Annotated in this window: 48 protein-coding genes and 2 pseudogenes (2 of these 50 cut by a window edge); 37 read left to right on the top strand and 13 right to left on the bottom strand. The window is 40.2% G+C overall.

The window, feature by feature from the left end:
* From CVP05_RS06685 to rpoC, 11 genes are all read left to right on the top strand, one after another.
* Nucleotides 1-356, top strand: the end of a protein-coding gene (locus CVP05_RS06685; RefSeq protein ID WP_100288804.1) for a glycosyltransferase family 2 protein. It extends 370 nt beyond the left edge of the window; only the last 356 of its 726 coding nucleotides appear in the window; its start codon lies off the left edge, out of view; the stop codon is at nucleotides 354-356.
* A gap of 71 nt (nucleotides 357-427) precedes the next feature.
* Nucleotides 428-1,663 carry an NAD(P)/FAD-dependent oxidoreductase gene (locus CVP05_RS06680; protein WP_100288803.1) on the top strand — a complete coding sequence of 412 codons (1,236 nt, stop codon included), beginning with the start codon at nucleotides 428-430 and terminating at the stop codon, nucleotides 1,661-1,663.
* A 14-nt stretch (nucleotides 1,664-1,677) separates the two neighbouring features.
* Nucleotides 1,678-2,601, top strand: a complete 924-nt coding sequence (locus CVP05_RS06675; protein ID WP_100288802.1) for an LpxL/LpxP family acyltransferase — start codon at nucleotides 1,678-1,680, stop codon at nucleotides 2,599-2,601.
* Nucleotides 2,602-2,626: 25 nt separating this feature from the next.
* The gene (locus CVP05_RS06670; RefSeq protein WP_100288801.1) at nucleotides 2,627-3,052 is read left to right on the top strand and encodes an excinuclease ABC subunit A; all 426 of its coding nucleotides are present in this window, start codon (nucleotides 2,627-2,629) and stop codon (nucleotides 3,050-3,052) included.
* A gap of 56 nt (nucleotides 3,053-3,108) precedes the next feature.
* Nucleotides 3,109-3,561 (top strand): acyl-CoA thioesterase, encoded by a 453-nt coding sequence (locus tag CVP05_RS06665; protein ID WP_100288800.1) that lies wholly within the window; start codon nucleotides 3,109-3,111, stop codon nucleotides 3,559-3,561.
* Between the two features lies 1 nt (nucleotide 3,562).
* Nucleotides 3,563-4,147 (top strand): LolA family protein, encoded by a 585-nt coding sequence (locus CVP05_RS06660; protein ID WP_100288799.1) that lies wholly within the window; start codon nucleotides 3,563-3,565, stop codon nucleotides 4,145-4,147.
* Nucleotides 4,147-6,408, top strand: coding sequence for an MMPL family transporter (locus tag CVP05_RS06655; protein ID WP_100288798.1), 2,262 nt, complete (start codon nucleotides 4,147-4,149; stop codon nucleotides 6,406-6,408). The genes CVP05_RS06660 and CVP05_RS06655 overlap by 1 nt, the downstream gene beginning before the upstream one ends.
* A 279-nt stretch (nucleotides 6,409-6,687) precedes the next feature.
* Nucleotides 6,688-7,179, top strand: coding sequence for a 50S ribosomal protein L10 (gene rplJ, locus CVP05_RS06650; protein WP_100288797.1), 492 nt, complete (start codon nucleotides 6,688-6,690; stop codon nucleotides 7,177-7,179).
* Nucleotides 7,180-7,230: 51 nt separating this feature from the next.
* On the top strand, nucleotides 7,231-7,602 hold the full coding sequence (gene rplL / locus CVP05_RS06645; RefSeq protein WP_100288796.1) for a 50S ribosomal protein L7/L12: 372 nt from the start codon (nucleotides 7,231-7,233) through the stop codon (nucleotides 7,600-7,602).
* A gap of 256 nt (nucleotides 7,603-7,858) precedes the next feature.
* The gene (gene rpoB, locus CVP05_RS06640) at nucleotides 7,859-11,887 is read left to right on the top strand and encodes a DNA-directed RNA polymerase subunit beta (protein WP_100288795.1); all 4,029 of its coding nucleotides are present in this window, start codon (nucleotides 7,859-7,861) and stop codon (nucleotides 11,885-11,887) included.
* Between the two features lie 105 nt (nucleotides 11,888-11,992).
* The gene (gene rpoC, locus CVP05_RS06635) at nucleotides 11,993-16,234 is read left to right on the top strand and encodes a DNA-directed RNA polymerase subunit beta' (protein WP_100288794.1); all 4,242 of its coding nucleotides are present in this window, start codon (nucleotides 11,993-11,995) and stop codon (nucleotides 16,232-16,234) included.
* A 55-nt stretch (nucleotides 16,235-16,289) separates the two neighbouring features.
* On the opposite strand, the pseudogene CVP05_RS06630 reads toward rpoC, so the two are convergent.
* The 7 genes and pseudogenes from CVP05_RS06630 to CVP05_RS06600 form a co-directional block, all read right to left on the bottom strand.
* Nucleotides 16,290-17,500, bottom strand: a pseudogene (locus tag CVP05_RS06630) (ATP-binding protein).
* 210 nt (nucleotides 17,501-17,710) lie between these two features.
* Nucleotides 17,711-18,079 carry an ASCH domain-containing protein gene (locus CVP05_RS06625; protein WP_100288793.1) on the bottom strand — a complete coding sequence of 123 codons (369 nt, stop codon included), beginning with the start codon at nucleotides 18,077-18,079 and terminating at the stop codon, nucleotides 17,711-17,713.
* Nucleotides 18,076-18,594 carry a GNAT family N-acetyltransferase gene (locus tag CVP05_RS06620; protein WP_165773133.1) on the bottom strand — a complete coding sequence of 173 codons (519 nt, stop codon included), beginning with the start codon at nucleotides 18,592-18,594 and terminating at the stop codon, nucleotides 18,076-18,078. The genes CVP05_RS06625 and CVP05_RS06620 overlap by 4 nt, the downstream gene beginning before the upstream one ends.
* 138 nt (nucleotides 18,595-18,732) lie before the next feature.
* Nucleotides 18,733-19,623, bottom strand: coding sequence for a hypothetical protein (locus tag CVP05_RS06615; RefSeq protein WP_100288791.1), 891 nt, complete (start codon nucleotides 19,621-19,623; stop codon nucleotides 18,733-18,735).
* Between the two features lie 100 nt (nucleotides 19,624-19,723).
* Nucleotides 19,724-23,617: a phosphoribosylformylglycinamidine synthase gene (gene purL, locus CVP05_RS06610; protein ID WP_100288790.1), complete on the bottom strand. Its 3,894-nt coding sequence runs from the start codon at nucleotides 23,615-23,617 to the stop codon at nucleotides 19,724-19,726.
* 299 nt (nucleotides 23,618-23,916) lie between these two features.
* Entirely contained in the window at nucleotides 23,917-24,987 is a 1,071-nt protein-coding gene (locus CVP05_RS06605; protein WP_100288789.1) for a Gfo/Idh/MocA family protein, read from the bottom strand.
* Complete coding sequence (locus CVP05_RS06600; RefSeq protein WP_100288788.1) at nucleotides 24,974-25,687, bottom strand: FadR/GntR family transcriptional regulator; 714 nt, start codon at nucleotides 25,685-25,687, stop codon at nucleotides 24,974-24,976. Before CVP05_RS06600 ends, CVP05_RS06605 begins: the two co-directional genes overlap by 14 nt.
* Before the next feature lie 193 nt (nucleotides 25,688-25,880).
* On the opposite strand from CVP05_RS06600, the pseudogene CVP05_RS12895 reads away from it, so the two are divergent.
* From CVP05_RS12895 to CVP05_RS06530, 15 genes and pseudogenes are all read left to right on the top strand, one after another.
* Nucleotides 25,881-26,983 (top strand): annotated as a pseudogene (locus tag CVP05_RS12895) (ABC transporter ATP-binding protein).
* 23 nt (nucleotides 26,984-27,006) lie between these two features.
* Nucleotides 27,007-28,359 carry an ABC transporter substrate-binding protein gene (locus CVP05_RS06590; protein WP_100288787.1) on the top strand — a complete coding sequence of 451 codons (1,353 nt, stop codon included), beginning with the start codon at nucleotides 27,007-27,009 and terminating at the stop codon, nucleotides 28,357-28,359.
* 88 nt (nucleotides 28,360-28,447) lie between these two features.
* A complete protein-coding gene (locus CVP05_RS06585; RefSeq protein ID WP_100288786.1) occupies nucleotides 28,448-29,332 on the top strand; it encodes a carbohydrate ABC transporter permease in 885 nt (294 codons plus the stop codon).
* A gap of 1 nt (nucleotide 29,333) precedes the next feature.
* The gene (locus CVP05_RS06580; protein ID WP_100288785.1) at nucleotides 29,334-30,167 is read left to right on the top strand and encodes a carbohydrate ABC transporter permease; all 834 of its coding nucleotides are present in this window, start codon (nucleotides 29,334-29,336) and stop codon (nucleotides 30,165-30,167) included.
* Between the two features lie 54 nt (nucleotides 30,168-30,221).
* A complete protein-coding gene (locus CVP05_RS06575; protein WP_100288784.1) occupies nucleotides 30,222-31,325 on the top strand; it encodes a Gfo/Idh/MocA family protein in 1,104 nt (367 codons plus the stop codon).
* A gap of 250 nt (nucleotides 31,326-31,575) precedes the next feature.
* Complete coding sequence (gene mltF, locus CVP05_RS06570; protein ID WP_100288783.1) at nucleotides 31,576-33,072, top strand: membrane-bound lytic murein transglycosylase MltF; 1,497 nt, start codon at nucleotides 31,576-31,578, stop codon at nucleotides 33,070-33,072.
* A complete protein-coding gene (locus CVP05_RS12630; RefSeq protein ID WP_165773132.1) occupies nucleotides 33,062-33,211 on the top strand; it encodes a hypothetical protein in 150 nt (49 codons plus the stop codon). Before mltF ends, CVP05_RS12630 begins: the two co-directional genes overlap by 11 nt.
* 182 nt (nucleotides 33,212-33,393) lie before the next feature.
* Nucleotides 33,394-33,771 carry a 30S ribosomal protein S6 gene (rpsF, locus tag CVP05_RS06565; RefSeq protein WP_100288782.1) on the top strand — a complete coding sequence of 126 codons (378 nt, stop codon included), beginning with the start codon at nucleotides 33,394-33,396 and terminating at the stop codon, nucleotides 33,769-33,771.
* A complete protein-coding gene (priB, locus tag CVP05_RS06560) occupies nucleotides 33,758-34,084 on the top strand; it encodes a primosomal replication protein N (RefSeq protein ID WP_100288781.1) in 327 nt (108 codons plus the stop codon). The genes rpsF and priB overlap by 14 nt, the downstream gene beginning before the upstream one ends.
* 11 nt (nucleotides 34,085-34,095) lie before the next feature.
* Nucleotides 34,096-34,323, top strand: coding sequence for a 30S ribosomal protein S18 (gene rpsR, locus CVP05_RS06555; RefSeq protein WP_100288780.1), 228 nt, complete (start codon nucleotides 34,096-34,098; stop codon nucleotides 34,321-34,323).
* 15 nt (nucleotides 34,324-34,338) lie between these two features.
* The gene (rplI, locus tag CVP05_RS06550) at nucleotides 34,339-34,788 is read left to right on the top strand and encodes a 50S ribosomal protein L9 (RefSeq protein ID WP_100288779.1); all 450 of its coding nucleotides are present in this window, start codon (nucleotides 34,339-34,341) and stop codon (nucleotides 34,786-34,788) included.
* Between the two features lie 193 nt (nucleotides 34,789-34,981).
* Nucleotides 34,982-37,417, top strand: a complete 2,436-nt coding sequence (locus CVP05_RS06545; protein WP_100288778.1) for a DMSO/selenate family reductase complex A subunit — start codon at nucleotides 34,982-34,984, stop codon at nucleotides 37,415-37,417.
* A gap of 10 nt (nucleotides 37,418-37,427) precedes the next feature.
* Complete coding sequence (locus CVP05_RS06540) at nucleotides 37,428-38,045, top strand: DMSO/selenate family reductase complex B subunit (protein WP_100288777.1); 618 nt, start codon at nucleotides 37,428-37,430, stop codon at nucleotides 38,043-38,045.
* Nucleotide 38,046: 1 nt separating this feature from the next.
* Nucleotides 38,047-38,841 carry a DmsC/YnfH family molybdoenzyme membrane anchor subunit gene (locus CVP05_RS06535; protein ID WP_100288776.1) on the top strand — a complete coding sequence of 265 codons (795 nt, stop codon included), beginning with the start codon at nucleotides 38,047-38,049 and terminating at the stop codon, nucleotides 38,839-38,841.
* Nucleotides 38,842-39,008: 167 nt separating this feature from the next.
* Nucleotides 39,009-39,530, top strand: coding sequence for a cytochrome b (locus CVP05_RS06530; protein ID WP_100288775.1), 522 nt, complete (start codon nucleotides 39,009-39,011; stop codon nucleotides 39,528-39,530).
* 47 nt (nucleotides 39,531-39,577) lie between these two features.
* Here the strand turns inward: CVP05_RS06530 and recQ are convergent, their stop codons facing one another.
* The 3 genes from recQ to cyaY are packed head-to-tail and all read right to left on the bottom strand — an operon-like array spanning nucleotide 39,578 to nucleotide 42,612.
* Nucleotides 39,578-41,437, bottom strand: a complete 1,860-nt coding sequence (gene recQ, locus CVP05_RS06525) for a DNA helicase RecQ (protein WP_100288774.1) — start codon at nucleotides 41,435-41,437, stop codon at nucleotides 39,578-39,580.
* Nucleotides 41,427-42,290, bottom strand: a complete 864-nt coding sequence (gene pldA / locus CVP05_RS06520; protein WP_100288773.1) for a phospholipase A — start codon at nucleotides 42,288-42,290, stop codon at nucleotides 41,427-41,429. Before pldA ends, recQ begins: the two co-directional genes overlap by 11 nt.
* A gap of 10 nt (nucleotides 42,291-42,300) precedes the next feature.
* Nucleotides 42,301-42,612, bottom strand: a complete 312-nt coding sequence (cyaY, locus tag CVP05_RS06515; protein ID WP_100288772.1) for an iron donor protein CyaY — start codon at nucleotides 42,610-42,612, stop codon at nucleotides 42,301-42,303.
* Between the two features lie 151 nt (nucleotides 42,613-42,763).
* Between cyaY and lptM the strand changes: the two genes are divergently transcribed.
* Nucleotides 42,764-42,880: an LPS translocon maturation chaperone LptM gene (lptM, locus tag CVP05_RS06510; RefSeq protein WP_100288771.1), complete on the top strand. Its 117-nt coding sequence runs from the start codon at nucleotides 42,764-42,766 to the stop codon at nucleotides 42,878-42,880.
* Nucleotides 42,881-42,893: 13 nt separating this feature from the next.
* Entirely contained in the window at nucleotides 42,894-44,141 is a 1,248-nt protein-coding gene (gene lysA, locus CVP05_RS06505; RefSeq protein ID WP_100288770.1) for a diaminopimelate decarboxylase, read from the top strand.
* Between the two features lie 43 nt (nucleotides 44,142-44,184).
* Here lysA and ggt read toward each other — a convergent pair whose 3' ends face one another.
* Nucleotides 44,185-45,888 carry a gamma-glutamyltransferase gene (gene ggt / locus CVP05_RS06500; protein WP_243389216.1) on the bottom strand — a complete coding sequence of 568 codons (1,704 nt, stop codon included), beginning with the start codon at nucleotides 45,886-45,888 and terminating at the stop codon, nucleotides 44,185-44,187.
* Between the two features lie 274 nt (nucleotides 45,889-46,162).
* Here ggt and proS point away from each other — a divergent pair, with 274 nt between their 5' ends.
* Nucleotides 46,163-47,866: a proline--tRNA ligase gene (gene proS / locus CVP05_RS06495; protein ID WP_100288768.1), complete on the top strand. Its 1,704-nt coding sequence runs from the start codon at nucleotides 46,163-46,165 to the stop codon at nucleotides 47,864-47,866.
* A gap of 81 nt (nucleotides 47,867-47,947) precedes the next feature.
* On the top strand, nucleotides 47,948-49,474 hold the full coding sequence (gene ilvA, locus CVP05_RS06490) for a threonine ammonia-lyase, biosynthetic (RefSeq protein WP_100288767.1): 1,527 nt from the start codon (nucleotides 47,948-47,950) through the stop codon (nucleotides 49,472-49,474).
* Nucleotides 49,475-49,560: 86 nt separating this feature from the next.
* On the opposite strand, the gene CVP05_RS06485 is transcribed toward ilvA, so the two are convergent.
* Both CVP05_RS06485 and CVP05_RS06480 read right to left on the bottom strand, forming a co-directional pair.
* Nucleotides 49,561-51,021 (bottom strand): aminoacyl-histidine dipeptidase, encoded by a 1,461-nt coding sequence (locus CVP05_RS06485; RefSeq protein ID WP_100288766.1) that lies wholly within the window; start codon nucleotides 51,019-51,021, stop codon nucleotides 49,561-49,563.
* A gap of 70 nt (nucleotides 51,022-51,091) precedes the next feature.
* Nucleotides 51,092-51,628, bottom strand: a complete 537-nt coding sequence (locus tag CVP05_RS06480) for a GNAT family N-acetyltransferase (protein WP_165773131.1) — start codon at nucleotides 51,626-51,628, stop codon at nucleotides 51,092-51,094.
* Between the two features lie 326 nt (nucleotides 51,629-51,954).
* Here CVP05_RS06480 and gpt point away from each other — a divergent pair, with 326 nt between their 5' ends.
* The 7 genes from gpt to glmS form a co-directional block, all read left to right on the top strand.
* The gene (gene gpt / locus CVP05_RS06475) at nucleotides 51,955-52,416 is read left to right on the top strand and encodes a xanthine phosphoribosyltransferase (protein WP_100288764.1); all 462 of its coding nucleotides are present in this window, start codon (nucleotides 51,955-51,957) and stop codon (nucleotides 52,414-52,416) included.
* Between the two features lie 56 nt (nucleotides 52,417-52,472).
* Nucleotides 52,473-53,249, top strand: coding sequence for an NAD(+) diphosphatase (gene nudC, locus CVP05_RS06470; RefSeq protein WP_100288763.1), 777 nt, complete (start codon nucleotides 52,473-52,475; stop codon nucleotides 53,247-53,249).
* A 3-nt stretch (nucleotides 53,250-53,252) separates the two neighbouring features.
* The gene (gene hemE, locus CVP05_RS06465) at nucleotides 53,253-54,317 is read left to right on the top strand and encodes a uroporphyrinogen decarboxylase (RefSeq protein ID WP_100288762.1); all 1,065 of its coding nucleotides are present in this window, start codon (nucleotides 53,253-53,255) and stop codon (nucleotides 54,315-54,317) included.
* Nucleotides 54,318-54,334: 17 nt separating this feature from the next.
* Nucleotides 54,335-54,931 carry a YjaG family protein gene (locus CVP05_RS06460; protein ID WP_100288761.1) on the top strand — a complete coding sequence of 199 codons (597 nt, stop codon included), beginning with the start codon at nucleotides 54,335-54,337 and terminating at the stop codon, nucleotides 54,929-54,931.
* Between the two features lie 164 nt (nucleotides 54,932-55,095).
* Nucleotides 55,096-55,368, top strand: a complete 273-nt coding sequence (locus CVP05_RS06455) for an HU family DNA-binding protein (RefSeq protein ID WP_100288760.1) — start codon at nucleotides 55,096-55,098, stop codon at nucleotides 55,366-55,368.
* Between the two features lie 144 nt (nucleotides 55,369-55,512).
* On the top strand, nucleotides 55,513-56,277 hold the full coding sequence (locus CVP05_RS06450) for a DeoR/GlpR family DNA-binding transcription regulator (RefSeq protein ID WP_100288759.1): 765 nt from the start codon (nucleotides 55,513-55,515) through the stop codon (nucleotides 56,275-56,277).
* Between the two features lie 98 nt (nucleotides 56,278-56,375).
* A protein-coding gene (glmS, locus tag CVP05_RS06445; RefSeq protein WP_100288758.1) for a glutamine--fructose-6-phosphate transaminase (isomerizing) crosses the window boundary here: on the top strand, nucleotides 56,376-57,671 show its 5' portion. Its footprint extends 537 nt past the window's final position; 1,296 of the gene's 1,833 nt are visible here — the first part of the coding sequence; it begins with the start codon at nucleotides 56,376-56,378; its stop codon lies beyond the right edge, outside the window.

Here is a 57,671-nt window from a genome sequence, read left to right as displayed (position 1 = left end):
ATGCCCCGAAAGCTCGCCTCTATGGGCGTAAAATTACGACCTTTTGGATTGCGATCAACACCCTATCCCTTGATATTAAAGATGGAATGTGTGGTTTTCGCCTCTATCCTTTGGCGGAAACGGTCAACATCATTGGACAAGAGCATATTGGAGACCGAATGGATTTTGATACTGAAATTTTGGTGCATTGCCACTGGCGAAAAATGCCAATGATTTGGGTGGATACGCCTGTGGAATATGAGGTTGATGGTATTTCTCATTTTCAAGGCTGGCGTGATAATTGGATGATTAGCAAAATGCATGCTCGCCTGTTTTTTAGAATGTTGTGGCGATTGCTGAGTGGAAAATCGGTTTAATCTTCCGATCTCAAACAAAAAAGTTTAAATAATAAATAAAGGTCAACAGACCCTAATATTTGGAGAAAAAAATGGAAAAGTTTGACGTTGTGATTATTGGTGCTGGGCCTTCTGGTTCGGTTTCTGCCTCATTACTGAAAAAGCAAGGTTTAAATGTGTGCGTGCTAGAAAAGCAACATTTTCCACGCTTTGTGATTGGCGAAAGCTTATTGCCTTATTGTATGGATATTTTGGCAGAAGCGGAGCTGGTTGAGGCGGTTAATGCCGAGAAAACGTTCCAATTCAAAAACGGAGCGGCATTTACTTGGGGTAATCGTTATACTTATTTTGATTTTACCGATAAATTCACCCCTGGTCCAGGCACAACCTACCAAGTTCGTCGGGGCATTTTCGATAAGATTTTGATTGATGAAACTGCCAAAAAAGGCGTTACGGTGCGTTTTGGTCACGAAGTATTAGCCCTTGATAACCAAGGCGAACAAGCGATTTTAGCGGTTAAAACCGAACAAGGCGAAACCTATCAAGTTGCGGCTCGTTTTGTATTGGATGCCAGTGGCTACGGGCGTGTACTGCCTCGTTTGATGGATTTAGAAACACCGTCGCATTTGCCGGCGCGTATCGCCCACTTTACCCATATTGATGACAACATTACCGATCCTGATTTTGACCGCAATAAGATTTTAATTACCACTCACCCTGTCCACCGTGATGTTTGGTTGTGGTTAATTCCTTTTGCGGATAATCGTTGTTCAATTGGTGTGGTTGGTTTGCCTGAAACATTGGCAGGCGAAAGCGAAGTGGTATTGAAGCAATTTGCTCTTGAGGCACCAATGCTTAAACGTATTTTGGCCAATGCAAATTGGGAAAATGAGTTTCCGTACCGAAATATTCAAGGCTATTCTGCGAATGTGAAAGCCTTGCACGGTCGCCATTTTGCCTTATTGGGTAATGCGGCAGAGTTTTTAGATCCCGTATTTTCTTCTGGCGTGACTATTGCTTTACATTCTGCACGATTAGCAAGTGGTTTGGTGGTGCGTCAGTTAAATGGGGAGACAGTCGATTGGCAAGCAGAGTTTGTGAAACCACTGATGGTGGGGGTTAATGCGTTCCGTACTTATGTGATGGGGTGGTATGATACCTCATTCCAAGATGTGATTTACGCACGCAATCCGCAGCCTGAAATTCGTCAAATGATTTCGTCTATTTTGGCGGGCTATGCGTGGGATGAAACCAATCCATTTATTGCGAAATCAGAAGCTCGCTTAAGCGCTTTAGCGGAACTTTGTGGTACTGCGACACAAGATTGATGAGACGGCATTGAATGAAAGAGCAACATTGGGCAAAGCAACGTGAGCGAGGGAGTGCTTTTTTCCTTATGCTCACCCGTTTGATTGTGCGGCATTTTCCGCTGATTGGCATACGTTTTGTGACCTTTTGGGTGGTGTGCTATTTTTTTCTCACCGCTAAAAAAATGCGAAAAAACATCCGCACTTATCAACAGCATTTACAACGCACTGAACCCAATGTGTCATTGCCGAAAAACGCAGTATTTCAACAATTCTTAGCCTTTGGTGAAGCGATTGCCGATCGTTTTGCCGTGTGGCAACATAAAATTCGCTATCAAGATTTGGTGGTCGATGACGCTGATAATCTTTATGCAGATATGGACAGTATTGGGCAGCGAGGGCAAATTTTAATTTGTTCACATTTTGGTAATGTGGAAATCTGTCGGGCTTTAGTCGGTAGTGGCCATCACCCTAATTTTCATTTAAATGTGTTAGTGCATAATCGCAATGCCGAAGCCTTTAACAAGGCGTTGGTGGAAGCTGGAGCTGATGAACTACCACTTATTCAAGTGGAAGATCTGGATGCACAAAAGATGTTAGAACTTTCAGAGAGAATTGAGCGAGGCGAATGGATTGCCATTGCGGCAGATCGCATTCCAATTCGGGGCGACAAAACACAAGCAGTGAATTTTTTAGGAGAGTTTGCTGAATTTCCCGAAGGCGCTTGGTTATTGGCAAGTTTGCTGAAAGCTCCGATTAACACCGTATTTTGCATAAAAGAGAACGGAACTTACCGCTTGCAACTTCGCCGTTTTTTGCCTGCTATTCAGGGGCGAGGCAAAGTGCGAGAGCAAAATATTCACACGGCAATGCAACAATATGCGGATTTACTTGCAAAAGAATGTGCAAAGAATCCGCTTTTGTGGTTTAATTTTTATGATTTTTGGCAATCTAAATAACCTTAAACTTTGATAGGAGTCAGTTATGAAATTTTCAAAAGTAATTACAGTGAGTGCAGTGGCATTATTGGTAGCAGCTTGTGCACCACGTGATACAACTCATCATTATTCTATTCAAGAAGCGCTTAATTCGGCGGAGGCAAAAGAAGTGCTGAATCCAAATATTAAGCTCTATTTTGGTAAACCTGCACCAGGTAAAGTTCTTCGCAAAGGTATTACGACCAATCCGAAAACGAATGCAGCTAATAAATCTGATGACGCTGCCTGTCGCTGGGCATTCTTATCTGCAGTAAAAAATTTCCAAGATCGTGCAGTTAGAGAAGGGGCAACTAAAGTGGGTAACTTGGTCAGTTATTATAAGAAAAATGAATTTAAGAGTACCACTCAATACGAATGTCATGCGGGTCATTTAATGGCAGGTGTGGCATTAAAAGGCGATATTGTGAAATAATCAGATCTAGCGGTAGTGATTACCGCTATTTTCTTGAACGTTGTAACTGAGTAAAAATGAGAAAGAAAAAACATATTTATTGTCAGTATAGCTCTGATTATGATATTCAGTTTTTTGATGTGGATTCGATGAATATTATGTGGCATGGGCATTATGTGAAATATCTCGAAATGGCGCGTTGTGCATTTTTGGAAAGTATTCACTACCACTATGATGTGATGAAATCCACGGGGTTCGCGTGGCCGATTGTGCAACTTAACGTAAAATATGTGAAACCTGCCTTATTTCGACAAAAAATTCGCGTACATTTAGCCCTGGTGGAATATGAAACCTGTATCCGTTTTGATTATATTATTACGGACATCGCAACAGGAGAGAAGTTAACTCATGCTAACACCACACAAGTTGCAGTCGATATGCAAACAAAAGAAATGTTATTACAAACACCAGATTCATGGCAAAGAGCGGTGCAAAATGCAATTGATTTTCAGCCGTTGACTAAGGATTAGAATGAAAAAATACCTTTTTACTTTTTTGTTATTATGTAGCTCATTTACGATGGCTTTTTCCGAAGTAGATTTAATGAAACTTATGCAAAAGCCACAAAGTGTTCAGGGGGAGTTTGTGCAACAGCGTTTTTTAAAGGCGCTATCTACTCCAATTACAACAAGTGGGCAATTTAGCTTGGTGAAACAAAAAGGACTACTTTGGCAAATGCAAAAGCCTTTTTTGACGGATTTAAAGGTGACACCACAAGGTATTATGCAATGGAATGGCACGCATTGGATATCAAGTCAGAACTTTGGCCAGTCAGAGCAGATCAAGCTGTTTTTAGGTTTGCTCGGGGGCGATATTTCTGCGCTGGCAAAACAATTTGATACGCAACTATCCGGAGATCAAAAGCTGTGGCAATTACGCCTGATCCCAAATAGTATGCTGATGAAACAGATTTTTCAGTATATTCAATTACAGGGTGGCGATCTGGTAAATGAGATTGAAATTTTTGAAACGCAAGGTGATCGAACCGTTATTCGGTTTAACCAATTACGAGTGGATCAAGCTCTGCCCCCGTTTGCTCAGCAAGCATTGCAATAATGAAAAGATTACTATTTTTTCGTTTTGTCTATCTTGCTATTCTCTGCGTGAGCTTGGTATGGTTTAGCATTATCTGGAAACAAGGTCAGTGGTTAGAAACGGATCTGCGCTCGTTATTACCGGTTCAACAACGTTGGTCAGACGTACAGGTTTTATCAGATAAAAAGTTAGAGCAGCAACTGAATGGGCAACTCATAAGTCTCGTTGGTCATATGGATTCACAGCAGGCTTTTCAGCTAGCACAACAAGTTCAACAGACTTGGCAAAAGAGCGGTCTATTTTCACACATTTTTTTTCAAACCCAACCTAATCTTGAGCAACTGCAGCACGAAATTCAACAATTAAAATGGGCAGTATTGCCCACAGATATTCGTTCGCAGCTTTTGCACGCTCCTGCTTTATATTTTCAACAATATGCTCAACAACTGGTTAATCCTTTTAATCGCGAGAATCTATTGCCTTTAGAACAGGATTGGCTAGGTTTGGGGCGTTTTGTATTATCTCAGTCACAGCAGCTTTCGCAATTGCAATGGAATATGCAAACTGGCACGGTTTTTATTGAAAAAGACGGGAAAACATGGATTTTATTGAGAGCGGAATTAAAAAATACCCACCTATTAAGTGGTGAACAAGCGCTACTTGATTTGGTCACTGAAAATCGCCAGCAAATACAATCTCAAGATGGGGAATTATTTGTTGCAGGAACCGCATTATTCAGTGCGCAGGCGAAACAGCAAGCGGAACAAGAGAGTATGGTAATGAGTATATTAGGGATAAGCCTAACCTTATTGCTTTTATTATATGTATTTCGTTCTTGGCGAGTTTTATGGCTATTTTTACCTGTCATTTTGGGTATGATTCTAGGTGTTATTGCTACCGTATCGATATTTGGATACATTCATGTCTTAACACTCGTTGTCGGAACAAGTTTGATCGGCGTATTAATTGATTTTCCATTACATTGGGTTGCTTCAGCATTAGGAAAAGTTGATTGGAATCCTCAAAGGACAATGAGATCACACTTACCGACGTTTTTAGTGAGTTTATTGGTGACTTTATTCGGTTATGGGTTATTGTGGTTTACAGATTTACCGATTTTAAAGCAAACCGCCCTGTTTTCTGCTGTCGCATTAGTGAGTGCGATTGCCAGTACGGTGCTATTTTTACCAATACTATTTAAATATGTGGACTTTTCTCAGCGTAAACATCGGATATTCTCATTTACAGGTTTTAAGTTATTTGAGGACTGGCGCATAAAGGTATTGATTCTTGGTTTTGCATTGGTCGGTGTTTTTCGCTCGCAGTGGCAAGATGATATTCGACAATGGGTCTCCCTTTCCCCAAGTACCTTACAAGAGGCACAGAAAGTTGGGGAATTGACAGGGATTGACTTAGGGAGTCGTTATTTTTTAGTGGTTGCGGAAAATGACGAAGCGCTTTTAGCTAAAATTGAAAATTTATCGCAAAAATTGACCGCACTTTCTCAGCCTCATCAAGCATTAAGCCAATGGATTTTAACTGAGTCAAGGCAAAAAAACACCGCGGCTCAATTGGTTTCCCTCGTACAACCTCAAGATTATCAAGCGCTTATGGACATAGGTATACCGAATAATGCTATTCAACAAGCTTTAGATAGTCTTGTTATGCAATCACCTGTTTCGTTGCGACAGGCTTTGTCTACAGAGCTCGGACAAGGTTGGAAATCTCTTTATTTGGGTGAGTTGGCAACAAAGCAAGTCGCTGCGCAAGTTAAAATCGATGGTCATATTCTCACAGAAGAGGTGCCGCTACTAGCAAATGGACAGGATATTTTTTGGCAGGATAAGCGAGCGTCGTTGAATCAAGCATTCCAAGAGACACGAAATCAAGCCGCATGGTTAAAGGTATTGTCTTTTGTGTTAGCTGGTTTGTTATTGTGGCGATTATTTGGTTTAGCAAAAACCTTAAGTATTCTCATGATCCCATTTTCTGCAGTGGTATTAACAATAGCCATATTGGGTTGGCTAGGAATGCCAATCACATTGTTTAGCATGTTTGGCTTGTTGCTTGTTTCAGCAATCGGTGTGGATTACAGTGCATATCGTGTAAGTATTAATGAATCTATTTTCACTAAGAATGCAGCAATTATATTATCAGCACTGACCACAATGATTTCATTTGGTTTATTAGCGCTCAGTTCAACGCCAGCTGTAGCAAGTTTTGGTATGAGTGTAACGATTGGGGTGTTGTTTTCTCTTTTATTAAATCTCAGAAAGGCCTAGTTTTTTACTTTACAGGGGGATAAAAAACGGCTATCATATCGCCCTATTTTGTAATGGAAGATGTTTTTCTATACAAAACTACTGATGGCGCTTGACCTATTTCAAGCCCCGTCAAAGACCGCAAGGGGAAAATAGAAGGTTGTCATTTTTCTTAATTATCTTGCGTAGATGGTGACAGAGTAAGAATTTTTCTGCTTCTGTACACCGAAAGTCGTCCTAATAGATTTTATTAGGTTGTTTAATTCCGAGAAATCGGAGTGTATTCAGGAGCTAAAACCAATGGCATTAAATCTTCAAGATAAACAAGCAATTGTTGCTGAAGTAAATGAAGCTGCCAAAGGTGCACTTTCAGCAGTTGTCGCGGATTCTCGCGGTGTGACTGTTGATAAAATGACTGAATTACGTAAAGCAGCTCGTGAAGCGGGTGTCTCTATGCGTGTTGTACGTAACACTTTGTTACGTCGTGCAGTAGAAGGGACTGAGTTTGAGTGCTTAGCGGATAAATTCGTCGGTCCAACACTTATCGCATTTTCTAATGAACATCCTGGCGCAGCAGCGCGTTTGTTTACTGATTTTGCAAAAACAAATGATAAGTTTGAGATTAAAGGTGCAGCCTTTGAAGGTAAAGTACAAGATGTAGCGTTCCTCGCAACATTACCAACGTACGAAGAAGCAATTGCACGTTTAATGGGCACAATGAAAGAAGCTGCGGCTGGAAAACTTGTGCGTACTTTCGCGGCGTTACGCGACAAATTACAAGAAGCAGCTTAATTTCTCGCTTCTTATTGAACCGTTTAATTTTTACTTTAGGAATAGATTGTTATGTCATTAACTAACGAACAATTAATTGAAGCGATTGCTTCTAAATCAGTATCAGAAATCGTTGAATTAATCGCAGCGATGGAAGAAAAATTTGGTGTATCAGCAGCGGCAGTAGCAGCAGCTCCAGCAGCAGGCGGCGCAGCAGCAGCGGCAGAAGAGAAAACTGAGTTTGACGTTATCCTTGCTGCAGCAGGTGCGAACAAAGTTGCTGTAATCAAAGCAGTTCGTGGTGCAACAGGTTTAGGCTTGAAAGAAGCTAAAGACTTAGTTGAATCTGCACCAGCAGCATTAAAAGAGGGTATCTCTAAAGCTGAAGCTGATGCACTTAAGAAAGAATTAGAAGAAGCAGGCGCACAAGTAGAAATCAAATAATTTTGATTTTATATTTTGTCCTGTTTCAGGCTTAATGGCTGGTGGTTTCCATCAGCCATTTTGTGCTATCAAATAGCACATAAAAACCACCGTTTAATTGCATAAACATGTTAAGCTAGAGCCTTTTGGTTTAACAGCAATCCGCTCATCAGAAGTAAGGTTCAGAGTGCGGTATCTAAGAACGGTATCATATACACTGGCATTATGAATTTATTAATGTCATTTGGGTCACACTGAACATTAACAGAGGAACCCTATGGTTTACTCCTATACCGAGAAAAAACGTATTCGTAAAAACTTCGGCAAACGCTCGCAAGTTTTAAATGTACCTTATTTATTAACAATCCAATTAGATTCTTTTGATAAATTTATCCAAAGAGATCCTGAAGGCCAGCAAGGTTTAGAAGCTGCGTTTCGTTCAGTATTTCCTATTGTGAGTAACAATGGTAGTACTGAATTGCAATATGTGAGCTATACATTAGGTGAGCCCGTATTTGATGTACGTGAATGTCAAATTCGTGGGGCAACTTATGCTGCGCCATTACGTGTTAAGTTGCGTCTCGTTAGCTATGACAGAGAAGCTGCAGCAGGCACGATTAAAGATATTAAAGAACAAGATGTTTATATGGGTGAAATCCCATTAATGACCGATAACGGTACTTTTGTGATCAATGGTACTGAGCGTGTTATCGTTTCACAATTACATCGAAGCCCAGGCGTATTTTTTGATTCCGACAAAGGTAAAACCCACTCATCAGGGAAGGTACTTTATAATGCACGTATTATTCCTTATCGTGGTTCTTGGTTGGATTTTGAATTTGATCCGAAAGATAATTTATTTGCACGTATTGACCGTCGTCGTAAACTACCAGCAACAATTATTTTACGCGCTTTAAATTACACTACTGAAGAAATTTTGGCATTATTCTTCGAGAAAGTCATTTTTGAAATTAAAGATAATAAATTATTAATGACATTAGTGCCAGAAAGATTGCGTGGTGAAACAGCAAGCTTTGATATTGAAGCGAATGGTAAAGTATATATTGAACGTGGACGCCGTATTACAGCCCGTCATATTCGCGCATTAGAAAAAGATAATGTGACTCAAGTCGAAGTGCCAACGGAATATATTATTGGTAAAGTTGCTGCAAAAGATTATATTGATCTTGAATCAGGTGAGATTATTTGTGCGGCAAATATGGAAATTTCGTTAGAATTACTAGCGAAATTGGCACAAGCAGGTTATACGAAGATCGAAACTTTATTCACAAACGATTTGGATTATGGTCCATATATCTCGGAAACGTTACGTGTCGATCCTTCTTATGATCGCTTGAGTGCATTAGTTGAAATTTATCGCATGATGCGTCCAGGTGAACCGCCAACAAAAGAAGCGGCAGAATCACTATTTGATAACTTATTCTTCTCTTTAGAACGCTATGATCTATCTGCGGTTGGTCGTATGAAATTTAATCGTTCTCTTGGATTAGAAGAAACTGTCGGCAGTGGTATTTTAAGCAATGAAGATATTATCAATGTAATGAAAAAACTCATTGATATTCGTAATGGTCGTGGTGAAGTGGATGATATTGACCATTTGGGTAACCGCCGTATCCGCAGTGTCGGTGAAATGGCTGAAAACCAATTCCGTATCGGTTTGGTTCGTGTTGAGCGCGCAGTGAAAGAACGCTTGTCTTTAGGCGATCTTGATGCAGTGACACCACAAGATTTAATTAATGCAAAACCAATTTCAGCTGCGGTAAAAGAGTTCTTTGGTTCATCACAGCTTTCACAGTTTATGGATCAAAATAACCCGTTATCAGAAGTTACTCATAAACGTCGTATTTCAGCATTAGGTCCAGGTGGTTTAACACGTGAGCGTGCTGGTTTTGAAGTGCGAGATGTTCATGCTACACACTATGGTCGTGTCTGTCCTATCGAAACACCGGAAGGACCGAATATCGGTTTGATTAATTCCCTTTCTGTGTATGCACGTACGAATAATTACGGTTTCTTAGAGACTCCATATCGCAAAGTTGTGAATGGTCAGGTGACAGAGGAAATTGAGTATTTGTCTGCGATTGAAGAAGGCAGTTATGTTATTGCACAGGCAAACTCAAATCTTGATGAGAATTTCCGCTTTACGGATACTTATGTTACAGCACGTGGTGAACATGGTGAGGCAGGATTATATCGTCCAGAAGAAATTCACTATATGGACGTTTCTACTCAACAGGTTGTTTCTGTTGCTGCAGCATTAATACCATTCCTTGAGCATGATGATGCGAACCGTGCTTTGATGGGTGCAAACATGCAACGTCAAGCCGTACCAACCTTGCGAGCAGATAAACCGCTTGTAGGTACCGGCATGGAAAAACCTATCGCGTTAGACTCTGGCGTAGCAGTTGTAGCTAAGCGCGGTGGGGTGATCCAATATGTTGATGCTTCACGTATTGTGGTTAAAGTCAATGAAGATGAAACTGTTGCAGGTGAATCCGGTATTGATATTTATAATTTAATAAAATATACCCGTTCTAACCAAAATACCTGTATTAACCAAATTCCTTGCGTATCATTGGGAGAGCCAATTGAGCGTGGAGAGGTTATGGCTGATGGTCCTTCTACTGATTTAGGTGAATTAGCATTAGGTCAAAATATCCGCGTGGCATTTATGCCTTGGAACGGTTATAACTTCGAAGACTCAATGCTTGTTTCTGAACGTGTAGTTCAGCAAGATCGCTTTACCACTATCCACATTCAAGAGCTTTCTTGTGTGGCACGTGATACTAAATTAGGTGCAGAAGAAATCACAGCAGATATTCCGAATGTTGGTGAAGCGGCATTAAGCAAGTTGGACGAATCCGGTATTGTTTACATTGGCGCAGAAGTCAAAGGTGGTGATATTCTTGTTGGTAAAGTGACACCAAAAGGTGAAACGCAATTAACGCCAGAAGAAAAATTATTACGTGCGATTTTCGGTGAAAAAGCTTCAGATGTGAAAGATTCTTCATTACGTGTGCCAAATAGTGTTTCTGGTACAGTAATTGATGTTCAAGTCTTTACCCGTGATGGTGTAGAAAAAGACAAACGTGCACTTGAAATCGAAGAGATGCAATTAAAACAAGCGAAAAAAGACCTTGTTGAAGAATTGGAGATTTTAGAAGCTGGTTTATTCTCTCGTGTGCGTAATGTATTGCTAGATGGTGGATTTACCGAAGCTCAATTAGATAAACTAGCGCGTACTAAGTGGTTAGAGCAAACTTTAAGTGATGAAGCGAAACAAAATCAATTAGAGCAGCTAGCTGAACAATATGAAGAGTTACGCAAAGATTTTGAGCATAAACTTGAAGTAAAACGTGGCAAAATTATCCAAGGTGATGATTTAGCACCGGGCGTATTGAAAGTTGTGAAAGTGTATTTGGCGGTGAAACGTCAAATTCAGCCAGGTGATAAGATGGCTGGTCGTCATGGTAACAAAGGGGTTATCTCAAAAATTAATCCTGTAGAAGATATGCCATATGATGAAAATGGACAACCGGTAGAAATCGTATTGAACCCATTGGGCGTACCATCTCGTATGAACATTGGTCAGATTTTGGAAACACACTTGGGATTAGCAGCAAAAGGGATTGGTGATCAAATCAATGCCATGATTAAGCAAAAACAAGATGTTGAGAAATTGCGTGGTTATATCCAAAAAGCCTACGACTTGGGTGGTGGTTCACAAAAAGTGGATCTCAGCACATTCACTGACGAAGAAGTGATGCGTTTAGCCCACAACTTACGTAAAGGTCTACCACTTGCAACACCGGTATTTGATGGTGCGCATGAAGAAGAGATCAAAGGTTTGTTGGAATTAGGTGGCTTGCCAACATCAGGGCAGATCACATTATATGATGGTCGTACTGGTGAAAAATTTGAGCGCCCTGTTACCGTTGGTTATATGTATATGCTCAAACTTAACCACTTGGTTGATGATAAGATGCATGCACGTTCAACAGGCTCTTATAGTTTGGTTACTCAGCAGCCATTGGGCGGTAAAGCGCAATTCGGTGGTCAGCGTTTCGGTGAAATGGAGGTGTGGGCATTAGAAGCATATGGTGCAGCATATACCTTACAAGAAATGTTGACAGTGAAATCTGATGATGTGAATGGCCGTACTAAGATGTATAAAAACATCGTAGGTGGTACTCATGAAATGGAACCAGGTATGCCGGAATCTTTCAATGTATTGTTGAAAGAAATTCGCTCATTAGGGATCAACATTGATTTAGATGATGAGTAATTGCGCCGTCAAAGCCAATATGTAAGCGCAAGTGCGGTTAATTTTTAAAAAGTTTTTAAATTTCGACCGCACTTGAATAAGTTTAACTCCGACAGGAGCAAATCTGTGAAAGACTTAGTTAAGTTTTTAAAAGCACAATCTAAATCACCAGATGATTTTGATGTGATCAAAATTGGTTTAGCCTCACCAGATATGATTCGTTCATGGTCTTATGGTGAAGTTAAAAAGCCTGAAACTATCAACTACCGTACGTTTAAACCTGAACGTGACGGCCTTTTCTGTGCGCGTATTTTCGGGCCTGTAAAAGATTATGAGTGTCTATGTGGAAAATATAAACGCTTAAAACACCGTGGTGTCATTTGTGAAAAATGTGGTGTAGAAGTGACCCAAACTAAAGTGCGCCGTGATCGTATGGGACACATTGAATTGGCGTCACCTGTAGCACATATTTGGTTTTTAAAATCACTACCATCTCGTATCGGCTTATTATTAGATATGCCATTACGTGATATTGAACGTGTACTGTATTTTGAAAGCTATATCGTGACTGAGCCGGGTATGACAGATCTTGAAAAAGGTCAGTTATTAACCGAAGAACAGTTTATGGATGCTGAAGATCGTTGGGCTGATGAATTTGAAGCGAAGATGGGGGCTGAAGCTATTCAGGCTCTATTGCGTGATATGAATTTAGAGCAGCAGTGTGAAACCTTGCGTGAAGAGCTACAAGAAACGAATTCTGAAACAAAACGCAAAAAAATCACTAAACGCTTGAAATTATTAGAAGCCTTTATCCAATCTGGCAATAAACCGGAGTGGATGGTATTGACAGTATTACCAGTATTACCACCTGATTTACGACCGTTAGTCCCATTAGACGGTGGACGTTTTGCTACTTCTGATTTAAATGATTTATATCGCCGTGTTATCAACCGTAATAATCGTTTAAAACGTTTATTGGATTTAATTGCACCAGATATTATTGTACGTAACGAAAAACGTATGTTGCAAGAATCCGTTGATGCATTATTAGATAATGGTCGTCGTGGTCGCGCGATTACAGGTTCGAATAAACGTCCATTAAAATCTTTGGCAGATATGATCAAAGGTAAACAAGGTCGTTTCCGTCAAAACTTATTAGGTAAACGTGTGGATTATTCTGGTCGTTCTGTAATTACAGTCGGACCTTATTTGCATCTACATCAATGTGGTTTACCGAAAAAAATGGCGTTAGAATTATTCCGTCCATTTATTTATGCTAAATTAGAAAGTCGTGGTTTTGCTTCAACAATTAAAGCCGCGAAAAAAATGGTAGAACGTGAAGAAGCTATTGTTTGGGATATCCTTGCTGAAGTGATTCGCGAACACCCGATTATGCTGAACCGTGCGCCAACCTTGCACCGTTTAGGTATCCAAGCGTTTGAACCGATTCTTATCGAAGGTAAAGCGATCCAATTACATCCGCTTGTCTGTGCGGCATTCAATGCGGACTTCGATGGAGACCAAATGGCGGTTCATGTGCCATTAACACTTGAAGCTCAGTTAGAAGCTCGTGCGTTAATGATGTCAACCAACAACATTTTATCACCTGCAAATGGTGATCCTATTATTGTGCCATCACAAGACGTGGTTTTAGGTCTTTACTATATGACCCGTGATAAAGTGAATGGTAAAGGCGAAGGGATGTTGTTACAAGATCCACGTGAAGCAGAAAAAGCGTATCGTACCGGTCAGGCTGAATTACATGCTCGTGTAAAAGTGCGTATTACTGAATATGAAAAGAATAGCGCTGGAGAGCTTGAGCCAAAAACCAGTCTCGTTGATACCACAATTGGTCGTGCAATTTTATGGATGATTGCGCCGAAAGGCATGCCATTTAGTTTGTTCAACCAAACTTTAGGTAAAAAAGCGATTTCTAAATTGATCAATGAAAGCTATCGTCGTTTAGGTATGAAGCCAAGTGTTATTTTCGCTGATCAAATTATGTATACTGGTTTTGCTTATGCTGCGCGTTCAGGTTCATCAGTTGGTATTGATGACATGGTAATTCCTGAGCAAAAATATTCTATCATTGATGCTGCGGAACAAGAAGTTGCTGAAATTCAAGAACAATTCCAATCAGGTCTTGTAACAGCGGGTGAGCGCTATAATAAAGTGATCGATATTTGGGCTGCGGCAAACGAACGTGTTGCTAAGGCGATGATGGAAAATCTATCTACGGAAGAAGTGATTAACCGTGAAGGTAATCCGGAAAAACAATCATCATTTAATAGTATCTTTATGATGGCTGATTCTGGTGCGCGTGGTTCTGCGGCTCAGATTCGTCAGTTAGCAGGTATGCGTGGTTTGATGGCGCGTCCAGATGGCTCGATTATCGAAACACCAATTACCGCAAACTTCCGTGAAGGTTTGAACGTATTACAATACTTTATTTCAACTCACGGTGCGCGTAAAGGTTTGGCTGATACAGCATTAAAAACAGCGAACTCAGGTTATTTAACACGTCGTTTGGTTGATGTGGCACAAGATTTAGTGATCATTGAAGATGACTGTGGCACGCACGAAGGCATTATTATGACTCCGTTAATTGAAGGTGGAGATGTAAAAGAAGCGCTGCGTGATCGCGTATTAGGCCGTGTAGCAAGCGAAGATGTATTCAAACCGGGAACAGAAGAAGTGTTAATTCCACGTAATACCTTATTAGATGAAAAATGGTGTGACGTGATTGATGCAAACTCAGTGGATAGCATCAAAGTGCGCTCGGTTGTAACGTGTAATACTGATTTTGGTGTGTGTGCAAAATGTTATGGGCGTGATCTTGCTCGAGGACATTTAATTAACCAAGGTGAGGCAGTAGGGGTTATTGCTGCTCAATCTATTGGGGAACCTGGAACACAGTTAACCATGCGTACGTTCCATATCGGTGGTGCAGCATCTGCAGCAGCAAAAGAATCAAGTGTCCAAGTAAAAAATAATGGTACCTTGAAATTAGCCAATGTGAAATTTGTGACAAACAACGAAGGTAAATTAGTATTAACTTCACGTAATACGGAATTAACCGTTGTTGATACTTTTGGTCGCACAAAAGAACATTATAAAGTACCTTATGGTGCGATATTAAATAAGGCTGATGGACAAGAAGTTGCGCAAGGTGAAACCGTTGCGAACTGGGATCCGCACACAATGCCTGTCGTATCTGAAGTAAGTGGTTTTGTTAAATTTGTTGATATTATCGATGGTTTAACAGTCACTCGCCAAACTGATGATTTAACAGGATTATCTTCTATTGTTGTCCAAGATGTAGGGGAACGTGCTACAGGGGGTAAGGACTTACGTCCAGCCATTAAACTTGTTGATGCTAAAGGCGATGATATCTTAATTCCTGGTACAGATGTTGCTGCAACATATTTCTTACCGGGTAAAGCGATTGTGACTTTAGACGATAATGCTGAAGTTTCTATCGGTGAAGCGCTTGCACGTATTCCACAAGAATCCGTTGGAACAAAAGATATTACTGGTGGTCTTCCTCGTGTTGCAGATCTATTTGAAGCACGTAAACCAAAAGAACCAGCAATCCTTGCGGAAATCTCGGGTATCGTATCTTTTGGTAAAGAAACGAAAGGTAAACGTCGTTTATTAATTACCCCGACAGAAGGTGAAGTATATGAGGAAATGATTCCAAAATGGCGTCAACTCAATGTATTTGAAGGGGAAATGGTTGAACGTGGCGACTTAATTTCTGATGGTGCGGAAACACCTCATGATATTTTACGTTTACGTGGTGTCCATGCAGTGACTGAATATATCGTTAATGAAGTGCAAGAAGTTTATCGCTTGCAAGGGGTAAAAATTAACGATAAACATATTGAAGTTATTGTTCGCCAAATGTTACGTAAAGGTGTTATCACTAAAGCTTATGACAGTGAGTTCCTTGAAGGAGAGCAAGTTGAAGTAGCTCGAGTGAAAATCGTTAACCGTCAGCGTGAAGCAGAAGGTAAACCATTGGTAGAATTTGAGCGTGAATTACTTGGTATAACCAAAGCGTCACTTGCGACAGAATCTTTCATTTCGGCAGCGTCTTTCCAAGAAACTACACGCGTGTTAACCGAAGCGGCAGTTGCGGGTAAACGTGATGAGTTACGAGGCTTGAAAGAAAATGTTATTGTTGGTCGATTAATTCCTGCTGGAACAGGTTTTGCTTATCACCAAGGTCGAATTAAAGACAGAATGGCTGGTACAGCGAAAATTGACATTAGCGATGAAGAAGTTGAAGATTTCTTAAGCGAAAATGCTGCAGAAATTGCGGCCAATAACTTAACCGAAATGTTAAATATGACAGAAGACGAATAAATTTAGTTTGTCGATTAAACGTAAATCCCCAGCATTAAGTTGGGGATTTTTATTTTTACAAATACTCCAACGGTAATGCGACTAAATCCGTATCTAACCACAGTTTTTGCGGATATTGATTAATAATGGTGCCTTGTGCCACAGTGAGTTCATCCGCCGGGATTTGATCTTTGAGCAAGTGAAAATGTTTCGCCATTTTCTTCGTTGGGCTGGCGGTGGTTTTGATTTCTATTGGGTAAAGCGTGCGATCATGTTCGATAATTAAACCAATCTCTTTTTGATTGCTGTTGCGATAGTAAAACAATGGCGGTTCAATCCCTGCGTTATAGAAAGATTTCACGATTTCGCTCACCACAAAAGTTTCAAAAAACTGACCGCGCTTTGCGCCGTGCTTAATGGTATCTGAAGTTAGCCAGCGGGTAAGATATGCCATCAAACCCGTATCAAGAAAATAGAGTTTTGGGGTTTTCACTACGCGTTTTAAATGGTTATTGCGGTAAGGCTGAAGCAAGTACACAATGCCTGAGGTTTGCAGCACCGTCAGCTAGCGTTTCACCGTATCCACCGACACGCCCACTTCATTGGCAATGTTGCTGTAATTAAGCAATTCCCCGCTACGGCTCGCCATCGCCACCATAAAGGTGGTGAAATCGTTAGGGTTGCTCACGGCAATCAGCTCGCGCACATCATGCTCAATATAAGTCGCCACATAAGAGCTGTAATACATCTGCCAATTCATTTTTTGCTCATACAAACGTGGCATATAGCCTTTATGGATAAGTTCCCAAATATCCAACTCGCCTAAATCTAATAAAGCTTTTTCGTGCTGACTGAAATAAGTTTGATTTGGCATAAAGGGCAAATTAAAGGAATTACGGGTAATTTCACGCAAGGACAGCCCTTGCAATTTCAACACCACAATCCGCCCCGCCAAACTTTCGCTAATATGCTTCATTAATTCAAAGGCTTGCGATCCCGAAAGCAAATATTGCCCATTTTGCTTATCCCGATCGATATTGAGTTTAAGCAATGAAAACAGCTCAGGTGCATATTGCACTTCATCTAAAATCAGCTTGCCCGTGTGGTTTAGAAAAAACAGCGCCCCATCATTTTTCGCCATATTCAACGCCATTGGGTCATCAAAGGTTACATAGCGATAAGGCCGGTTTGGTTTTCACCGAAATGTTGCAACAAGGTCGATTTCCCCACTTGGCGAGGACCTATCAACAACACAGCAGGATATTGCTGAACAAGCTCAGCAAGCAAATGACTTAAATGGCGTGGGTAAAATTACCCTCGGTTAACGTTGTAGCCCTAGATCGATGATTTTACAACTATTTCCTTCGCCCCTTGTGGGAGAAAGACAGATTTTTGTTTCGTTCAGAAACAAAAATCAGGATGAGAGGGATTTTATAAATAATGCTCTTAGATTATAGCCGACTATGCTTATAGATTTGTGCAATCCAGGAATAAACTTTATCTAATATACATATAAGATTGAGGTGCTTTTTTTATTCCTAATGACATCAATGTCTTAGGCTCTTCATATTTAAAAACTTGACCGATTTCTATTGCATAAGCTTTCGTTGCATTAGAGAAATACTTAAAAAACTTCTCCTTATCAATACAAATAACATTATGATAAGTATTAAATATATTAGATGGACTATCAATCTTAATATTTTTTACTTCAAATTCTCCGACAACTTTCATTACTGGATAGGTTGAATATATTATTATAGATTTCACTCTATGGATGAAGATTTTCCTTCTAAGTTCATATTTTTTCTCACCAGAAAATATCTTTTCAACATATTCAGGTTTTATCGACATAAGAATTTTCATTTAAAATGCCCATTATAGATATATTCTATTTTATTTTTTCGATATAAATCGGAAATTTTTTCAACTTCTTGAAAATCAAATTTATTAAATATTTTTGAAAAATTATCTACTGATTCTTCAGGAACGGTTATTAATGGTTTTTTTGTTTCCAAAAAGTCAAACGCCATGCCCATTAAAATTGAACCAATTCCTTTTTTTTGATAATTATCTTTTACTCGTAAAGTACAAATTTTCTTTTCATTTTCAGTCTTTTTAAGAATCATTAACCCTGATATAACGAATGAATTATTTTCATTCGATAGTGAAATAAACATATCTCGACTACTTGGTTTTTTTTCTATCTCTTTGATAACTTTTTGATACCATTCAATAATTTCAGGATATGCGGGAAGAAAACCTTTTATCTCTTCTTTTACTTGAGATTCGGTTACTAAACAATTTAAAGATAGATGTTTAAAAATATCTTTTAAACTATCAGGATTTATATCAGAATATTTAATAATTTTATATTCCATATTACCCTCCATTAAAAGTCATTAAGATGTTTTTTAACCAAGTAAAACCATAAGTTTTAATACAATCATAAATACCATTTGACATAATTGATATTAAAGATACAACAACCAAATACCAAAATATTCTTTTCTTTATATTTAAAGGATACTTAAATCTAGATAAATTAGTAAATGAATTGAGAGTAGGATTTTCTTTTGCGCTTTTTTAAAATGGTATGCAATGATATCCTTATTCTCAACAGAAATATATTTATTCCAGACCTCTTTTTCTAAAAGCCTACTTTTATAGTTACTAATAGATGATATAAATTCATCAGTAGCATTTCTCATAATTAAATAATGAATAGAGTTTATATCAAATGTATTTAATCTTAATACTTCCTCTTTAATCTTTTCATTTATAGATCTAAAATCATTTATTCTGAAGTCAATAATTTCTGTTGTACGAAGAGAAGAATCTTGCAATATATTTATACTCTCATTTTCTCTTTTTACAATATGTGATAAATTATTATTTGAAACAACCCTTATTCTAAAATAATATTTTTTTATATCTTTAATTTGAACATACTTTATCTCATTTCCTGAAAGAATATTTTCCACATTAATTTCTATTCTCCCATATTCATCTAAATTTTTAAATGAAATCAAATCATTCTCTAAATGAGATAATATGAATTCATCAGTTTTATCTTTAGATTTAAAATCATCTCCTTTTTTAGTTATCTTAACTCTATTAGGATGTATATTAGTTATAATTTCACAATTTTCGTTAAAAATGGCCTCTATCAGATCTGGTGCTTTAGACATGTCTCCACCGAGATCTTTAACATTGTCTATCTGAAATGGGCAATAAAGAATGATATTTTTAATGTTTGTTATGTCCTCAATCATCAATCCAAAGTCAAAAATCAAATTAGCATTAATTGAATTCGTGAGTTTCCAGAGATTAACATGAATATCAATTTTCGGTTCAGTCTCATTCTCATCTTTTGATCTTTGCGTATATTCTAGAAGAAAACTTCTCATTTATATGATCCTGCCCATACTATAACGTGTAACGGTACTTATTTTAGATTAAAAAAACGTATATTACTATACGTTTTTTATACCTAATTAGTAAACTATCCTACCCCAATATCACCCGCGCATTCCTAAACATCCGCACCCAAGCGCCATCTTCGCTCCAATCTTCCGGATACCAAGAGTTGCTTACGGCTCTGAACACGCGTTCTGGGTGTGGCATCATTGCGGCGATTCTGCCGTCGGTGTTGGTGATGATGGTGATGCCATCCACCGAGCCGTTCGGGTTGGCTGGGTAGGTTTCGGTGACTTGAATGTTGTTGTCCACATATTGTCCTACAATCAAGTTTTGGTTGCGAAGTGCGGTCAAGTTTTCAGGAGTTTTGAATTCCACTTGTCCTTCGCCATGGCTGACGGCGATTGGCATATGGGAACCTGCCATTCCTGCGAACCATAAAGAATTGGTGTCGTTGATTTTTACCATGGCAACGCGGGCTTCAAAGCGCTCGGATCGGTTGCGTACGAAACGCGGCCAGTTTTCCGCGCCTGGGATAATTTCCGCAAGGTTGGATAAGAATTGACAGCCGTTACACACGCCTAACGCTAAGGTGTTTTGGTTGGCGAAGAATTGGCTAAATTGCGCTCTTAATTTATCGTTAAATAAAATGGATTTCGCCCAGCCGCCGCCTGCGCCGAGTACGTCGCCGTAAGAGAAACCGCCACACGCAACAAGCGCGTTGAAATCTTTGAGATCACGTCTGCCCGCCATTAAGTCTGACATATGCACGTCAATGGCGTTAAAGCCTGCGCGGTCGAAAGCGGCTGCCATTTCGTAATGGCTGTTTACGCCCTGTTCACGCAAGATAGCGATAGTTGGTTTTGCGCCAGTGTTGATAAATGGTGCAGCCACATCTTCATTCACATCATAAGTTAAGAATGCCGATAATCCTTTGTTATTCGGATCTTTTTTCGTTGCAAATTCTTGATCTGCGCATTCTGGGTTGTCACGCAAACGTTGCATTTGGTGAGTAAGTTCTGCCCAAATACCGCGTAATTCAGAACGTTTTTCGCGTAATAAAGTTTTCGTGCCTCGACTGATTTCAAATTCATCATTGGTCGTGACTGTGCCGAGATCTTTAGTCATGCCTAAAATGCCATGCGCATTTAATACCTCACGTACAGTGTTAAGTTCACTTTCACTGACTTGAATCACGGCACCCAATTCTTCATTGAATAAGACGCTTAAGTCATCATCACCCAACGCAGAAATATCTACGCTGATACCACAATTGCCGGCAAAGGCCATTTCTGCCAAGGTGACGATTAAACCACCGTCTGAACGGTCGTGGTAGGCAAGTAATTTTTGCTCTTGCACTAATTGTTGCATTGCGTTGAAGAAGCCTTTTAAGTTCTCAACGTTCACCACATCGGCCGGTTTATCGCCCAGTTGTTTGTATACTTGTGCAAGTGCGGTCGCGCCTAAGCGATTTTTTCCTTCCCCAAGATCAATTAATAATAAACGGGTTGCGCCTTTGTCGGTGTGAAGTTGTGGGGTGACGGTTTTGCGCACATCTTCCACGCGGGCAAATGCAGAAATCACGAGCGATAATGGCGCGGTTACGGATTTTTTCTCGCCGTTTTCTTCCCAAGTGGTTTTCATGGACATTGAGTCTTTACCCACAGGAATAGTTAAGCCAAGTGCCGGACAAAGCTCCTCACCAACAGCTTTTACTGCTTCATAAAGTCCGGCATCTTCCCCTTCGTGACCTGCCGCCGACATCCAGTTGGCGGAAAGTTTAATGCGTTTGATATCACCGATATTGGTAGCGGCAATATTGGTGAGGGATTCAGCCACGGCAAGGCGTGCGGATGCGCCGAAGTCTAATAATGCTACAGGCGCACGTTCCCCCATTGACATGGCTTCGCCGTAGTAACTGTCTAAACTTGCGGTAGTCACGCCACAGTCGGCAACAGGAATTTGCCAAGGGCCGACCATTTGATCGCGCGCCACCATACCTGTTACAGAACGGTCACCGATGGTGATTAAGAAGGTTTTTTCTGCCACCACAGGTAAGCGCAATACGCGGTGTAGGGCTTCTTTTAATGCGACATTTTGGGTTGAAACTGGCGCGTTGGCTAAGGTTTTAGATGCCACATCGCGAGTCATTTTCGGGGTTTTGCCGAGCAGCACATTCATTGGTAAGTCAATCGGTTTATTGTCGAAATGGCTGTCCGCAAGGGTTAAATGTTTTTCTTCTGTCGCTTCACCAATCACCGCAAACGGCGCGCGTTCACGCTCACAAAGTGCGGTGAATAATTCGAGTTTTTCTGGGGCAACGGCTAATACATAACGCTCTTGGGATTCGTTACACCAAATTTCCAGTGGCGACATGCCTTTTTCATCGCATAAAATATCGCGTAATTGGAAGTTACCACCGCGGTCGCCGTCGTGCACCAGTTCAGGCATTGCGTTAGATAAACCGCCTGCGCCCACATCGTGAATAAAGAGAATCGGATTGTCGTCGCCCATTTGCCAGCAACGGTCGATCACTTCTTGGCAACGGCGTTCCATTTCCGGATTTTCACGTTGCACGGAAGCAAAATCTAAATCTTCTTTGGATTTCCCTGAAGCCATTGAGGAAGCCGCGCCGCCACCTAAGCCGATGTTCATGGCAGGACCACCTAATACGATGAGTTTCGCGCCCACAGGGATCTCGCCTTTTTGCACGTGCTCGGCACGAATGTTGCCGATACCGCCCGCAAGCATAATCGGTTTGTGGTAGCCACGCACTTCTTCGCCCGCAAAGCTATTGACTTTTTCTTCATAGGTACGGAAATAACCTAACAACGCAGGGCGACCGAATTCGTTATTAAACGCCGCGCCGCCCAATGGAGCTTCCAGCATAATATCTAAGGCGGAAGCAATACGGTTTGGTTTGGAAACCGGATTTTCCCAAGGCTGCTCGAAGTTTGGCACCACCAAGTTAGACACTGAGAAGCCCACTAAACCGGCTTTCGGTTTTGCACCACGACCTGTCGCCCCTTCGTCACGAATTTCACCGCCCGAACCGGTGGAAGCCCCTGGGAATGGGGAAATTGCCGTTGGGTGGTTGTGGGTTTCCACTTTCATTAAAATGTGCGCATCTTCTTGGTGATAACGATATTGCCCGTCTTGATCAGGGAAGAAACGTCCCACTTTTGAGCCTTCCATTACTGCCGCATTATCTTTGTATGCAGAAAGCACGTGATCAGGGGTTTTCTCAAAGGTGTTTTTGATCATTTTGAACAGCGATTTGTCTTGCTTCTCGCCATCGATTACCCAATCCGCATTGAAGATTTTATGACGGCAATGTTCCGAGTTGGCTTGGGCGAACATATACAGTTCGATGTCGTTCGGGTTGCGCCCAAGTGCGGTGAAATTTTCCACCAAATAATCAATTTCATCGTCCGCCAAAGCTAAACCCAGTTCCACATTCGCCACTTCTAAGGCTTTGCGACCGCTGCCTAATACATCAACAGTGGTGAACGGTTTGGGTTCTTGTTGTTGGAATAAAATCTGCGCCTCTTCCGCCTTGCGAACCACCGTTTCCATCATACGGTCGTGGATAAGTGCGGTCAGTTTTTCGGAAATTTCAGCGGTCAATTCGCCGTTAAATTCAAAGTAATAAATCAAACCACGCTCTAAACGCACCACTTTGCTTAAACCGCAGTTGTGGGCGATGTCGGTGGCTTTTGATGACCAAGAGGAAATCGTACCCACGCGTGGGATCACCACAAAGGTTTCGCCTTTAGCTTCATGCTCGGTCAAGGTCGGACCGTAGTGCAACAGTTCTTTGAGTTCATTTTCTTCAAGTGCGGTCAGTTTTTCATTTAAATCGGCAAAATGCACATATTCGGCGTACACAGACTGAACAGGGAGATTGGCTTTTTCAAATTTACTTAAAAGTTGATTGATACGGAATTCTGAAAGGGCTGGAGAACCACGAAAAATTTGGAACATAGGAATTTCACCATAAGTTTAAGTTACAAAAAATTGGGTTCATTATACCTTAAAAGGAAAACGTTTGCGTAGGGAATTTTCGCGGAAAGTGCGGTGGAAAATGGCGAAATATTGAGTGAGGTAAAATTTAAGTTTCGCGAATAGCTTTTAGAAAATCAATAAAGGCATTTTTTGGTGAAATTGTAAGGGTTTGCCAATGACGATCAAGCTCATCATGATTCCAATCGGCGTGCCATACAATTCAATATTCGCTCTGACAGTTCCCATTCTGTTAGGGGAAGTTGTCAGAGCTGATGGGATTATTTGCAAATAACATCAATTTGTTTTTTCTGTTTAATTGATTCTCTTGCGGCATCAGCAACAATTACTGCATCCATAGTTTGTTGCGTTAATACAGATTCTTTCCCTTCATTTAAATGATCGAGGATTGTTTGAGCTTCTATTTCTGTTGCTCGGCTTAGCCATAATGGGACGATTGCATTGAGTTCATTGTATCGTTGAATGGCTTTACCGCTTTCTCGTAATGAAAGATCGGCTTCAAATTCATCATATAAGTTGAATTGCTGACGTTGTCCATTTGCAAGCGTCAGTGTCATGGTTGAGTTAAAGAAATTGATAACGAGTGCGCCCAATTCCCCATGAATGGTAATGCTCCATTCGTGTAGTCTATAGGCTGTTCCCATTTCTAATGAAGCAAATATTCCACTTTTGAATTGTAATAGTAGCTGAAATATATCATGGTTTTCTAGGTTATCTGGGTGAGCGCGATTTGTTGATTGTGCATAAACAGAATCAACATCACCGAGTAACCAACAGAGCAAATCAAGCTCATGAATTTCATTGAATAATTTCCCTCCAGTAAGTGCAATATTATTTTTCCACCAGTCTTTATTTGGCGAGCTGTCTATCCAGCGTTGTCGAGTAGCTCTTGCAACAGTAATTTTTCCTAGTTTATTTTCATCAAGAAACTGTTTTGCTTTTATTACGCCCGGTAGGGTTCGAAGCAGATGGCCGATAAATAGGGTTTTATTTTTGGCGTTAGCCAGCTCAACAATCTCGCGGCATTCTTGTTGATCGATGGTGAATGGTGTTTCAATAAATACGTGGGCATTGTGGTTTAATGCGGCTATGGCGGGCTCTCTATGCGCATAGTTAAATGTAGAAATAATGACTAGATCAGGCTGGGTATTTTCCAAAAGTGCATGGATATTTTCATATGCTTGAGAGCCATATTTTTCAGCTAATTGATGAGCTCGGTCAATATTTAAATCGACAAAGCCTACTAATACGGTATTTAATTTGTTAAAACTATAAGCAAGTTGTTTGCCGAAGAATCCACAGCCGATTAATGCAATTTTAGTTTTGTTCATGGTGATTTCCTTTTAATAGGCACTGTCTGATTTCTTGAAAATAATAGAGAATGGCTCTTTGCATTCTATCCAGATCTTTGGCTTCTACAGCATCAACTAATTCTCTATATTGCAGAGCCAATATTTTTGGAGAGAAGCGAATAGGGGGTAATTGATCTTTTAATTTTTCATAAATTTCCCAGAAAGCATCAAGATATTGGCTTAATAGATGATTTTGTAATGGTTGATAAATGAGTAGGTGAATTTGCTTTTCTTCTTCTATGGAGAAAAGATTTTTTGATGCGTTTTCTTCTACTGTGCGAATAAGACTTTGTAATTTTTGATTATCTTCATCTGTGATTTTGGGAAGCGTCATTGGGGCAAAGCCATACTGTAAAATTTCACGAACGTCTAAAATGTCGATGATATTTTTAAGGTTATCTTGTAAATGTAGTTGGGCATGAAAAGTTAGCCCTCTAATCATGGGAATTAGGGAAGATGAGCCAACAAATGTGCCGATACCATGATGAATATCAAGAATATGGAGCGCCTCTAATGATTTAATGGCTTCTCTTAAGCTAGAGCGACTGACATTGAATAATTCGATTAATTCATTTTCTGTCGGCATCAAATCCCCAGATTTCAATTTTCGCTGAATGATTAATTCTTTAATTTTTTCTTGTAAATCCAGTGAAGCAGCTTTTTTTGTGAGTTTTTCCATCTTTTTTCTCTTTTTGTGAATAAGATCACAGTATTATTTTGCGAAATAAGACATCATATGTCTAAAAGATAAGACATCATACGTCTGTGCGAAGCACACGATTATTAAATAATCATAAGTTTAATTTTCGATCTAAATCTATTTGTTGTAAAGCTCTAATTATTTATATCTCAATGTATAAAAAGGTGGGTATATGGCAACACTATCACTGAAAAATATCTGTAAGCGATATGATAATGGTTTTGAAGCCGTTCAAAACGTTAATCTTGAAGTACAAGATAAAGAGTTTATCGCTCTCGTAGGCCCTTCTGGTTGTGGGAAATCAACAACATTAAGAATGATTGCAGGATTAGATGATATTACAGATGGTGAATTTTATATTGATCATGTGTTGATGAATGATATCGAAGCTAAAGATCGTGATATTGCAATGGTTTTCCAATCTTATGCGTTATATCCGCATATGTCGGTTTATGACAACATGGCATTTGCTTTGAAGCTACGCAACTTTTCTAAAGAAGATATTGATTTTAAAGTGAAAGAAGCTGCGAAAATTTTGGGGCTTGAACAATTACTTAATCGTAAACCTAAGGCGTTATCAGGTGGACAGCGCCAGCGTGTTGCTTTAGGAAGAACAATTGTCCGTTCTCCTAAGGTTTTTTAATGGATGAACCTCTTTCTAATTTAGATGCTAAATTGCGTGGCAATATGCGTGCGGAAATTATTCGTATCCATAAAAAACTCAATGCAACGACTATTTATGTTACACACGATCAAACGGAAGCGATGACAATGGCTGATCGCATTGTCGTAATGAAAAATGGTGTGGTACAGCAGATAGGCTCTCCAAAGGAAATTTATAATCACCCTAATAATTTATTTGTTGCGGGATTTATTGGTGCTCCGACAATGAATTTTGTAAGCGGTATTATTCGTGAACAGTATTTTTGTACTGAAAATCTTTCTTTATTGATTCCGGATAAGTGGTATGCGCTTATCAAAGAAAAAGGATTTGAGGGCAAAGAAATGATTTTAGGTATTCGGCCTGAAAATATTTCTAATGATCCAAGAATGCTTGAGATTTATAAAGAGGCTGTGATTTTTACGCAAGTTAATGTGGCTGAGTTGTTAGGGGCGGAATATATTTTGCATACAGATATAGATGGCCAGCCAATAAAGGCGGTTGTGCATTCACATCAAGATATTGTTATGGGGCAATCTATCCAATTGGTTTTTGATATGCAGCATATACATCTCTTCGATCCGCAAACAGAAATTTCACTATTACAGTTATAGTATTCAATATAGGAGACGGCATTATGAAACTTAAGAAATGGTTTTCGACATTACTCCCTATCATAGCTGGAACCTTTATCTTATTTGGTTGTGATGATAAGAGTTCTGTGCAAATTAATACAGGAATGCCTAAAGACGGTCAAGAGTTGGCAGGTAATATCACGTTTTGGCACTCTTTTACGCAAGGTCCGCGTTTAGAGGTTATCCAACAGGCTGCTAAGGAGTTTGAGGATAAGCATCCTAAAGTCAAAATTAAAATTGAGACATTTTCTTGGAATGACTTTTATACAAAATGGACGACGGGATTGTCTTCTGGCAATGTTCCCGATATGAGTACGGCATTACCAAATCATGTTATTGAAATGATAAATTTTGGTGCATTGCAACCCATCGGTGATCTCATTGATAGTATTGGGCGAGACAAATTTGCTCAAGGGGCAATTGATGAAGGGACCGTGAAAGGTGAAAATTATTCTATTCCGCTATATTCTCACGCACAAGTGATGTGGGTTCGAAAAGATTTGCTTGCTGCGAATAATTTGTCTGTACCAAAAACATGGGACGAGTTATATCATGCCGCAAAAGTTCTCACTAAAGATGGCGTTTATGGGCTTTCAGTACCGATGGGAAGCAATGATTTTATGGCGACCCGTTTTTTAAACTTTTATGTTAGAAGCGCAGGGGAAAGCTTGTTGACAAAAGATTTGAAAGTCAATTTAACGAGTCCGATTGCTCAAGAGGGGATTCAATATTGGGTGAAAATGTATAAAGAAACCTCGCCAAAAGATTCGGTAAACTACAATGTGTTACAGCAAGCCACTTTATATTATCAAGGCAAAACCGCATTTGATTTTAATTCAGGTTTTCAAATTGGGGGTGTAAAAGCGAATTCTCCTCAATTACTTGAACACATTGATGCCTATCCTCTTCCTCGTATGAAAGAAACGGATCCGGAAATGGGTATTGAGCGCGCGAATATTCCAATGGTGGTTTGGAAAGCGTCTAAACATCCAGATGTTGCGAAAGCATTTATGAAAACACTTTATGATAAAGAAAAATATATTCAATTCCTCAAAGCAGTGCCTGTAGGTATGTTACCAGCGGTAGAAGGTATTTCAAATGCGCCAGCATATCAAGAAGATCCAGTTATCAAGCAATTTAGCCATGCAGAAAAAGTTATTTCTGAGGCTTTAGAAAAAGGGATCGCGATTGGTTATGAGCATGGCCCTAGTGTACAAGCCGGTATTTTAACGAACCAACACGTCATTGAGAAAATGTTCCAAGATATCGTTGTGAATGGAACGGATCCAATGGTGGCCGCGCAAAAAGCGGAAAAAGAATTAAATTCATTATTTGAAGCCATCGTAACTCAGTAACGAACCGCTCCCCTAAACAGTATATAAAATATGCTTTTATGAAAGTATTAGGGGAGTGTTGTCTAAAAATGAATAAGGAGTTGTCCTTATGTATTATCGTCGCAATAACTATACGAGATGGATATTTGTCTTGCCGGCATTATTGGTGGTATCTGTATTGTTCATTTATCCATTTCTCTCCAGTATTTTTTATAGTTTTACCAATAAAAATTTGATAATGCCGACATATAGTTTTGTTGGGTTAGCGAACTATAAAGCAGTATTGTCAGATCCTAAATTTTGGCTGTCTTTTTGGCATTCATTGATGTGGACAGCGCTTTCCTTAGTTGGACAAGTTTTAGTCGGTTTTCTGCTTGCATTAGCTCTTAATCGCGTTGAACGATTTAAGTGGTTATACAAAATTCTGCTTATTGTACCTTGGGCATTTCCAACAATTGTTATTGCCTTTTCTTGGCAATGGATCCTTAACGGTGTTTATGGTTATTTGCCGAATATGCTTGTGCAATTAGGTTTAGTGGATATCGCGCCAAATTTTTTAGCAGATCGCACATGGGCATTTATTTGCTTAGTTTTCATTAATATTTGGTTTGGCGCACCTCTCATTATGGTCAACATTCTATCGGCATTACAAACGATTCCAGCAGATCAATATGAGGCCGCAAAGATAGATGGGGCGAATACCTGGCAAGTTTTCCGTTATATCACATTGCCGCATATCAAAGTAGTTGTAGGCTTATTAGTCGTATTACGTACCATTTGGGTATTCAATAATTTTGACATTATTTACTTGATTACAGGTGGTGGCCCAGCTGATGCAACACTCACACTACCAATTTATGCCTACGATATGGGGTGGGGAAGCAAGTTATTAGGACGTTCTTCAGCGGTGACAGTTTTACTCTTTATATTCTTACTATCTATTTGTTTTATCTATTTCAAAATTATTAGCCACTGGGAAAAGGAGAGTAAATAGAATGAAAAAGAAATCTTCATTAGTGGGCGATATGGTCTCCCACTTATTTTTAATCATCGCCACGATTGTTGCTATATTTCCTTTGGTCTGGATCTTTATCTCTTCTGTAAAAAGTAAGGGAGAATTAACGAGCGAACCCACAAGATTCTGGCCGAAAGTATTTACATTAGATTATTTTGAACATGTCATAAATGATCTGAATTTTATTGTAAATATTAAAAATAGCTTGTTCATTTCCTTAGTGACCACTGTTATAGCCATTACGATTTCTGCAATGGCCGCCTATGGCATTGTGCGCTTTTTCCCGAAATTAGGGGCGGTTATGTCAAGATTGCTAGTAACAACCTATATTTTTCCCCCGATTCTGCTTGCTATTCCTTATTCAATTGCTATGGCTAAAGTCGGATTAACCAACACGACAACAGGATTAATCATTGTCTATCTGTCTTTTAGCGTACCTTACGCCGTGTGGTTGCTCGTTGGCTTTTTTCAAACAGTGCCGATAGAAATTGAAGAGGCAGCGAAAATGGACGGGGCGGGCAAATTTACAATCTTTTTTAAAATCGTACTTCCTTTAGTTGCACCAGGTATTGTGGCGACAGCAATTTATACCTTTATCAATGCTTGGAACGAGTTCTTATATGCTCTGATTCTTGTCAATGATACGAGCAAAATGACGGTAGCCGTTGCATTACGTTCGCTTAACGGTGCAGAAATTCTTGATTGGGGCGATATGATGGCAGCCTCCGTGATTGTGGTTATTCCATCAGTATTATTCTTTTGTTTTATACAAAATAAGATTGCAAAAGGGTTATCTGAGGGTTCTGTTAAATAATTTTCCAGCGTTAAGTCAGCAAATCGCAAAGTGTAATAATCTAGGAGATAAAAAATGATGAAATATGGTGTTGTTGGTGTGGGATATTTTGGTGCAGATTTAGCCCGCTTTATGAACGAATTTGATAATGCACAAATTACAATGGTTTATGATCCTGATAATGGACGGGCCATCGCTGATGAATTAGGGTGTAGAGAGGCTTCCAGTTTAGAAGAGTTAGTAAGCAGTGGTGATGTAGATTGTGTCATTGTGGCTACACCGAATTATCTGCATAAAGAACCTGTGCTGCTGGCGGCAAAACACAAAAAACACGTCTTTTGTGAAAAGCCAATCGCATTAAATTACCAAGATTGTGATGAGATGGTCAAAGCCTGTGAAGAAAATGGCGTGACCTTTATGGCGGGGCATGTGATGAATTTCTTTAATGGTGTTCATCATGCTAAAAAGCTTATTAATCAAGGTGTTATTGGTAAGGTGTTATATTGCCATACGGCAAGAAATGGTTGGGAGGATGTTCAACCAAGTATTTCATGGAAAAAAATTCGTGAGAAATCCGGTGGGCATTTATATCATCACATTCACGAATTGGATTGCGTACAATTTCTTATGGGGGGAATGCCAAAATCAGTGTATATGAATGCTGCAAATGTTGCACATAATACTCCCGAATTTGGTGATGAAGACGATATGCTATTTTTAAATCTTGAATTTGATGATAATCGATTTGCCGTCTTAGAATGGGGTTCGGCTTTTCGCTGGGGAGAACATTATGTTCTGATTCAGGGGACAAAAGGCGCAATTAAATTAGATATGTATCATTGCAAAGGTACATTGCGAGTAGATGGCAAAGACAGTTACTTCCTTATCCATGAAAATCAGGAAGAAGATGATGATAGAACACGTATTTATACGAGTACTGAAATGGATGGAGCAATTCAATATGGAAAGCCTGGTAAACGTACCCCAATGTGGTTGAGTTCTATTATGAAGAAAGAAATGAAATACCTGAATGATATCTTACATGGTATGCAGCCAACAGAGGAATTTATTAAACTATTAACCGGTGAGGCTGCAAGAGCTGCTATTGCGACTGCGGATGCTTGCACATTATCGGTAAAAGAAAAACGCCGTGTTGAGATATCAGAAATTTTACATTAACCCAGTTATATTTAAATCGTGGCTTGTTGGCGAAAAACGAGTTTGATTTAAAATGAGGATAATAATTGAGAGTTTCTTGTTTAGTATAAGCGTTGCAATACTAAATAAAAAAGAAACTCTCATTTTTGATTGACTATCTGTACATGGAATATGTAAAAAATTTCTTGAAAATTTACCGCACTTTCTCAATTCTTTGGCATTTCCTCATTCCTGTTGTAAAATCAGGAAAAACTCTCAATAAGGTTATTATTTGAAAGGACTATTCTTACGCGTTATCGCAGCAATTGCCTTGCTGCTTTGGGCTATTGACATGGTGTTTCCATGGCAACGCTTTATGTTGTCTGAACAAAATCGGTATACCGCAATTCAAGCGCGAGAAAAATTAGTTGTAGGAACAGTGAATAATTCCGTGTCTTATTTTATTGGTTCGGAGGGAGCCTCCGGTTTAGAGTATGAACTCAGTAAGGCATTTGCGGATTATTTGGGGGTTAAGCTGGATATTCGAGCATTTGAAAATAGCGAGAGTTTATTTAAAGCCCTAGAGCAAAATGAAATTGATATTGCTGCGGCGAATTTATTATATCAACCGAATAAAGTACAACAATTTCAAATCGGGCCGGCTTATTATTCCGCATCATGGCAGTTAGTGTATCGGAAAGGAGAATGGCGTCCTCGTTCTTTAGCCGATATAAAAGAAAAATTAGTGGTGGCGGGTGGTTCGCAATTATCTGATTTATTAGCTGAATTACAGGGGCAATATCCACAATTTCAGTGGGTTGTGGACGATAGAGCGACACAAGAAGAGTTGTTGTTACAAGTTGCAGAGGGCAAAATAGATTATACGATTGCAAATTCTATTGATGTGTCTGCTATTCAACAGATTAAACCCAAAGTGGCGGTAGCTTTCGATTTGGTCGATGAATCTTCGGTGCATTGGTATTTACCCACTAGCTCATATAGCGAGTTACAGGCGGCACTTTTAGATTTCATGAATAGCGCCATTGAAAGTGGTATGATCGCACGCATTGAAGAAAAATATTTCAATCATTTTTCTAATTTCGACTATGTTGATATGCGCTCTTATTTGAAAGCTATCGAAACCGTATTACCTAAATATCGCCCACTTTTCGAAAAATATAAGGGAGAGTTAGACTGGCGATTGTTGGCAGCGGTGGCTTATCAGGAGTCTCACTGGCAGGAAGAGGCAACTTCTCCTACTGGGGTGCGAGGCATGATGATGTTGACGAAAGCAACCGCTGAGCGTATGAATATCACTAACCGTACAGATGCCGAACAAAGTATTCGTGCTGGTTCAGATTATTTACATTGGCTTATTGCTCAAATTCCCGATAGTGTTGATCAAGAAGATCGTATTTGGTTTGCGCTAGCGGCTTATAATATGGGATTAGGACATGTATTGGATGTGCGCCGTTTAACTAAAAGTCTAGGTGGAGATCCGGACAACTGGCTAGATGTGAAGAAAAATTTACCGCTGTTAGCGGAAAAACGGTATTATAGCAAGCTGAAATATGGCTATGCACGCGGTTACGAGGCCTATCAATATGTGGAAAATATTCGACGTTATATGAACAGCATTATTAATTATCATCGTGTGCAACAGGCGAATGTAGAAAAAAGCCTTGAGGCAGTGCATGAAACTCAAAATCAGGAAACACTGGAAATAGAACAACAAGACACGGAACCGAATACTATCATTAATGGTGCAGGAGTGAAGAATGGCTCTTAAACGTAAAAACTTTTTAAAAACCAAGAAACAATTTAATGTCAGAAAGCAGCGAGCGTTGCGTTTACAACAACTCAAAAAACATCATAGATTAATTCGATCTCGTCATGGGATCATGTTTATGTTACAACAAGAAAATTAAGCAAAACATATTATGGAATGACCGGCAAAAGTGCGGTCATTTTTTTCATTATTTTTTCTTGAGATCTTGAGGAATTATAGGTATAATCCGCACCTCACAGTCGCACCCTATTTTCGTTCCTTGCTTCCGCAGATTGGCGACTGGTCTATTGTCGGAGGCTGATTAACCCGTAAGGAGCAGTAATGCGTCACTACGAAATCGTATTTATGGTTCATCCGGACCAAAGCGAGCAAGTACCAGGCATGATTGAGCGTTATACAGGTTCTGTAAAAGAAGCTGGCGGTCAAATTCATCGTCTAGAAGATTGGGGGCGTCGTCAATTAGCTTACCCAATTAATAAACTTCATAAAGCACACTATGTGTTAATGAATGTAGAAGCGCCTCAGTCAGTAATCGACGAGCTAGAAACTAATTTCCGTTACAACGATGCAGTTCTTCGTAACGTCGTAATTCGTACTAAGCACGCCGTAACAGAAGCGTCCCCAATGGTTAAAGCACGCGAAGAGCGCAAATCTTTAGCTGAAGTTGAATCCAACGATTTTGAGGATGCTGAAGAGTAATTTGAAGATTGATAATCGTATGTGTTTAATTGGCAATGTTGTCAGTTTTCCGAAACATACGAAAGGCCCAAACGGTATTGCCCATTGTCGCTTCTATTTGGAACATCGTTCTGAACAACAAGAGGCAGGTTTTACACGACAAGTATGGTGTAAAATAGCAATACAAGTGAGCGGCAATCAATTAAACCAATGCACTCAAAGCATTACGGTCGGTAGTAAACTGTTGGTGGTGGGGTTTATTCACTCACACAAAACTGCAAATGGTTTAAGCCAATTAGTCTTACACGCCGAGCAGATCGAATTTATAGATTAGGAGAGAGCCAAATGGCACGTTATTTCCGTCGTCGTAAGTTCTGCCGTTTTACCGCGGAAAATGTTGTTGAAATTGATTATAAAGATATTCCAACATTAAAGAACTATATTACAGAGAGCGGCAAAATTGTCCCAAGCCGTATTACCGGTACTCGTGCGAAGTACCAACGTCAATTAGCTCGTGCTATCAAGCGCGCACGTTATTTAGCGTTGTTACCGTACACTGACAATCATCAGTAATTTAAGGAGTCGGTAATGCAAGTTATTCTTTTAGATAAAATTGCTCATTTAGGTAATGTGGGCGATCAAGTTGATGTTAAATCAGGTTTTGCACGTAACTACTTAATTCCACAAGGAAAAGCAGTTATGGCAACTAAAGCAAACATCGAATACTTTGAATCTCGTCGTGCTGAATTAGAAGCAAAAGCGGCGGCTGTATTAGCAGAAGCACAGGCTCGTGCAGAAAAATTAACTGCGCTTGGCCAAGTGACTATCGCATCTAAAGCCGGTGATGAAGGTCGTTTATTCGGTTCTATCACAACACGTGATGTAGCTGAAGCAGTGACTGCAGCTGGTGTAGCTGTTGAGAAAAGCGAAGTACGTTTATCCACTGGTCCATTACGTACCACTGGTGAACATGAAGTTCGTTTCCAACTTCACGGCGAAGTATTTGCAACATTAAACATCGTTGTTGTTGCAGAATAATTACCATTATTCTTGTAAAAAACCCGGCAAATATGTCGGGTTTTTTGTTTATATAAATGTAATCAATTCTCATTATATCTAATTGATCTAGCTCATCTTTTCTCTAATTAATTCGATCTTTTTATTGCGTCTAATACCTCTTTATAAGTATTCTCTACAGTAGTTATACGATATTTTTCTGTAGGAGAAAATTATGGATAAATTATCTTCATCTATACCAAAAGTCAGTCGTCGTGCTTTTTTAAAAGGTACAACAGCAGGGCTTGCTACCGTTGCATCCGGTGTGAGTTTGCCATTTAATGTAATGGCGAGTGATAAAGTCAAAAGTGCGGTGGAAAACGGCGAAGAAAAAGTGATATGGTCTGCCTGTACGGTCAATTGCGGTAGTCGTTGTCCATTACGGATGCATGTGAAAGATGGGCGAATTACCTATGTAGAAAGTGATAATACCGGCACGGATACCTACAATGTCGATCATCAAATCCGTGCCTGTTTGCGTGGGCGCTCCATGCGTCGTCGAGTATATAATCCCGATCGTTTAAAATATCCAATGAAGCGGGTCGGTAAACGGGGTGAGGGCAAATTTGAGCGGATTAGCTGGGACGAAGCCTTAGATTTGATCGCGCAATCCTTGAAAAAGAATATCGCTCAATACGGCAATGAATCTATTTATTTAAATTACGGAACTGGCACATTGGGCGGCACGATGACGAAATCTTGGCCGCCTTCCGCCACGATGTTGGCACGTTTTATGAACTGTATCGGCGGTTATTTAAACCATTACGGCGATTACAGCACGGCACAAATTGCAGTTGGATTGGATTATACCTATGGTGGTGGCTGGGCGTTGGGTAATGGACTCGCCGATGTCGAAAATACCAAGTTGATTGTGCTGTTTGGTAATAATCCTGCGGAAACCCGTATGAGTGGTGGCGGTTTGACTTATACCATTGAGCAGGCTCGTGAGCGTTCTCATGCCAAAATGATTGTGATTGACCCTCGTTATACGGATACGGGGGCAGGGCGTGAGGATGAATGGATTCCAATTCGACCGGGAACAGATGCCGCCTTATGCTCTGCGATTGCTTATGTGTTGATTACGGAAAATATGGTGGATCAACCGTTCTTAGACAAATATTGTGTCGGCTATGACGAGAAAACCTTACCGCCCTCCGCGCCGCAAAATGGGCATTACAAAGCACATATTTTAGGACAAGGGGAAGACGGCATTGCGAAAACGCCGGAATGGGCAGAAAAAATTACCGGTATTCCTGCCGCAAGAATCATTAAATTAGCGCACGAAATCGGGCAAACAAAACCGGCTTATATTTCTCAAGGCTGGGGGCCGCAACGTCGCAGTAACGGTGAGCTGATTTCTCGTGCCATTGCAATGTTACCGATTTTAACCGGCAATGTAGGGATTAGCGGTGGTAATACGGGCGCCAGGGAAAGTGCTTATTCCGTGCCGTTTATTCGTATGCCGACCTTAAGTAATCCTGTCAAAGCAAGTATTCCAATGTTTATGTGGACAGATGCCATTTTCCGCGCTCACGAAATGACCGCAACGACAGACGGCATTCGAGGGGTAGAAAAGCTTACTTCTCCGATTAAATTTATTTGGAATTACGCCAGTAATTGTTTAATCAACCAACATGCCGACATCAATCGCACCCATGATATTTTACAAGATGAAAATCAATGCGAAATGATTGTCACCATTGATAATCACATGACTTCAACAGCGAAATACAGCGATATTCTATTGCCGGATTGCACCGCTTCGGAACAAATGGATTTTGCTCTTGATGCTTTCGTGGCGAATATGAATTACGTGATCTTTGCCGATCAGGTGATAAAGCCTTCCTTTGAATGTCGCAATATTTATGAAATTATGACCGCACTTTCCGAGCGATTCGATGTGAAAGACAAATTCACGGAAGGTCGCACTCAAGAGGAATGGCTACGGCATATTTATCAACAATCTAGAGAACAATTGCCGGAGTTACCGAGTTTTGAAGCATTCAGACAGCAAGGTATTTTCAAGAAAGTGGATCCGAAAGGCTTTTATATTGCTTACAAAGATTTCCGCGACGATCCGGAAAAACACCCTTTGGCCACTCCATCGGGCAAAATTGAAATCTATTCCGAACGTTTAGCGGAAATTGCTAAGACATGGCAATTAAAACAAGATGAAGTGATTCACCCATTGCCTGTACATGCCGATAGCTTTGAACATTTTGGCGATCCATTAATGCAGAAATATCCGTTACAACTCAGCGGTTTTCACTACAAAGCCCGCACTCATTCAACTTACGGTAATGTGGATGTACTGAAAGCGGCGAACCCGCAGGAAGTATGGATTAACCCAGTTGATGCGACACCGCGTGGCATCAAAAATGGCGATTTAATGCGAATTTACAACGACCGCGGCGAAGTGCATATTCATGCCAAAGTGACCCCACGTGTTATTCCGGGTGTTGTCGCTTTAAGTGAAGGGGCTTGGTACGCACCCGATGAAAAAGGCATTGATCATTCGGGCTGTGTCAACGTCCTCACCACCCAACGCCCGTCACCACTGGCAAAAGGCAATCCGCAGCATTCAAATTTGGTGCAAGTGGAAAAACTGTAAGGAGTAACTCATGGAACAATATGGTTTTTATTTTGATTCAAGCCGCTGCACAGGGTGTAAAACCTGCGAATTAGCGTGTAAAGATTACAAAGATTTAGGGACAGAGGTGAATTTCCGCCGTATTTATGAATATGTAGGAGGCGATTGGTTGCAACAGCCGAATGGCTGTTGGGAGCAAAATGTGTTTGCTTATTATACGTCTATCTCCTGTAACCACTGTGACGATCCGGCTTGTACGAAGGTTTGCCCGACAGGTGCAATGCATAAAAATGAAGATGGCTTTGTGATGGTGGATGACGGGCTTTGTATCGGTTGCCGTTATTGCAGTATGGCCTGTCCGTATGATGCACCGCAATATGATGCGCAAAAAGGACGAATGACCAAATGTGACGGCTGTTATTCCCGTGTGAAAGCCGGGCAAAAACCAATTTGTGTGGAATCTTGTCCGTTGCGAGCGTTGGATTTTGCTCCAATCAGTGAATTGCGTGCGAAATACGGTGATCTTGCTGCAATCGCTCCATTACCGGATCCGAGTTATACCAAACCGAATTTGGTGATCAATCCGAATAAAAACAGCAAACCGGCAGGCGACCAAAGCGGTTTCTTAGCCAATCCAAGAGAGGTGTAACATGAACGGATTACATGAATTACCCTTAATTATTTTCACCGTGCTTGCACAAACCGTAGTGGGGGCATTTTTAGTAATGACGGTAGCTGCCGTGCAAGGCAAAACGGAAAAGCAAAATAACAAATTGTTTGTGTTGCTCGTGTTGCTTGGTATCGGTTTTGTTGCCTCTATTATGCACTTAGGCTCACCGCTACGAGCGTTTAATTCCTTGAATCGAGTAGGGGAATCACCACTGAGTAATGAAATTGCCAGTGGTGCGGTATTCTTTGCCGCCGCCGGATTGTATTGGTTGCTGTCGGTGTTAGGCAAAATGCCGCAAGCGTTAAGCAAAACTTGGTTGATTTTAACCGCACTTTTAGGTGTGGTATTTATGGTGATGATGGCGAATTTATACCAAATCAGCACTGTCCCCACTTGGAATAATGCGTTTACTCCTTGGGCGTTTTATTTAACCGTGCTGACCGCAGGCGGTGCCTTAGGTTATGCCTTATTCCTGCAAGCCACTTGGGTGAAACGTGCCGTGATGTTTGGGCTGTTTCTGATTGCTATTATCGTGATTTATCAAGGTTTTAATTTACTGACAATTCACTCTTCTGTACAAAGTGCGGTCAATTTAGTACCTGATTTTGCGCTGCTCAATGTGGTGCGCTTGTGTTTAATTGCGATGGGGATTTGGTTCCTTTGCCGAACAGTTCAAGTCAGTCAATATGCGGGGGCTGCCGTGATTATTTTTGCCGAAATGATAGGTAGAACCCTTTTCTACAGCATGTATATGACGGTCGGAACAGCATTTTAAACCTATTTATAGTTGAGATTTGGGCAAGGTCGGAGTGACCTTGCCTAATTTTTTAAACAAAAAATTAACATTTCTTGCAAAATTTCTTTATAATTTGTATAACATTTATTCTATAGTCAAATTGAATTAAAAAGACGGTATTTTTGTTATTACATTAGGAGAACTTGATGCATTCAGATAATCGACAATATTATGGCACGATTAGTCGTGTGTTACATTGGTTAATGGCGATTGCTTTTGCGTATATTTTATTTACGGCAATAGCTGGAACACTCAATGATGATTATTCCAAATTATTGCGTAACTCTCATAAGTCAGTTGGCACAATCTTGTGGGTATTGATTATTATTCGTGCTATTTGGGCGCTACTGAATCGCCATCGTCGCCCGCCAGCCGCAAATATTTTGGTATCACTGGGACACTTTGTGTTGTATTTATTGATGCTTATTATTCCAACGGTTGCATTGATTCGCCAATATGGTGGTGCGCGTGGTAGCTTAGAAGTTTTTGGTGTTGAAGTGATGAAAGGCGCTGAAACGCGAATTGATTGGATGGTCGCGCTGGGAAGTCAATGGCATAGCTTGCTTGGTTGGATATTATTTATATTGGTAGCCGGGCATATTGTGATGGCGATTGTGCATCAAATAAAAGGCGATAAAGTATTAAATCGTATGGCTGGAAAACGTTAATTATAGTATACCGCTAATCGTTATTAGCGGTATATTGATTGAGGGATTTATCTCTTATATTCTTGAATGATCGGGATAAATTGTCGAGCGAAGCGTTCAAGCTTCCTCGCCCCGATTCCATTAATTTGTAACATTTCTCTATCTGTTACTGGCATATATTGGCTCATTTCTTGTAAGGTCGCATCGCTAAATACCACAAATGGTGGAATATTCTCACGTTCAGCAATTTGTTTACGTAAGAAGCGCAAGCGAGCGAATAAATCTTTGTCAAAATTGACCGCACTTTGTTTGACCAAAGCAGAAGATATTTTTAAGGAAATTCGAGGAGTAGCGAGTTCTAGTGGTATTTCGCCTCGTAAGACTTCTCGTGCATTGCCGGCTAATTGCAGTGCGGAATGGCTTGCAATATTTTGATGAATTAAGCCCAAATGTATTAATTGCCGGATGACAGATAGCCAATATTCTTGAGAATAGCCTTTACCGATACCAAACACACTGAGTTGGTCATGCCCATATTCTTTCAGCTTTTGATTTTGCAAACCACGTAGGACGGCAATAACATGATATATCCCAAAGCGCTGTCCTAGCCGATAAATGGTTGATAATACTTTTTGCGCATCGATTAATCCATCATATTTTTTCGGTGGATCAAGGCAAATATCACAGTTTTTACAGGCATTTTGCCGATGTTCGCCGAAATAATTAAGCAAAACTAAACGACGACAGGTTTGTGCCTCAGCAAATGCTCCCATCGCTTGCAATTTGTGTTGCTCGATATCTCGCTGTTGAGATTCGGGCTTTTCTAATAGTATTTTTTGTAGCCAAGCGTAATCTGTTGGATCGTAGAATAACACGGCTTCAGCAGGGAGATCGTCGCGTCCGGCCCGTCCGGTTTCTTGGTAATAGGATTCGATACTTCGAGGAAGATCGAAGTGAGCAACAAAACGGACGTTGGATTTATTAATTCCCATTCCAAAGGCGATCGTTGCGACGACAACTTGTACGTTATCATGTAAAAAAGCACGTTGAACTTTTTCACGTAGGCTGTTTTCCATACCAGCATGATATGCTGCGGCAGCAATGCCTTTTTGCCGCAAATTCTCGGTAATTTGTTCGACTTTTTTTCGACTATTACAATACACAATACCACTTTTGCCCTTTTGATCTAATACAAAGCGACAGATTTGATCCATTGCTTTATATTTTTCTATTAAGGTATATCGTATATTCGGACGATCAAAGCTGCCGATATAGAGATAAGGTTCATGGAGTTGTAGATGGTGTAAAATGTCTAGTCGAGTTGCCTGATCCGCTGTTGCGGTTAGAGCCATAATAGGCGCATTTGGAAAACAGCTTTTCAATCCGCCTAACTGACTGTATTCAGGGCGGAAATCATGCCCCCACTGGGAGACACAATGGGCCTCGTCAATGGCAATAAAACTGACTTGGCATTGAGAGATAAAGTGAAAAAAACTGTGGGTCATTACTTTTTCAGGAGAAAGATAAAGCAATTTTAGCTGCCCGGAAATGGCTTTATTTTGCACCTGTTGTTGCTGTTCATAACTTTGTGTGGAATTCAGAAACCCAGCTTCAATGCCATTGGCAAGTAGTTGGTCTACTTGATCTTGCATTAAAGAAATTAAGGGAGAGATGACTAAGGTTAGGCCTGGAAAGCACAGGGCGGGGATTTGGTAGCATAAGGATTTACCATTACCCGTTGCCATGATAACCAGGCTATCTTGTCCATCAAGAACCGCTTCAATAATGTCTTCTTGTCCCTGACGGAAACTCTGATAGCCGAAAATAGCATGTAGTACATGAAGTGCGGTAGCTTTTGATAAAGTTTTTGTATTTTGTACCGCACTTTCTGTAGTTTGTTCCGTAAAAGAAGAGGAATTAAAAGACATTATTCAGAGAAATACCAATGCCAATACGTTGAATATTACGATTGTAGTCAATCATAGATTCACCATAGCCACCGTAATATTGCGCATAAAAGCGAATATATTTAGTGATTGGATAGCTGTAGGTCGCTTCTATGCCCCCTTTATGATGGCGAGGGTGATAATGACCGGTGAGTTTGAATTGATGTTTATCCAAACGATAACCCACCGTTAAATCAAAGTAACTGCGATATTTTGTGATATCAGGATTGTCGTCTTTTTCTGCTTTTTCTGGAATACGCCACCATGGTTTAAGTTCGACAATCCAATTTCCTTTGCTCGCTGAGGCTCTTGCATATAATCTATTCCAGCTGCGCGATTTTAACTCACGTTCGCCTTTTCCATTAGATTGGTGATTAAAACCCGTTTCTATATCATTGAGTGTCCAGCCAAATGGTAAGGGGTATTTGGTCGCCCACGCGAGAAATAATTGAGGTTCATAGTTACTTTCACGAAAAGGTGAAGACTCACCTGTATTGGTCAATTGGAACCAAGATTGTTGTGTGTAAGAACCGGCTAATACAGAATTATTTCCTAAAATGCCTCGCCAAATGGGTAAGGCAAGGCTTATCTGAAATTTTACTTCCTCATGTCTCATGTTGTCGCTGTCATAATAATTGCCATTGGACCAAGTTTGCATGAGATAATTTTGATCATATGCCATCACGCCGATAAAGTTATCAGAACGAGGCGCGAGTAGTGCTTCAGTTTTGCTTTTATAAGGAAATTCAAAGGTATTCGTATTGTTTGCTTGTACAGATGTACAGAATGTCGCTAAAAAAGACAAGCAAACTAAAGACTTAATCCGTTTATTCATCTTGGAGCCTCTAGCGCTTGAAGTCTACAGTTTCACCGTGCGCTGCACAGGCGTCGGTTAAACATTGCCAAAAGCTTTCTTGATTGCTATTTATCCACTCACCGTTTTTATACGCAAAATGTAATCCACCTAAACGGCTGGCTAACCACATTTCTAACATAGGTTCTTGTTTATTAATGATAATTTGGCTACGATCATTAAAGGTAATCGAGAACACCGCACCTTGAGTGTCGCAGTCTACATCACAGTCTTGCTCTTCGAGTTGTTCTTCTACATAAGCCCATACTTGTTCAATGTTTTTATGAAATTCTGCTAAATTCATTTGTGCTTCCCATTATCCAAAGTGATTAAAAAGATGATTAAGAGATTATAGTCATTTTTGGGCGCTTATGCAGTAAAAATTATGATAGCCAAAAAGGAAAATTAGTGGTAAAAATAAACCAAGATCAACAAACTATAATGAGCAAACAATTATGTTAAAAAAACTTACCGCACTTTTATTGCTTAGCGTATTAGTGAGCGGAATCTCAGCTTGTGGTGTCAAAGGCCCTTTATATTTTCCAGAAAAAGAAGAACAAAAGGTTAATTAAGCAGGACGGTTTCATGGATTTTTTTCATTATCAACAAAATCAGTTAATGGCAGAACAAGTACCAGTTAAACACATTGCTGAACAATTCGGTACACCACTTTATATTTATTCTCGAGCTACTTTAGAACGCCATTGGCATGCGTTTGATAAAGCGTTTGGTCATCACCCTCATTTAATTTGCTTTGCAGTGAAATCCAATCCAAATATTGCGATTTTAAATGTCATGGCGAAGTTAGGATCAGGGTTTGATATCGTGTCACAGGGGGAGCTAGAACGTGTATTAGCTGCCGGAGGGGATGCGAGCAAAGTGATTTTTTCTGGTGTGGCGAAAACGGAAGCAGAAATTGCCCGTGCGTTGGAAGTGGGGATTCGTTGCTTTAATGTTGAATCAGAAGCTGAATTAGAGCGTATTAATCAAGTGGCTGGGAAATTAGGCAAAGTAGCGCCTATTTCCTTGCGCGTAAATCCAGATGTTGATGCACATACTCACCCTTATATTTCGACTGGGTTAAAAGAAAATAAATTTGGTGTGAGTGTGGAGCAAGCCCGTGAAGTGTATCGTCGAGCCGCGCAATTAGCGCATATTAAAATTACTGGTATGGATTGTCATATTGGTTCACAGCTTACAGAACTACAACCGTTTTTAGATGCAACCGATCGTGTAATTGTATTGATGGAGCAATTAAAGGCCGATGGTATAGAATTAGAACATTTGGATCTTGGTGGCGGTTTGGGGGTAACTTATCGTGATGAAACACCACCACACCCTACAGAATATGCTAAAGCATTGTTGGATAAATTGAAGGATTATCCATTAGAAATTATCCTTGAACCTGGACGAGCGATTACTGCAAATGCGGGGATTTTAGTGACTAAGGTTGAGTATTTGAAGCGCAATGGTGATATTCATTTTGCAATTGTTGATGCGGGTATGAATGATATGATTCGTCCTGCTTTATATGAAGCGTATATGAATATTATTGAAGTTGATCGTAATTTAACGCGTGAACCTCAGGTATATAATGTGGTTGGCCCTATTTGTGAAAGCTCGGATTTTCTTGGGAAACAACGCACGTTGGCTATTGCGCAAGGGGATTTGCTTGCTCAGCGCTCAGCAGGGGCTTATGGGGCAAGTATGTCGTCAAATTATAACTCACGTCCGTTGACAGCAGAAGTGATGGTTGATGATGATAAAGCGCATTTGATCCGTCGTCGTCAAAATTTAGACGAGCTGTGGCAATTGGAAAGTGTCTTGCCATAACGATGCGAAATAACAGGGCGGTCATTGACCGCCCTGTCTTGAATTAAAACCCTAAGGTTTTTCCATCTGGGTTGCGAGGATCTGAGTAGCCGTAGAAACCATCTTTTTCTGATAAGATGATTTGCACCCGCCCCATAGCGGCTTTTTCTGAGATTTTATGCCCTTTGTTTTTTAGCAGTTCTAAGGTGTCAGGGCTTAATCCTTCTTCAATGCGAAGTTCATCGGGTAGCCACTGATGGTGAACACGTGGCGTAACAATGGCTTCCGCAGGGTTCATTTGATGATCCACAATGTTGAGGATACTTTGTAGTACGGTAGTGATAATTCTTGATCCACCTGGACTACCTGTAGCTAACCATGGTCTTTCATCTTTTAGTACCAATGTTGGCGTCATTGACGAGAGCGGACGTTTTTTGGCTTCTACGGCATTAGCTTCTCCTCCCACTAGACCGAAAGCATTTGCCACGCCTGGCTTAGCAGAGAAGTCATCCATTTCATTATTTAATAAAATTCCCGTGCCATCTGCGACGATGCCGCTACCAAAATTCATATTAATCGTATAGGTAACAGCCACTGCATTGCCGTCTTTATCCATAATAGAATAATGGGTGGTTTGATCACTTTCGTAAGGTTGAGGTTTGCCAGGCTTAATCTCTGAAGCGGCTCTCGCGACTTCTTCTTTAATGCCTTGAGCGAGTTCATCAGCATATTTCTTCGAGGTCAATCCTTTAACCGGAATTTTCACAAAGTCCGGATCGCCTAAATATTCCGAACGATCGGCATAAGCCAATTTCATGGATTCTGCAAGATAATGAATGGTTTTCGCGCTATTGCTGCCATACTGTTGTAATGGGTAGCGTTCAAGCATGTTTAAGATTTGTACTAAATGAATCCCACCGGAACTCGGAGGGGGCATAGTAACAATTTCATAACCGCGATAAGTGCCTTTAATGGGTTGGCGTTCAACGGCTTGATAAGATTTCATATCTTCAAGACTGATTAATCCACCATGTTTTTCCATTTCGGCAACAATTTTTTGTGCTATTTCGCCCTCATAAAAGGCTTTTGCACCTTGTTGTGCGATTTGTTTTAAGGAATTGGCTAAATCTTTTTGTACCAATAAATCCCCAGCGGACAAGGGGGCATCTCCTTTAAAGAAAATCGCTTTTGTACTTTGCCATTTTGCTAAATTTTCTCTCTCTTCTTGTAACATTTTGCCAAGTACATCGCTAACATTAAAACCTTCCTCTGCGAGTTTAATCGCAGGTTGTACCACTTGTTCTAGGGGTAAAGTTCCCCATTTTTTGAGGGCGTATTCCATGCCCGCAACAGTGCCTGGTACTCCGACCGCTAAGTGAGTGTATAAGGATTTTCCATTAATAACATTCCCATCTTGGTCTAAATACATATCACGTGTTGCTTTGAGTGGAGCAACTTCACGGAAATCAATCGCAAAATTTTCACCGGTTTTACCATCATGTAACACCATAAAACCGCCACCACCGATATTGCCGGCATTAGGTAGCACAACAGCAAGGGCAAACCCGACAGCAACCGCCGCATCAACCGCATTGCCACCTTGTTTAAGAATATCTAATCCCACTTGAGTGGCGAGGGCTTGTTCTGTCGCAACCATACCATTTTGCCCAAAAACAGGGTGGAAAATATCTTTTGAGCTATCATAACGTGCCGCAGCTTGTGCTGCTGCTTCGGTTTGGGTAACAACTGGTGCGCTAATGGCTGTCATACTGCTTAAACTAAACATCATCGCTATTGCGCTGATTTTAAATACTTTCAGTTTTTTTATCATGTATTTAACTCCTCGTGATAATCTAAATAGCGTATTGAGCATAGTCATTTTATTTAATAAATTCAATAACATTTTGTTCACAATGCCATAACTTTGAACCTAGTCACAAAAAATAACGTTCGATTTCTTTTATTCATTCCTTTGTGCTTACGGTCGCTAGTGGTAAACTAGCCGCAATTTTATTGATACTGATTTTAGGAATTCAAATTAAATGCGTACAAGTCAATATTTATTTTCAACTTTGAAAGAAACCCCAAACGATGCTCAAGTCGTGAGTCATCAATTAATGTTGCGTGCAGGTATGATCCGACCCTCAGCTTCCGGTTTATATAATTGGTTGCCGACAGGTGTGCGAGTGGTGAATAAAGTCGAGCAAATTGTTCGAGAAGAAATGAATAAATGTGCTCTGGAAGTGAAAATCCCTGTAGTGCAAGGGGCAGAACTATGGCAAGAATCTGGACGCTGGGATCAATATGGTCCAGAGTTGTTACGTTTTCAGGATCGTGGTGAGCGTGATTTTATTTTAAGTCCAACAGCGGAAGAAGCCATTACGGATTTAGCCCGTCGTGAAATTAGCTCTTATAAACAACTTCCACTGAATTTTTATCAAATTCAAACAAAATTCCGTGATGAAGTCCGCCCGCGTTTCGGTATTATGCGTTCTCGTGAATTTGTCATGAAAGATGCTTATTCATTCCATGCCACTCATGAAAGTCTTCAAGAAACTTATGACATCATGTATCAAACGTATACTAATATTTTTAATCGTTTGGGGTTAGATTTTCGTGCGGTACAAGCTGATACAGGCTCTATCGGCGGATCCGCATCTCATGAATTCCAAGTCTTAGCAGCAAGTGGCGAAGACGATATTGTTTTTTCAACAGAATCAGATTTTGCAGCAAATATTGAATTAGCGGAGGCTGTCGCTGTTGGTGGAGAACGTCAAGCGGCAACGAAAGGGTTAGAATTGGTAGACACGCCAAATGCGAAAACAATTAATGAATTAGTAGAACAATTTAATTTGCCGATTGAAAAAAGTGTGAAAACCTTGATTGTAAAAGGTGCGACTGAGGAGCATCCGTTGGTAGCATTGGTATTACGGGGTGATCATGAATTGAATGAAATCAAAGCCGAAAAAGTCGGATTGGTGGCAAGTCCTTTAATGTTTGCCGATGAAGCCGAAATTAAATCGGTGATTGGTGCTAATGTTGGATCATTAGGACTGATTAATTTGCCTATTCCGGCGGTTGTCGATCGCAGTGTAGCGAATTTAAGTGATTTTGCTTGCGGGGCGAATATTGATGGTAAACATTATTTTAATGTGAATTGGGAAAGAGATATTGCTTTGCCAGAAGTGGCTGATCTGCGTAATGTGGTGGAAGGGGATCCTAGTCCAGATGGTAAAGGAACGTTATTGATTAAGCGTGGTATTGAAGTTGGGCATATTTTTCAGTTAGGTACAAAATATTCTGAAGCGATGAATGCTACTGTACAAGGAGAAGATGGACGTCCCCTAACGATGATTATGGGTTGCTATGGGATTGGTGTGACACGTGTGGTTGCGGCGGCGATTGAGCAAAATCATGATGAGCGTGGCATTATTTGGCCAGATGCTATTGCGCCATTTAAAGTGGCGATTGTGCCGATGAATATGCACAAATCAGAGAAAGTACAAGCATTTGCTGAAAACCTTTACCGCACATTAAATGCACAAGGCGTTGAAGTCATTTTTGACGATCGAAAAGAACGCCCAGGTGTGATGTTTGCGGATATGGAATTAATCGGTGTGCCACATATGATCGTGATTGGCGAGAAAAATTTAGATAATGGTGAAGTAGAATACAAACACCGCCGTACAGGTGAGAAAAAAATGATTGCCAAAGATCAACTGATGGATTTTCTTGCGGGCTTATAATGGTAAAAGTGCGGTAGGAAATGAAAAACTTTTTAAATATTGACCGCACTTTATATTAGGTGAATAAAAACGGAACACAACATGAGCAATACCTCTTTAACCGGCAACGACTATTTACGCGCCGTATTGAGTGCAAAAGTATATGAATTGGCACAAGTTACGCCTTTACAACCTATGAGCAAATTATCCGAGCGCTTGGGTAATCAGATTTTTGTGAAGCGTGAAGATCGTCAGCCGGTACACAGTTTTAAATTACGTGGTGCTATTGCGATGATCGCAGGATTGAGCGCAGAGCAAAAAGCCGCTGGGGTGATTACAGCCTCTGCGGGGAATCATGCGCAGGGTGTGGCTTTATCGGCCAAAACCTTAGGTTTACGCGCATTAATTGTTATGCCACAAAATACACCTAGCATTAAAGTGGAAGCGGTACGGGGTTTTGGTGGAGAAGTGTTACTATACGGGGCTAACTTTGATGAAGCGAAAGCCCATGCCATTGCTTTATCTCAAAGCAAAAATATGACTTTTATTCCACCTTTTGACCATCCGGCTGTTATTGCGGGGCAAGGGTCATTAGGTATGGAATTATTGCAACAAAATACCCAAATCGATCGTGTGTTTGTGCCAGTCGGAGGGGGAGGGCTAATTGCAGGTGTTGCGGTATTAATTAAACAATTGATGCCAGAGATTAAAGTAATTGGTGTGGAAAGTAAGGATTCCGCTTGTTTATATGCGGCACTTAAAGCAGGTAAACCTGTGGATTTAGAGCGAGTGGGATTATTTGCTGATGGTGTTGCAGTAAAACGTATTGGTGATGAAACATTTCGAGTGTGCCAGCAGTATGTGGATGATGTGGTGTTGGTGGATAATGATGAAATTTGTTCAGCACTAAAAGATATGTTTGAGAATGTACGTGCGGTGGCGGAGCCATCGGGTGCGTTATCCTTAGCGGGATTAAAGAAATATGTCAAAGAAAATAATATTCAAGGGGAAACCTTAGTGAATATTTTATCGGGGGCAAATCTGAATTTTCACACCTTACGCTATGTATCAGAACGTTGTGAAATTGGTGAAAAGCATGAAGCTTTGCTAGCTGTGACAATTCCAGAAGAAAAGGGAAGCTTTTTGCGCTTTCTTAAATTATTAGGTGAGCGCGCAGTAACGGAGTTTAACTATCGCTATGCAAATAATGCGAAAGCCTGTATTTTTGTAGGGGTGCGTGTGAGCGGTGAGCAGGAGAAATTAGATATTATTGCTCAGCTCCAACAAGGTGGCTATGATGTGGAAGATATGTCGGAAGATGAAATGGCGAAAACCCATATTCGCTATATGATCGGCGGCCGTTCATCAAGTGATCTAAAAGAGCGGTTATATTCTTTCGAGTTTCCAGAGCAAAAAGGCGCATTGTTAAAATTCCTGGAAACATTAGGGAGCCAATGGAATATTTCTTTATTCCATTATCGTGCGCATGGTGCAGATTATGGTAATGTCCTTGCCGGTGTACAATTCTCTGATGATAGCCTTGATGCATTTAACCAACATTTAGACGAGTTAGGTTATGCGTATCAAGATGTGACAGATAGTGTGGCTTACCGTTATTTTTTAGGATAAGTTTAAGTGATGTGTAGGTTGGATAGGCAATTATTGCCTTAATCCAACCTACGAACGAATGACCACTCTTTTTTCACACTTCCCTTTTACTTCTTCGGTGCATTCGCTAAAATTTTGCTCAGTAATTCCCAATAAATTTGCACAGCGGGAATATGCACTTTTTCATCAGGTGAGTGAGCGTTATGAATAGTTGGGCCGATGGAAACTACATCAATGTTTGGATATTTTTCTTTAATTAATCCACACTCTAAACCCGCATGAATCACTTTCACGACTGATTCATAGCCCAGTACTTCATCATATAGCGTTTTTGTGAGCTGCATGATTTCAGAGTCAGAATGAGGCGCCCAGCCTGGATAATTGCCACTAAATGCCACATGACCACCCAGCATTTCAGTTAAAGACTGTAATTGACTTTGTACATATTCTTTACCACTTTCGATCAGTGAACGTATTAAAATAATGGCGTGTACTTTGGTTTCTGTTGTCTGTAGTACCCCTAAACTTAGGGAGGTTTCTACCACACCCTCTACCACATCACTATTACGGATCACCCCATTAGGCAAGCTATTTAACCAATGAATAACCGTTTGGGTGGAATGATGGTTAAAGACGTGTGTTGTTTTAGCGGTTTCAGCGAGCGTGAGTGTCAAACTAGGCTCTGCCAATGCGAGTTCTTGTTGCAGTAAAATTTCAAATTTTTCAACCGCGCTTTTGAGTTGTGCAACATCACCATTAAAATGAAGAGTCGCGAATGCTTCGCGCGGAATCGCATTACGAACAGAACCCCCGCGAATATCGCTTAATCCAAAGGCAAAGTGCGGTTGTTTTTGGCTAAATTCTGCCAAAAAACGGGCTAATACTTTAATGGCATTGGCGCGCCCTGTATGAATATCTCCCCCAGAATGGCCGCCACGTAGCCCTTTTAACACCAGTTGGTAACTATGGGTAAAGGAATTCGCTTCCAGTTCAACCGGCATTTCTGCATTAGCATCTAATCCACCGGCACAACCCATATAAATTTCACCGTTTTCTTCAGTATCGGTATTGATCATGATTGGGCTAGTCAGCCAATTCGGGCGCAACCCTTTCGCACCGTCCATGCCCGCTTCTTCAGTCATAGTCAATAACACTTCTAATTCGGGATGCGCTAAGTCTGTACTTTCTAACACAGCCATGGCGGAAGCTAAACCTATACCATTATCAGCACCTAATGTTGTGCCTTTTGCTTTGACCCATTCACCATCAATATAAGGTTGAATAGGATCTTTGGTAAAATCATGCACAGTCCCTTCATTGGCTTGAGGCACCATATCTAAATGCGCTTGTAATGCAATTCCCTTACGATCTTCCATACCTGCTGTAGCGGGTTTGCGGATTAATACATTACCTGCTTCATCACGTTCCGCGTACAAGCCTTGTTGTTTTGCCCAATCTAACATGAACTTAGCAACCTGTTCTTCGTGATGAGAAGGGTGTGGAATCGCACAAAGTTGAGCAAACCACTGCCATAATAAATGAGGTTGTAATGATTGTATTGTTGACATTTTATTACCTGTATGTTTAAGGGTTAATTTATAAACTATTTTACAAGATTAGACATAGAGATAATAGTCTTTATTTGAGTGAGGAGCATTTATAATATTGATTTTGGTCATGATAAACCCCATTTATTATTTCCCCTTTATGTATAATACAGTCGTAAGAAAAACCATTTCTTAAGGCAACCATATTACTTCTTGTATTAAAAACTGCACATTTGAGAATAAATTTTTTAATTTCATGACTGTGTTTATCAATCATGGTTTGCAGGCTTTTAGATATAATACCTAATCCTTCATAGTCAGGAGAGATCCAATAGCCAATGTCAGCTTCTCTTTTATGCTTATCTATTGAGTTCAATGATATAACACCAACAATTTTATTCTTAAATTCAATAATGTATATATTTGATTTTTTACCAAAGTCGGATTTGCTTTTTGATAAAAATGATAATATCTCATTGATATTGTTAATGTTATTAACCCAGTCTAAAAACATAGCTAAATATTTTTTATGCGTTATTATTATGTCGAAAATATCCTGAGCATATTTTTCTGCTGCAGGATGAAGATCTATATTACACGTATTTATTTCTTTTCTAATTATATCCATATCTCTTAGCCTCATTTCATTTGTTTTTTCTTTCTGTGATTGGTTGAAGCCACCCTATATACCTAATCCGCCTCCTATAGAAACCTCCTTAATTGTTAGTAATTATTTAGTATGGTTGAACTTATGACATCAAGTGCATAATGATTATAGGACTAAAATAAGAGAAAGTGTGTGGCAATGATCACATTAGTTTACTTTTATTTTCTTTTTTGTAAGTTATGCAGTATTTATTGGATAAAAAAAATAACTAGATCAGTGGCATGAAACACAATTTCAGGTTATCCTTACACAATTTTATTTTAGATATAATTGAAAAGGTGTGTTTTATGAGCGAAAAATATGTTGTGACATGGGATATGTTCCATATGCATGCACGTAAATTAGCAGAGCGTTTATTGCCGGCTTCTCAGTGGAAAGGCATTGTGGCAGTGAGTCGTGGTGGTTTATTTCCGGCGGCGGTATTAGCCCGTGAGTTAGGTGTACGTCATGTAGAAACGGTTTGTATCGCGAGCTATGATCATGATCAGCAGAGTGATTTACGTGTGTTACATAAGGCTGAAATTGGTGATGGCACAGGTTGGATTGTGGTTGATGATTTAGTGGATACGGGGAATACTGCACGAGCTATTCGTGAGATGTATCCGCAAGCGAAGTTTGTGACGGTATTTGCTAAACCAGCAGGCGCAGAACTTGTAGACGATTATATTATTGATATTCCACAAAATACCTGGATTGAACAACCTTGGGATATGGGCATTACCTTTGTGCCACCACTTTCCCGTAAATAATTCTGTAAAAAAGTGCGGTCATTTTTACCGCACTTTTTGTCTATTCGAGGGAAATTATGCAAACGATTCAAGCAAATGATCAGGGTTATTGGCTATTAACTCAGGGATCGGCAATTTATTTAATTGAGGGCAAATTGCCCTGTGGGCGTGCTGATGCTTTCCCTTGGTTGGGTCAACAGGGCATGATTATCGGTACAATGGATAACCAACCCCTTTGGTTGGTTGCGGAACATGAGGAGGAACGTGAATATGTGTCGTTACGTGATCAGCTTGTGTTACCGGAACAGACTTTTAATCTGTTAAGTCGTGGCGTTGAACTCAATTATTTTTTTAAAACCCATCAATTTTGTGGCAAGTGTGGTTCGAAAACGGATTTAGCGCAAGATGAATGGGCGGTACACTGTGATGCTTGTGGTTTTCGGGCATATCCTGTGATTTGTCCATCTATTATTGTTGCGGTACGTCGTGGCAAAGACATTTTATTGGCCAATCATAAACGTCATATTGAAAGCAAAATATATACTACTCTAGCGGGTTTCGTCGAAGTCGGAGAAAGTTTTGAACAAACGGTTGCGCGTGAAGTGTTTGAAGAAACGGGCATTAAAGTTAAAAATATTCAATATTTTGGTAGTCAGCCATGGGCGTTTCCTAATTCACAAATGGTTGGTTTTTTAGCAGAATATGACAGCGGGGAAATTCGCTTACAAGAAGCTGAAATTCATGATGCCCAATGGTTTGACTGTCGTCAGCCACTGCCAGAAATACCGCCTCAAGGCACTATTGCAAGAAAACTGATTGAAGCTACTTTAGCTATATGTAAACGAGAAGATTAAACAATGACAACCTTAAAAAATGATCGCTATTTAAAAGCGTTATTGCGTGAGCCGGTGGATATGACTCCGGTATGGATGATGCGTCAAGCAGGACGTTATTTACCGGAATATAAAGCCACTCGCGCACAAGCTGGAGACTTTATGTCTTTATGCCGTAATGCGGAATTGGCTTGCGAAGTCACTTTGCAACCTTTACGTCGTTATGCACTTGATGCTGCTATTTTATTTTCCGATATTTTGACCATTCCTGATGCTATGGGGCTAGGCCTAAGCTTTGGGGCGGGCGAAGGGCCTAAATTTGCGAAGCCAATTGAAAATAAAAGCGCGGTGGATAATTTGCCGATTCCCGATCCTGAGCAAGAGTTGCAATATGTGATGAATGCCGTACGTACTATTCGTCGCGAGCTAAAAGGCGAAGTGCCGTTAATTGGATTTTCAGGTAGTCCATGGACATTGGCGACTTATATGGTTGAAGGGGGGTCGAGTAAAGCATTTACTAAAATAAAAAAAATGCTATATACACAACCGCACTTATTGCATAGTTTGCTTGATAAATTAGCGCAGTCGGTCATTTTATATTTGAATGCACAAATTAAGGCTGGCGCCCAGGCAGTGATGATTTTTGATACATGGGGCGGCGTATTGGCTCATCGTGATTATCTTGATTTTTCATTGCAGTATATGCATCAAATTGTAGATGGCTTAATTCGCGAACATGATGGCCGTAAAGTCCCTGTAACGTTATTTACCAAAGGCGGTGGACTATGGTTAGAGGCGATGGCTGATACGGGGTGTGATGCTTTAGGTTTGGATTGGACGGTGAATATTGCAGATGCGCGTGCGCGTGTTGGGCATAAAGTAGCTTTACAAGGCAATATGGATCCTTCCATATTATATGCTCCCGCACCACGTATTGAACAAGAAGTGCGGTCGATTTTAGCCGATTTTGGACAAGGTAGTGGGCATGTGTTTAATTTGGGGCATGGTATTCATCAAGATGTGCCTGTAGAAAGCCCTAAAGTGTTAGTTGACAGTATTCATCAGCTTTCTCAAGCGTATCATAAATAAACGTAAGGTGGCCTAGTATGCGAAATCCGATTCATAAGCGTTTAGAAAAATTTGAAAGCTGGCAAAGTTTAGGGTTTATGGCCAGCTTATGTGAGCGTATGTTGCCGAATTTTCGTTTATTTTGTCAAATGACAGAACAATTGGAGTTGGCAAACACTTACCAAAATATTCTCAATTTAGTTTGGGAATATTTGACGGTAAAAGGGGCAAAAATTAACTTTGATAATCAATTGGAAAAATTGGAAACGATTATTCCAGATGTGAACAATTATGATTTTTATGGTGTAGTGCCGGCATTGGATGCGTGTGAAAGCCTATCCGAATTGTTGCATGCCCTAATTGCGGGTGAATATATTGAGCGTTCGATCAAGATTAGTCTTAATTCATTACACACCGTGATTGGTTATTTAGAAACTCAGCAAGATAAGGAATTATCAGAAGCTGAATTAAAGGGCACAGATGAAATTCAGCAGGAATTGGACGTACAATGGGCGATTTATCGAGCGTTAAATGAATGTGATGAAAGAGATACGGAATTGTTGATTTCCTTGAAAAATACCCTAAGAAATGAGGGGGTCAGCAATATTGGGGTCGAAATTATGCCAGAAATGTGATTTTTTTAGCATTTTTAGCAGATATTACTTTTCATTCGATAAAAGTTAGATTAAGCTTAACTCCGCTGTGTACACAACAGTTTTAAATAGACGTATGATAGAAAGGAATTTCTTGATTCGACTAATTTAGTTTTTGATACAAAATCTAGAGGGTAATTATTATTATGAATAAAACTGATTTAATTGATGCTATCGCAAGTGCTGCTGAATTAAACAAGAAACAAGCTAAAGCAGCTTTAGAAGCAACTTTAGATGCTATCACTGGAAGTTTGAAAAAAGGTGAAGCAGTACAGTTAATTGGTTTCGGTACGTTTAAAGTTAATGAGCGTAAAGCACGTACTGGACGCAACCCACAAACTGGTAAGGAAATTCAAATCCCGGCTTCAAAAGTACCTTCTTTTGTTTCCGGTAAAGCGCTTAAAGACGCTGTGAAATAATGAATTAACACGATTTAAAACCCTGTGTTCGTTAGAAGCAGGGTTTTTTGTTTGGTAAAATATCATAAATATCTCCCTTTCCTATTTACATCTTTCCCTTGACTCTATAAAATTTCGTTTCAAATTTCTAATCGAAAGGTTTTTATGTCAAAACGTCATACACAACAACGTCGTCACGGAATAATGCAACTCTTGCAGGCTCAAGGTGAAGTGACAGTTGAGCAATTAGTGACTACTTTTGAAACCTCTGAAGTCACTATTCGTAAAGATCTGACTGCGCTTGAACTCAGTGGCTTTCTATTGCGCCGTTATGGTGGGGCAATATTAATGCCAGTGGAGCTTTTAGAAGAGCAACAAGATGAAGTTCTTTCGAAACGAAAGTTATCTATTGCGAAAGCCGCAGCTGATCGCATTCGCGATCATAATCGTCTTATTGTGGACAGTGGTAGCACAACAACGGCACTGATTAAACAACTAAACCGTAAACAAGGCCTGATTGTGATGACAAATTCTTTATCAGTGGCGAATGAATTGCGTGCATTAGAAAATGAACCGACATTGCTGATGACGGGCGGCACTTGGGATACGCGTTCTGAGTCTTTTCAAGGAAAAGTTGCAGAACAAGTATTACGCTCTTACGATTTTGACCAATTATTTATTGGCGCAGATGGCATTGATTTAGAACGAGGAACCACGACGTTTAATGAGCTTGTGGGATTAAGTCAGGTGATGGCTTCTGTGTCACGCGAGGTCATTGTCATGGCGGAATCGCAAAAGATTGGTCGTAAAATGCCGAATGTTGAGTTGAGTTGGTCACAAATAGATATCTTAATAACCGATGATCAATTAAATCATGAGATTAAAAAACAGATTGAACGACATGGCGTTGAAGTTGTTTGTGTTGGGTAATTGAATGTTTTTGCCTCTTTATTGCAAGGAGAGGCGGAGAACTTGAAATATTATACAAGGCGAATTTTCGCTAAAATTCATTAAAGGAAAAGAAAATTATGTGTGGAATTGTTGGTGCAGTAGCACAGCGTGATGTAGCAGAAATTTTAGTTGATGGTTTACATCGTTTGGAGTATCGCGGTTATGATTCCGCTGGTGTGGCGGTAGTTGGCCATGATCACGAAATGAAAATTGTGCGTCGAGTGGGTAAAGTGAAAGCATTAGATGAAGCGATTGAATCACACCCTTTGATCGGTGGTACTGGTATTGCGCATACTCGCTGGGCAACTCATGGTGAGCCATCAGAAGCCAATGCTCACCCTCATCGTTCAGGGAATATTGCAGTAGTACATAATGGGATTATTGAAAACTATGAAGAACTACGTGAAATCTTGCAAGAGAGAGGCTATGTTTTTCAATCTCAAACGGACACAGAAGTGATTGCGCATTTGGTGGAGTGGGAACTTCGCAGTGCCAATAATTTGCTAGAAGCGGTACAAAAGACGGTAAAACAATTACGTGGTGCTTATGGCACAGTGGTGATGAATCAACAAGAACCAGAACATTTAGTTGTGGCTCGTTCAGGTAGCCCATTAGTCATTGGTTTAGGTGTTGGTGAAAACTTTATTGGTTCAGATCCACTGGCTTTATTAAGTGTCACACGTCGCTTTATTTATCTTGAAGAAGGGGATGTGGCGGAAATTACTCGCCGTACAGTTGAGATTTTTGACCGCTCTGGCGCCAAAGTTGAACGTGAAATCCACGAAGGTAATTTTGAAAGTGATGCCGCAGACAAAGGCCAATATCGCCATTACATGCAAAAAGAAATTTTTGAGCAGCCAGTCGCCATTATGAATACCTTAGAAGGGCGTATTGCTAACGGAAAAGTATTGATTGACAGTATTGCGCCGAATGCAGCGGAGATCTTAAGTCAGGTTGAACATGTGCAAATCGTGGCTTGTGGTACGTCTTATAATGCGGGTATGGTTGCACGCTATTGGTTTGAGTCAATTGCGGGAGTGAGTTGTGATGTAGAAATCGCATCTGAATATCGCTATCGTAAATTTGTTACTCGTCCAAATAGTTTATTGATTACCCTTTCTCAATCCGGTGAAACAGCGGATACTTTAGCCGCATTACGCTTGGCGAAGGAAAAAGGCTTTATGGCGGCAATGACAATTTGTAATGTTGCCAGCTCGTCTTTAGTACGAGAGTCAGATTTTGCATTTATGACACGCGCTGGGGTTGAAATTGGTGTGGCTTCAACCAAAGCCTTTACGACACAGTTAACCTGTTTATTGTTATTAAATGCAGCAGTAGGGCGTTTGAAAGGCAATTTAACGGAAGCACAAGAA

This window comes from Conservatibacter flavescens, from assembly GCF_002795425.1.
Classification (GTDB): Bacteria; Pseudomonadota; Gammaproteobacteria; order Enterobacterales; family Pasteurellaceae; genus Conservatibacter; species Conservatibacter flavescens.
The sequence above is the reverse complement of the archived record's forward strand: the minus strand, read 5'-3'. Positions and strand labels throughout refer to the sequence as shown.

What these genes read in the sequence shown, in the direction of transcription:
- CVP05_RS06605 (WP_100288789.1), bottom strand. Translation starts at nt 24,987, where the DNA reads ATGAACAAAACTAAAATTGCATTAATCGGCTGTGGATTCTTCGGCAAA.
- ggt (WP_243389216.1), bottom strand. Translation starts at nt 45,888, where the DNA reads ATGACAGCCATTAGCGCACCAGTTGTTACCCAAACCGAAGCAGCAGCA.
- cyaY (WP_100288772.1), bottom strand. Translation starts at nt 42,612, where the DNA reads ATGAATTTAGCAGAATTTCATAAAAACATTGAACAAGTATGGGCTTAT.
- CVP05_RS06535 (WP_100288776.1), top strand. Translation starts at nt 38,047, where the DNA reads ATGAACGGATTACATGAATTACCCTTAATTATTTTCACCGTGCTTGCA.
- CVP05_RS06620 (WP_165773133.1), bottom strand. Translation starts at nt 18,594, where the DNA reads ATGGAATATAAAATTATTAAATATTCTGATATAAATCCTGATAGTTTA.
- pldA (WP_100288773.1), bottom strand. Translation starts at nt 42,290, where the DNA reads ATGAATAAACGGATTAAGTCTTTAGTTTGCTTGTCTTTTTTAGCGACA.
- ilvA (WP_100288767.1), top strand. Translation starts at nt 47,948, where the DNA reads ATGAGCAATACCTCTTTAACCGGCAACGACTATTTACGCGCCGTATTG.
- gpt (WP_100288764.1), top strand. Translation starts at nt 51,955, where the DNA reads ATGAGCGAAAAATATGTTGTGACATGGGATATGTTCCATATGCATGCA.
- CVP05_RS12630 (WP_165773132.1), top strand. Translation starts at nt 33,062, where the DNA reads ATGGCTCTTAAACGTAAAAACTTTTTAAAAACCAAGAAACAATTTAAT.
- nudC (WP_100288763.1), top strand. Translation starts at nt 52,473, where the DNA reads ATGCAAACGATTCAAGCAAATGATCAGGGTTATTGGCTATTAACTCAG.
- rplJ (WP_100288797.1), top strand. Translation starts at nt 6,688, where the DNA reads ATGGCATTAAATCTTCAAGATAAACAAGCAATTGTTGCTGAAGTAAAT.
- CVP05_RS06615 (WP_100288791.1), bottom strand. Translation starts at nt 19,623, where the DNA reads ATGAGAAGTTTTCTTCTAGAATATACGCAAAGATCAAAAGATGAGAAT.
- rplL (WP_100288796.1), top strand. Translation starts at nt 7,231, where the DNA reads ATGTCATTAACTAACGAACAATTAATTGAAGCGATTGCTTCTAAATCA.
- CVP05_RS06455 (WP_100288760.1), top strand. Translation starts at nt 55,096, where the DNA reads ATGAATAAAACTGATTTAATTGATGCTATCGCAAGTGCTGCTGAATTA.
- rplI (WP_100288779.1), top strand. Translation starts at nt 34,339, where the DNA reads ATGCAAGTTATTCTTTTAGATAAAATTGCTCATTTAGGTAATGTGGGC.
- CVP05_RS06675 (WP_100288802.1), top strand. Translation starts at nt 1,678, where the DNA reads ATGAAAGAGCAACATTGGGCAAAGCAACGTGAGCGAGGGAGTGCTTTT.
- CVP05_RS06575 (WP_100288784.1), top strand. Translation starts at nt 30,222, where the DNA reads ATGATGAAATATGGTGTTGTTGGTGTGGGATATTTTGGTGCAGATTTA.
- rpoB (WP_100288795.1), top strand. Translation starts at nt 7,859, where the DNA reads ATGGTTTACTCCTATACCGAGAAAAAACGTATTCGTAAAAACTTCGGC.
- CVP05_RS06655 (WP_100288798.1), top strand. Translation starts at nt 4,147, where the DNA reads ATGAAAAGATTACTATTTTTTCGTTTTGTCTATCTTGCTATTCTCTGC.
- CVP05_RS06580 (WP_100288785.1), top strand. Translation starts at nt 29,334, where the DNA reads ATGAAAAAGAAATCTTCATTAGTGGGCGATATGGTCTCCCACTTATTT.
- CVP05_RS06590 (WP_100288787.1), top strand. Translation starts at nt 27,007, where the DNA reads ATGAAACTTAAGAAATGGTTTTCGACATTACTCCCTATCATAGCTGGA.
- hemE (WP_100288762.1), top strand. Translation starts at nt 53,253, where the DNA reads ATGACAACCTTAAAAAATGATCGCTATTTAAAAGCGTTATTGCGTGAG.
- CVP05_RS06585 (WP_100288786.1), top strand. Translation starts at nt 28,448, where the DNA reads ATGTATTATCGTCGCAATAACTATACGAGATGGATATTTGTCTTGCCG.
- priB (WP_100288781.1), top strand. Translation starts at nt 33,758, where the DNA reads ATGCTGAAGAGTAATTTGAAGATTGATAATCGTATGTGTTTAATTGGC.
- CVP05_RS06625 (WP_100288793.1), bottom strand. Translation starts at nt 18,079, where the DNA reads ATGAAAATTCTTATGTCGATAAAACCTGAATATGTTGAAAAGATATTT.
- CVP05_RS06665 (WP_100288800.1), top strand. Translation starts at nt 3,109, where the DNA reads ATGAGAAAGAAAAAACATATTTATTGTCAGTATAGCTCTGATTATGAT.
- CVP05_RS06540 (WP_100288777.1), top strand. Translation starts at nt 37,428, where the DNA reads ATGGAACAATATGGTTTTTATTTTGATTCAAGCCGCTGCACAGGGTGT.
- CVP05_RS06660 (WP_100288799.1), top strand. Translation starts at nt 3,563, where the DNA reads ATGAAAAAATACCTTTTTACTTTTTTGTTATTATGTAGCTCATTTACG.
- CVP05_RS06480 (WP_165773131.1), bottom strand. Translation starts at nt 51,628, where the DNA reads ATGGATATAATTAGAAAAGAAATAAATACGTGTAATATAGATCTTCAT.
- CVP05_RS06545 (WP_100288778.1), top strand. Translation starts at nt 34,982, where the DNA reads ATGGATAAATTATCTTCATCTATACCAAAAGTCAGTCGTCGTGCTTTT.
- CVP05_RS06600 (WP_100288788.1), bottom strand. Translation starts at nt 25,687, where the DNA reads ATGGAAAAACTCACAAAAAAAGCTGCTTCACTGGATTTACAAGAAAAA.
- rpsF (WP_100288782.1), top strand. Translation starts at nt 33,394, where the DNA reads ATGCGTCACTACGAAATCGTATTTATGGTTCATCCGGACCAAAGCGAG.
- lptM (WP_100288771.1), top strand. Translation starts at nt 42,764, where the DNA reads ATGTTAAAAAAACTTACCGCACTTTTATTGCTTAGCGTATTAGTGAGC.
- rpsR (WP_100288780.1), top strand. Translation starts at nt 34,096, where the DNA reads ATGGCACGTTATTTCCGTCGTCGTAAGTTCTGCCGTTTTACCGCGGAA.
- CVP05_RS06530 (WP_100288775.1), top strand. Translation starts at nt 39,009, where the DNA reads ATGCATTCAGATAATCGACAATATTATGGCACGATTAGTCGTGTGTTA.
- recQ (WP_100288774.1), bottom strand. Translation starts at nt 41,437, where the DNA reads ATGTCTTTTAATTCCTCTTCTTTTACGGAACAAACTACAGAAAGTGCG.
- CVP05_RS06485 (WP_100288766.1), bottom strand. Translation starts at nt 51,021, where the DNA reads ATGTCAACAATACAATCATTACAACCTCATTTATTATGGCAGTGGTTT.
- proS (WP_100288768.1), top strand. Translation starts at nt 46,163, where the DNA reads ATGCGTACAAGTCAATATTTATTTTCAACTTTGAAAGAAACCCCAAAC.
- CVP05_RS06450 (WP_100288759.1), top strand. Translation starts at nt 55,513, where the DNA reads ATGTCAAAACGTCATACACAACAACGTCGTCACGGAATAATGCAACTC.
- CVP05_RS06670 (WP_100288801.1), top strand. Translation starts at nt 2,627, where the DNA reads ATGAAATTTTCAAAAGTAATTACAGTGAGTGCAGTGGCATTATTGGTA.
- CVP05_RS06680 (WP_100288803.1), top strand. Translation starts at nt 428, where the DNA reads ATGGAAAAGTTTGACGTTGTGATTATTGGTGCTGGGCCTTCTGGTTCG.
- CVP05_RS06460 (WP_100288761.1), top strand. Translation starts at nt 54,335, where the DNA reads ATGCGAAATCCGATTCATAAGCGTTTAGAAAAATTTGAAAGCTGGCAA.
- lysA (WP_100288770.1), top strand. Translation starts at nt 42,894, where the DNA reads ATGGATTTTTTTCATTATCAACAAAATCAGTTAATGGCAGAACAAGTA.
- purL (WP_100288790.1), bottom strand. Translation starts at nt 23,617, where the DNA reads ATGTTCCAAATTTTTCGTGGTTCTCCAGCCCTTTCAGAATTCCGTATC.